The sequence below is a fragment of the Bradyrhizobium valentinum genome, from assembly GCF_001440405.1.
Taxonomy (GTDB): domain Bacteria; phylum Pseudomonadota; class Alphaproteobacteria; order Rhizobiales; family Xanthobacteraceae; genus Bradyrhizobium; species Bradyrhizobium valentinum.
Map to the genome: position 1 here is coordinate 122,828 of NZ_LLXX01000033.1, position 40,407 is coordinate 163,234.

Consider the following 40,407-nt stretch of genomic DNA (forward strand, 5'->3'; position numbering starts at 1 on the left):
CTGCGGCGCGGTGGTGCTGCTGAAGGGGCCGGATACGGTGGTGGCGTCGCCCGACGGCCGCGCCAGCATCGCCTCCAACGCGCCGCCTTCGCTCGCGACGGCGGGCGCCGGAGATGTGCTGGCCGGGATCATCGCGGGGCTGCTCGCGCAAGGCGTCCCGGCGTTCGAGGCCGCCTGTATCGGCGTCTGGCTGCACGGCGAGGCCGCGGCCGAGGCGGGACCGGGCCTGATTGCGGAAGATTTGTCGGAGGTGCTGCCCGCGGTGTTTCGCCGGCTCTATGACGAGTACGGGATTGAGTATTAGTTGGTACAGTTGCGTAGGATGGGTGGAGCGAAGCGATACCCATCATCTTCCCGAATGGCGACAGTACTTGATGGGTTTCGCTACGCTCTACCCATCCTACGTCACCAGATACTTCGCCACCGCCGTCTCGTCCCATTCCAGCCCGAGCCCAGGCCCTCGCGCGGTCACCGTGCCATCGACGACCTTGGCCGGGTGGACGAGGATCACGCTGGCGAAATCGAGGAATTCGAGCCAGTGCGCGGTTGGCGTCACCGCCAGCATGTGGGCGCTGGCTTCCGCGAACAGGTGGCTCGACATCGGAATGTTGGCGGCGTCCGCTTGGGCTGCGACCTGCAGCCAACCGGTGATGCCGCCGCACTTCATCAGATCGGGCATGATGAAGTCGCTGGCGCCTAGCGCGATCGCCTCCGCAAAGCCGCGCGGGAACCACCAGTTCTCGCCGGCCTGAATCGGCGTCGGCGAGGTCTCGCGCACTTTTGCGTGTCCAGAGAGGTTTTCCTGCGGCACGGGTTCTTCGATCCAGTGCAGATCGTAGGGAGCGAGGCGGGCAATCCGTCGCGTTGCTTCAGCGGAATCGAGCGACTGGTTGAAGTCGATCATCAGCGCGACATCGGGACCGATGAGGGCGCGCACGCCCTTGACCACGCGTTCGTCGTTCGCGGCATCGCCGTCGCCGCCCTTGATCTTGATGCCGCGAAAACCTTGCTCCAGCGAACGGCGCAACGCCTTTTCGTCGGCGACGGGATCGACCACGCCATAGCTGTCATAGGCCTTGATAGGCTTCGGTGAGCCGCCGAGCAGCTCGGCCACCGGGCGGCCCGCGACCTGGCCGAGTGCGTCCCAACAGGCCATGTCGAGGCCGGATACCGCCATGCCGACCAGGCCCTGCCAGCCGAGCAGGCGGAATTTGGCGTCGAACGCCGCCATCAGATCGAACGGCGCGACCGGTCGGCCGGTAAGTTCGCGCCCGATCTCCTCGATCAGGTGAACCAGCGGCTTCAGCGTCAGCCTGGTGTAGGCGAAAATATAGGAGTGGCCGGTAATGCCCTGATCGGTCTCGACATCGATCAAGACCAGCGGCCCGACATCGATCACACCAAAGGCGTTCTTCACGGGGCGTGCGAGCGGCACGACAAGACCGCGCGCCTTGACGCTGCGGATGGCTGGAACGGGCTTGCTCATGGCGTGCTCCTCACTCGACAGCATACCACCGCACCAGCCGCGGTGCCGCCCAGTCGGTCGCGACGGACTCGATCAGCCAGCGGCCGGCATGTTCGGCCAAGAAGGCGATGCGCTGGGTCTGGCCGGGCTCGATCGCCAGTGTGTCGAGCCAGAATGGCTTCCAGCCGTCGTCGAGCCGGTCCAGCAGCCGGAAGTGATGGCCGTGAAGGTGGAAGACGGTGGATGTGGCGGCGCGGTTGGTGAGCGCCAGCACCACGGTGCGTCCTGTTTTGGCGCGGAAGGCGGGGGCGGCGGTGGCGGCAAAGCTGGCTGGCGTAACCCAATCGCCTTGGGGACCGCCGAGCGCCAGATCGACACGGGTAGCGCCCTTTAGCTCGATCCGCTCGGGCAGCCCGTTGGAGGGCAGCGGCGGGGCCGGCCGAAGCGGAACGGGGCGGATCGGCGGCTCACTGGAGACGACGATCTTGCCGACCGGCCGGGCCTCCTTGCCGTCGTGCAGGAGGATCGCCGTGGAAGTACCTGCCGGCATTGTTACATCGATGAAGACGTCGGCCCGGCCGCCCGGCGCCAGCACCAGCGCGCCGTTGCGGGCCTGGAAGGGCTCGGCCGGCTGGCCGTCGACGGCCATCACGCGAACCTCGTAGGTCTCTATTTTCGTTGCAATAACAGCCCGTTGACAGGCGCTAATGAAGCGGAGTCTGACGCGTTCGTTGGTTCGTGCTGAGATATCGAATGAAGTTTTGCCGTTGACCGTATAGGCCGGCGTAGCGTCTTTCGGCTCGACGCCGGGCGCGATCGCCGTGCCGTCGGGCAAGACCCGCCAATCCTCGACCAGAAACACCTCGTCGCGATCGACTGCGACCATATCGCTTTCGCGGACCACCAGCGCCCGAGCCCGCGACGGCCGCGCCTGCCCATCACCGAGAAGGCTCATGTCGCACAGGAAGGTGCCGGCATGGCGCAGCGGCAGTTGCAGGGCCTGCTTGCCACCCGCGGCGAGCGGTGCGCGCGCGGTTAGTGGTTCGGCCGCAGCTACGCCATCGATTCCCCGCCAGTTCAGCACCGCGGGCGCCGGCAGCTCATTGGCGAACGCGACCTCCGCGGTATCGCCGCGCTGGAACCGGAGTTCAGGTCCTTGCAGCGACCAGATCGGCGTAAGCGGGCCATCGCGCAAGGCGAGGGAGTCTGCCTTGGCCTGGAGCGCCAACGCCGGACGTCCCTGGGCCCGGGCCGTGACGGGCCATACCGGGGCCAGCGCGGCCGCGCCAAACCCCGCCAAAAGGGTGCGTCGATTGACCATCGCGGAAAGCCTTGCCATCGGACCGGTGCGGACCATTTTTAGTTATGTCTGTCCTAGCTGTGACGCCTTGCCCCGGTGGTGTCAAAAGGGCCATTTTTTTGCTGCGGAGGTGTAGGCTCATGTTATAAGCCCGCCGCCCGCGGCATCGCGGCCGGGTTATGGATGCTTTTCACGCGGGCGTGGCGGAACTGGTAGACGCGCTGGATTTAGGTTCCAGTGACGAAAGTTGTGGGGGTTCGAGTCCCTCCGCCCGCACCAAGCGCTCTATCCAAGCGTTTGCATGACGAATACTGGAGGGCCTGCGTCCCCGTCGGGGGAAGCCAGGGTCAGCCGAACCACCGGCGCAGGCTGCAAGGCCACGCCTCGAATATTTGACACTGCCGGGCCTGTCTGGCCCGGCGCAAGCGGAAGAAGATTGACACCATGCAGGTCACCGAAACCCTCGCCGAGGGATTGAAGCACGAGTTCAAGGTCAGCGTTCCCGCATCGGATCTCGATGCCAAGGCGGATGCCAAGCTGGTCGACCTCAAGGACAAGGTGAAGCTCAATGGCTTCCGTCCCGGCAAGGTGCCGGTGAGCCACCTGAAGAAGGTGTATGGCCGCTCCGTGATGGCCGAGACCATCGACCAGACCATCCGCGACACCAACACGCAGATCTTCACCGACCGCGGTTTCCGCCTCGCGACCGAGCCGAAGATCACGATGCCGACCGAGCAGAAAGAGGTCGAGGAGTTGCTCGCCGGCAAGACCGATCTGACCTATACGGTTGCGATCGAGGTGGTGCCGACCATTCAGCTCGCCGATTTCAAGACCTTCTCGGTGGAGAAGCCGGTGGTCGAAGTCACCGACGCCGAGGTCGATGAGGCGATCAAGCGCATCGCCGACCAGAACCGTCCCTATGCGGCGAAGGCCGAGGGCGCCAAGGCCGAGAACGGCGACCGCGTCACCATCAGCTTCAAGGGCACCATCGACGGCGTGCCGTTCGATGGCGGCGCCGGCGAGGGCATCCCGGTCGTGATCGGCACCGGACAATTCATTCCGGGTTTTGAAGAACAGCTCGTCGGCATCGGGGCAGGCGAGACCCGGACGCTGAAAGTGTCGTTCCCGAAGAACTACGCCAGCGAGAAGCTTGCCGGCCAGCCGGCCGAATTCGAGACCACGGCAACCCTGATCGAAGCGCCGGGCGACACCAAGATCGATGACGAGTTCGCCAAGACGCTCGGCCTGGAATCGCTCGATAAGCTGAAGGAGGCCGCGCGCGAGCGTCTGGTCGCCGAGTTCGCCGGTGCGACACGTCAGCGCGTCAAGCGGGCGCTGCTCGATCGTCTCGACGACAACCACAAATTCGAGGCGCCGCCGTCGCTGATCGAGGAAGAGTTCAACCTGATGTGGAACTCGATCAAGGCCGAGATGGAATCGAGCGGCAAGACCTTCGCGGACGAGAACACCACCGAAGAGGCGGCCAAGGAAGAGTACAGAAAGATCGCCGACCGCCGCGTCCGGCTCGGCCTCGTGCTGTCGGAGATCGGCGAAAAGAACAAGATCACGGTGACCGACGACGAAGTCGGCCGCGCTGTGATCGAGCGTGCGCGTTCGATGCCCGGCCGCGAGAAGGAAGTCTGGGACTACTATCGCAACAATGCCAACGCGCTGGCTCAGCTTCGTGCGCCGATTTATGAAGACAAGGTGGTGGATTTCATCCTCGAACTTGCTAACGTGACCGAAAAGAAGGTCTCGCGCGAGGATCTGTTCAAGGACGACGAGGCCGACGAGAAGAGCGCAGCCTGATCGAAATGGACAGGCCGACGTTAATGATGAAGGGCGAAAGCGGCGTGGCGGCGGCGTCAGTCGCTAGGAGATCGCCTGCGAATCAGTTTGAACTCGTCTAGTCCGGCTCGCGATTGCCCGGCCTTGTCGCCGGGAAATTGGCTCATATCTGTGAGCGGCTCGCCTGTGCGAGTTCCGAGTTGAAGTCCCTGCATCACGGGACGTTCGTCCGCGCGCGGCAATCATGCCGACTGGCCCGCCGATGGATGTTCGCCCCCGCCAGTTTCTACTAACCCTTGTTTCTACCAACCCTTGGGGTGACTAATGCGCGATCCCGTTGAAACCTACATGAACCTCGTGCCCATGGTGGTCGAGCAGACCAACCGCGGCGAACGCGCCTACGATATTTTCTCGCGGCTTCTGAAAGAGCGCATCATCTTCGTGACCGGTCCGGTCGAAGACGGCATGTCGACGCTCACCGTCGCGCAGCTCCTGTTCCTCGAGGCGGAAAATCCCAAGAAGGAAATCTCGATGTACATCAACTCGCCGGGCGGCGTGGTGACATCGGGGCTTGCGATCTACGACACGATGCAATTCATCCGTCCACCGGTGTCGACGCTGTGCACCGGGCAGGCGGCCTCGATGGGCTCGCTGCTGCTCGCCGCCGGCGAAAAGGACATGCGCTTCTCGCTGCCCAATTCGCGCATCATGGTGCATCAGCCTTCGGGCGGCTTCCAGGGCCAGGCCACCGACATCATGCTGCATGCGCAGGAGATCCTGAATCTCAAGAAGCGCCTCAACGAAATCTACGTGAAGCACACCGGCCAGACCTACAAGGCGATCGAGGACGCGCTCGAGCGCGACAAATTCCTGACCGCCGAGATGGCCCGCGACTTCGGCATCGTCGACAAGGTGATCGACAAGCGCCCCGAAGAAGCGGCGGTGGTGAAAATCCCGTAAGGTAACGGATAGCGATACCCTGCGTTGACCTTAATAGTCGGTTGAATCGGCAAATGTGGCCGAAAGCTGCGTGCCTGTGCCCCCGCACGGGCCGAAAGTTCCGCTTTCGTGCCGGTTTTGCGGCGTGGCAATACCGCAACGCTCGGTCGATTTCGTCAACTTCTCCCCGTGCGAACGCCACAAATCACGGTATTGTCACGGGTAGCCATTCCGACCCCGATTAGCGAATTCTTGATAGTCGGGTGTCAGCATGGTTGGCTGTGTGGGATGGGTTAAGATCGCGGGGGAATCGAGACGCCGTGATTCGCACGGTGCGTAATTGAGTTAGGGTCTTTTCTGGTACGGAATTTGCTCTATCTACCTTGAGGTCCGGTGTGAGTGCCGGAATGGGTCGATCGGGTAACGGATCGAACGGCGGACGGAGACAGGAATGAGTAAGGTTGGCACGAGCGACTCCAAGAACACGCTGTATTGCTCGTTCTGTGGAAAGAGCCAGCACGAAGTCCGCAAACTCATCGCGGGTCCAACCGTATTCATCTGCGACGAGTGCGTCGAACTCTGCATGGACATCATCCGCGAGGAGAACAAGTCTTCGCTGGTGAAGTCGCGCGACGGCATCCCGACGCCGAAGGAAATCTGCAAGGTGCTGGACGATTACGTGATCGGCCAGAGCCATGCCAAGAAGGTGCTGTCGGTCGCCGTCCACAATCACTACAAGCGGCTCAATCACCAGACCAAGCACAACGACGTCGAACTCGCGAAGTCGAACATTCTGCTGATCGGTCCGACCGGTTCGGGCAAGACGCTGCTGGCGCAGACGCTGGCGCGCATTCTCGACGTGCCGTTCACGATGGCGGATGCGACCACGCTGACCGAAGCCGGCTACGTCGGCGAGGACGTCGAGAACATCATCCTGAAGCTGTTGCAGTCGGCCGACTACAATGTCGAGCGCGCGCAGCGCGGCATCGTCTATATCGACGAAATCGACAAGATCAGCCGCAAGTCCGACAATCCGTCGATCACCCGCGACGTGTCGGGCGAGGGCGTGCAGCAGGCGCTGTTGAAGATCATGGAAGGCACGGTTGCCTCCGTGCCGCCGCAGGGCGGCCGCAAGCATCCGCAGCAGGAGTTCCTGCAGGTCGATACCACGAACATTCTCTTCATCTGCGGCGGCGCCTTCTCAGGGCTTGAGAAGATCATCTCCGCGCGCGGACGTTCGACCTCGATCGGTTTCGCAGCCCAGGTTCTGGCGCCCGAAGATCGCCGCACCGGCGAAATCTTCCGTCACGTCGAACCGGAAGACCTGCTGAAGTACGGCCTGATCCCGGAATTCGTCGGCCGTCTGCCCGTGGTCGCGACGCTGGAGGATCTCGACGAGACCTCGCTGAAGAAGATCCTGACCGATCCGAAGAACGCGCTGGTGAAACAATACCAGCGGCTGTTCGAAATGGAGAACATCGAGCTCACCTTCGCCGACGAGGCGCTTGGCGCGGTCGCCCGCAAGGCGATCGAGCGTAAGACCGGCGCGCGGGGCCTGCGGTCGATCCTCGAAAGCATCCTGCTCGAGACCATGTTCGATCTGCCGGGTCTGGAAGGCGTCGAAGAGGTCGTGATCTCGCGCGAAGTTGTCGAGGGAACCGCCCGTCCGCTCTACATCTATGCGGACCGTTCGGATCGCGCGGTCGAGAGCAGCGCCAGCGCCTGATACCATCAGGCCTGCCAGAACTCACTACTTCCAATAGCACGGCTGTCGGAGCTTCCGGCAGCCGTTGTAGTGTAAGCATTTTTCGCGCGTCTGATCCGCAATTTGCGGTCATTTTCCGTGACTTGACACCCCCATACCCGATAGCCACCTAATGCTCATGGTGGCGGAAATCACGTTCGAGATTCGTCGCAATATCATCCGGTGAGAGACGGCAGCAAAGGCGGCCGGGCGATCCGGACTCCCGGCACCTTGTGGCGGTTGCGCTGAGCGAAGCGGACTGCGTGCAAGGGGGCAAAACAGAAGGAATAGGCCATGACAACCCCAAAAACCCGGCCAACCATCGTTCTCGGCGAAAGCCATTCGTATCCGGTGCTGCCGCTCCGCGACATCGTCGTTTTTCCGCACATGATCGTGCCGCTGTTCGTCGGCCGCGAGAAATCGATCCGCGCCCTCGAAGAGGTGATGAAGAACGACGCGCTGATCCTGCTCGCGACGCAGAAGAACGCGTCCGACGATGATCCAAACCCGGATTCGATTTACGAAGTGGGCACGCTCGCCAGCGTGCTGCAGCTCCTGAAGCTCCCCGACGGCACTGTGAAGGTGCTGGTCGAAGGGCTCGAGCGCGCTCGGGTGCAGAAGTATTCCGACCGCATCGAATATTACGAAGCGACCGCCATCGCGCTCGCCGACACCGACGCCAATTCGGTTGAAGCCGAAGCCCTGGCGCGCTCGGTCGTGTCCGACTTCGAAAGCTACGTGAAGCTGAACAAGAAGATCTCCGCCGAAGTCGTCGGCGTGGTTCAGGCGATCACTGACTTCGCCAAGCTGAGCGATCAGGTCGCCCAGCATCTGGCCGTCAAGATCGCCGATCGCCAGGGCATCCTGGAGACGTTGTCCGTCACGCAGCGCCTGGAGAAGGTGCTGGGGTTGATGGAGAGCGAGATCTCGGTGCTGCAGGTCGAGAAGCGCATCCGCTCGCGCGTCAAGCGCCAGATGGAGAAGACCCAGCGCGAATATTACCTGAACGAGCAGATGAAGGCGATCCAGAAGGAGCTCGGCGACGACGAAGGTCGCGACGAGCTGGCCGATCTGGAAGAGAAGATTGCCAAGACCAAGCTTTCCAAGGAAGCGCGGGAGAAGGCGCAGCACGAGTTGAAGAAGCTGCGCCAGATGTCGCCGATGTCCGCGGAAGCAACCGTCGTGCGCAACTATCTCGACTGGCTGCTGTCGATCCCGTGGAACAAGAAGTCCAAGGTCAAGAAGGACCTCGAGCAGGCCCAGGCCGTGCTGGACTCCGACCATTACGGGCTCGAGAAGGTCAAGGACCGCATCGTCGAGTATCTCGCGGTGCAGTCGCGCGCCAACAAGCTGACCGGACCGATCCTGTGCCTGGTTGGGCCTCCCGGCGTCGGTAAGACCTCGCTCGGCAAGTCGATCGCGAGGGCCACGGGCCGTGAGTTCGTGCGTGTGTCGCTCGGCGGCGTGCGGGATGAAGCCGAAATCCGTGGTCACCGCCGCACCTATATCGGCTCGATGCCCGGCAAGATCATCCAGTCGATGCGCAAGGCCAAGACCTCGAATCCGCTGTTCCTGCTGGACGAGATCGACAAGATGGGCGCCGATTTCCGCGGCGATCCGTCGTCGGCGCTGCTCGAGGTTCTCGACCCCGAGCAGAATTCGACCTTCAACGACCACTATCTGGAGGTCGACTACGATCTGTCGAACGTCATGTTCATCACGACCGCGAATACGCTCAATATTCCCGGCCCGCTGATGGACCGCATGGAGATCATCCGGATCGCGGGCTACACCGAGAACGAGAAGGTCGAGATCGCGCGCAAGCACCTGATCCCGAACGCCATCTCCAAGCACGGCCTCGATTCCAAGGAATGGTCGATTGACGACGATGCCTTGCTTCTGATGATCCGCCGCTACACCCGCGAAGCGGGCGTGCGTAACCTGGAGCGTGAGCTCTCCACACTCGCCCGCAAGGCGGTGAAGGAGCTGATGATCTCCAAGAAGAAGTCGGTCAAGGTCACCGAGAAGACCCTGGAAGACTTCCTCGGCGTGCCGAAGTACCGCTTCGGCGAGATCGAGAGCGAGCCGCAGGTCGGTATCGTCACCGGCCTTGCCTGGACCGATGTCGGCGGCGAGCTGCTGACCATCGAAGGCGTCATGATGCCCGGCAAGGGCAAGATGACCGTCACGGGCAATTTGCGCGACGTGATGAAGGAGTCGATCTCGGCGGCGGCGTCCTACGTCCGCTCGCGGGCGATCAACTACGGGGTCGAGCCGCCGCTGTTCGACCGGCGCGACATCCACGTCCACGTGCCTGAAGGGGCGACCCCGAAGGACGGACCATCGGCGGGTGTTGCGATGGCAACCGCGATCATCTCGGTCATGACCGGCATTCCGGTCCGGCATGATGTCGCGATGACGGGCGAGATCACGCTGCGCGGCCGCGTGCTGCCGATCGGCGGTCTGAAGGAGAAGTTGCTGGCTGCCGCGCGTGGCGGCATCAAGACGGTGCTGATCCCGGAGGACAACGCCAAGGATCTCACGGAGATTTCCGATGCGATCAAGGGCGGCATGGACATCGTCCCTGTCGCGCGGCTCGATGACGTCGTTGCCAAGGCGCTGGTCCGCGCACCGGTGCCGATCGTCTGGGAAGAGGATACCAAGGTGCCGGTCAAGCCGGATGCTTCGGACGAAGCTGCCGGTGGCCTGACGGCTCACTGATCCCGATCAGTCACTACTGATCCCGATCAGTCATCGATCCAGTTTGGAAATGATAAAACGGCGCCTTCGGGCGCCGTTTTTGTCTGTGTGGATCGGATTCGAGCAAGCGGAGTTGAAGGGGATGGAAATCGATGGGCAATATCATTGCGGGCGGTGACCTATCGGGCCGACGACGGCGCTCCGCCGCGCCCTGGATCAACGATATCGCCGGGTTGCCGGCGCATCCGGGCGACCAGCGCCCTGCAAAGCCCGGCGATAGGGCACCCTTGCGCCAAAGGGGGTCGCAGGGCTAAACAGGCGGCTCAAGGGCGGCTAGCTCAGCTGGTTAGAGCATCTCGTTTACACCGAGAGGGTCGGGAGTTCGAATCTCTCGCCGCCTACCAGTTTTCGCGCTGACGCGCTACGGCTCGGCAAGCCAGCACAAGTGCGGAAGCGCGAAGGCTGTCGCGCCGAAGCTTGAAGAGCGAAGGCGGCCGACAGAAAGCCTGCGCACACATGGACGCCCCCACAGGCCACGAACAGAACGCCGACCAGGTCGCCTACTGGAACGGGCCCGCCGGACAGCGCTGGGCCGCGCGGCAGGCGGAGCAGGACGTCGTGCTCGGGCCGGTTGCCGACCTTGTCGTCGATCGGGCCAGCTTGAAGCCGGGCGAGCGTGTCATCGATATCGGTTGCGGCAGCGGCGCTACGGCGATCGCGTTCGCGCGAGAGGTCGCGCCGTCGGGCCACGTGCTCGGCGTCGACGTATCCGGCCCGATGCTGGAGCGGGCGCGGCAGGCTGCGCCCAAGGACCTGCCGATCGATTTCATTCTGGCCGACGCGACCGTCTATCCGTTTGAGCCGGCGAGTTTCGATGTGCTGGCCTCGCGGTTCGGCGTGATGTTTTTCGCCGATCCCGCGCTGTCGTTTGCCAACATGCGGAAAGCGCTGCGGCCCTCGGGCCGGCTGGCATTCGCCTGCTGGCGCGAGCCGCGCGAAAATCCGTTCTTCATGGCGCCGCTGCAGGCTGCCTACAAGCATGTGCCGAAATTGCCGCAGCTTGGACCGGAAGACCCCGGGCCGTTCGCATTTGCCTCGGAGGCGCGTGTGCGCCGCATCCTGGGCGAGGCGGGCTTTACGGGCGTCGAGATGGAAGCGTGTCCCCTTCTGCTCGACGCCGCGATCGGCCGCGGGCTCGATGGCGCCGTGCAGGGAGCGCTGGAAATTGGGCCGGTCAGCCGCGCGCTGGAGGGGCAGCCGGAAGAACTCCGGAAGGCTGCCGCGGCTTCCATCCGCGAAGCACTCACGCCGTTCGCCAAAGGCGATGCGGTGCTGCTGCCGGCGTCGGTCTGGATCGTGACGGCGCGTGCGTCGTGATTCAAGCGGGCGCGCCGTTGCGCCATGCCGTCATTGCGAGTCCCGGCGGTTGACCCATTCCAGACCTTGAACGCCGGATCGCCATCTCCACGCCCCCAAATCGCCTAACGACTCAACGACGCTTATTGCAGCGGGCGGGCGGCGATGCGCATGGGTGCAGCAATGATGCGCTTTTCCGATCTGTATCTTACTCCGGCCCGGACCGGGCTGATTATGGTCACGCTGCTTTTGCTTGGCGCGATCGTCGTTGGAGTCATCACTGTGTCCGAACACAGTGAGGCCCGTAGGCACGCCACCCCTGAGAACGGTGGCCGAGTCATCCTGGATATCGGCGTCGCAGACCTCAGAGGGTCGCTGCCGTAAGATAACTTGTTGGACCGCAACACGCGTCCACCATGCAATGTGACGGGGAGAGCCTCGCGCCGAAACCGCTACGCCCGTTCTTCCCAGATCATCGCGAGATGCACGATGGTCTCTGCCGCCTTTTCCATGTCCTGGCGGCTGACCCATTCCAGCCGGGAATGAAAGGCGTGTTCGCCGGCGAAGATGTTGGGGCAGGGCAGGCCCATGAACGACAGCCGCGAGCCGTCGGTTCCGCCGCGGATCGAGCTTCGCACCGGCGTCAGGCCTGCGCGCTCGATCGCCTCGATGGCGTAGTCGACGATCTCGGGATGGCGGTCGATCACCTGCTTCATGTTGCGGTATTGCGGCTTGACCTCCATCCGGTAGGTCGAGTGCGGATAATCCTTCATCACGTCTTTGACGATGTCTTCTAGCAGGGCTTCCTTTTCCAAAAGGCCCGCGTCGGTAAAATCACGCACAATGAAGCCGATGGTGGCTTTCTCCAGCTCGCCCTTGATGCCGACTGGATGCAGAAAGCCTTCCTTGCCCTCGGTGGTCTCCGGCGAGCAGGTATCCTTGGGCAGGCGGTCGATAATGGCGGCGGCGATCTTGATCGCATGCTCCATCTTGCCTTTGGCAAAGCCCGGATGGGTCGAGACGCCCTCGATGGTGATGGTGGCGCCATCGGCCGAAAAGGTTTCGTCCTCGATATTGCCTGCGGATTCGCCGTCCATCGTATAGGCGAAGTCGGCGCCGAGTTTTTTCAGGTCGACCTTGTCGACGCCGCGGCCGATCTCCTCGTCGGGCGTGAACAGGATCTTGATCGTGCCGTGCTTGATATCGGGATTTTGAATCAGGAACCGCGCCGCATCCATGATCTCAGCAAGGCCGGCCTTGTTGTCGGCGCCGAGCAGCGTGGTGCCGTCCGTCGTGATGATGTCATGCCCGATCTGGTCGGCGAGCGCGGGATGGTCGGCCGCACGGATCACCTGGGTGGGATCCGCCGGCAGCACGATGTCGCCGCCCTGATAATTCCTGGCGATCTGCGGCTTGACGTTGGCGCCGCTGCAATCAGGTGAAGTGTCCATGTGCGAGCAGAAGCAGATCACCGGCACCTTCTTGTCGGTATTCGCCGGGATGGTCGCATAGATATAGCCGTGTTCGTCGAGATGGGCGTCGCCAAGTCCCATCGCCTGCAATTCGGCGGCGAGCAGGCGGCCCAAATTCTTCTGCTTCGCGGTGGAGGGGCAGGTTGGAGAGGCCGGATCGGACTGGGTGTCGATCACGACATAGCGCAGGAAGCGCTCGGTGACATCGTGGGTGAAGGCTATCGGCGAGGCCAGCATGACGATCCGGAAAAGATGAGCAAGGAAGCGCTCTATAACAGAAAAGCGCCATTCCGGGTCCCCGCCGGAATGGCGCTTCTGGTGCAATCAGGGGAGCGCCGGTCAGACGGCTTCCTTGAGTTCCTTGGCTGCGCGGAAGGCGACCTTCTTGCTGGCCTTGATCTGGATCGGCTCGCCGGTGGCGGGGTTCCGCCCTGTGCGGGCGGCGCGCTTGCGGACCTGGAGGATGCCGAGCCCAACGATACGGATCCGCTCGCCCTTCTTCAGGTGCTTTGTGATCTTGCCGACCATGTCGGTCAGGATCGCCTCTGCGGCCTTCTTCGACAAGTCGTGCTCCTCGGCGAGAGCCGCTGCCAGATGCTTGAGTGTGATGGTGGCTGGAGCCGCTGCTTTCTTCGCCATATCTGGCTCTCCTCGTTGGTTGAATGGCTTGATGCGCGTTTATGAATACCGGTCTGCGCCGGAAAGCGCGTTGCATGGTGACTTGAAACCCGAAGATCGGTACAGCCAGAGCGGCGAGGGCTTCAAGAAACCCTGACGTAGCAGGCCTTAAACGATTCGGGTGATAGCTGCCTACGCTGTTTTGCCTGAAAACAGGCCATTATTTGCATCACAATCGCAGAAGCGCCCGTTCCACGGGGATATTCGCAACGTCCTTGACTAAGCGGGAGAGGGCCTTTATGCCCTCGGTTCTGCGCGGATCAGGATCTGATTACGGCATCCGCGGGAGTAGCTCAGTTGGTTAGAGCGCCGCCCTGTCACGGCGGAGGCCGCGGGTTCGAGTCCCGTCTCTCGCGCCATTTTATCAATGGCTTGATGCTGATCTTTCGAGACTGCTGCAAACAAAAAGGCCGCCCAAGGGCGGCCGTTTTTATTTCCATTGAGCCGGTTTTGTTTAGCGGACCGTCGAGGTGCTCGAACTGGTGACGACAACCGGCTTGCCCGCCTTTACGATCTGGGCGGTCTGGCTGTAATCCGAACCGGTCCGAGCCGAGATGCCGAAAGCCGCAACGGCGATGCCAGCGACGAGAGCGACAACCACTATCTTTAAGTGGGTGCTACGATCCGCCGAGTGAAACGAGTGGTTCATATGATGCCTCCCGGACGCCTTTGACGTCCTGTGTTGGCCAGAGACGTACGCCCACTCTGTTTCAGGATCGTTTCGCGGCTTCGGCAAAATGGTTTCATTCGGCCGGTTTTTGGCCGATTTTTCGCCAAGACATCCGTGATGTAGATCACATACAGACCCGTGGCCGTCATCGATGCGGGCCCGCGCGGAGCCAGATGGGTCAAAACAGTAACAAGAACAACGGGGAGGGCCGTCGGCGAGCCGATCGGCTCAGCTCGCCCGCTGAATATCGGCGCGGATCGACCGGGCCGCCCAGATGAACAGAAGAGCTCCTACCGTTGTCGTGACGGCCGCCGATAGCAGCGAATACCGCACGGCCTGGGCGCCAAAATCGTTCTTCAGCGCGTCGTTGAGCATGCCGACCGCAAGCGGGCCGACGCCCTGGCCGAATCCGGCCGCTGTCAACGGCATGATTGCGGATGCCAGCGCCCGCATGCTCGGCTTGGCGACGGTCTGTGCGATCGCAAAGATCGGGCCGAGATGAAAGCCGACCAGGAACGAGGTCGCCGCCAGCGTCGCCACCATGGTGGTGAAGTCCTGGGTCAGCATGCACAGCGCAAACACCGGGCCGGCGAGGCCCGACGTGACCGCGGGCGCCCACAATTTCCAGCGATCGTCGTGGCGGCCGATCTGGGCCACCACAAACCCGCCGAGCAGCGTACCGGCGATGCCGCACAGCCCCTTGAAGGTGCCGGCACAGGTGCCGATTTGAACTGAAATTCGGGTACCTTGCGGCGCTGCGCGCGTTGGTCGGGCGAGGCAGGAACGCAACACTTTTTCGGGTTCTGCCGACGCGCCGAGGGCGGGCAAAGGCGTCAGGATGGCTTGTCTTGCGCCCTCTGTTGCGCTGCGCTAAGCCAAGAATAATTCCAATCAACGAATCTGCGGTCGAAATCCGCAGGAAAAGGCACCGCCGATGTCCGGCATCCTGCAAAATTACCTGCCACTTGTGGTGTTTATCGGGGTGGCGAGCCTGATCGGTCTGGCGCTCCTGATCGCCCCGTTCCTGGTCGCGTTCCAGCAGCCGGACCCCGAAAAGCTGTCCGCCTATGAATGCGGATTCAACGCTTTTGACGATGCCCGAATGAAGTTCGACGTCCGCTTCTATCTGGTCGCGATCCTCTTCATCATTTTCGACCTCGAAGTGGCGTTCCTGTTCCCGTGGGCGGTTGCGTTCGGCAAGCTCGGCGCCACCGGCTTCTGGTCGATGATGGTGTTCCTCGCCGTCCTCACGGTCGGCTTTGCTTATGAGTGGAAGAAAGGCGCGCTCGAATGGGATTGAGCCAGACAGTTATAGGCTCTTCGCCTGATATCGCGCAGGCGCCGAAGGGCATTCTCGACCCCTCGACCGGCAAGCCGGTCGGGGCCAATGACCCGTTCTTCCTCGAGGTCAACCACGAACTGTCAGACAAGGGCTTCTTCGTCGCCGCCGCAGACGACCTGATCACCTGGGCGCGGACGGGCTCCCTGATGTGGATGACGTTCGGTCTCGCCTGCTGTGCGGTCGAGATGATGCAGGTGTCGATGCCGCGTTACGACGTCGAGCGTTTCGGTTTCGCGCCGCGCGCTTCGCCGCGACAGTCCGACGTCATGATCGTGGCGGGCACACTGACCAACAAGATGGCGCCGGCGCTGCGCAAGGTCTACGACCAGATGCCCGAGCCGCGCTACGTGATCTCGATGGGATCGTGCGCCAATGGCGGCGGCTACTATCACTATTCTTACTCGGTCGTGCGCGGCTGCGACCGCATCGTGCCGATCGACATCTACGTGCCCGGATGCCCGCCGACGGCGGAGGCGCTGCTCTACGGCATATTGCTGCTGCAGAAGAAGATCCGGCGCATCGGGACCATCGAACGCTAAGGTTTAGGTAATGGACGACGGCAAGCTCGACGCCCTTGGGCAGACGATTGTTAGCGCGCTTGGCGGCGCGGCCAGCGCCCATGCGGTCGCGTTCAACCAGCTCACCGTCACGGTCGATGCGGCGAAGATCGTCGAGGTCATGAAGTACCTGCGCGACGATCCTGCGCTGCGCTTCGTGAACGTCACCGACGTGACCGCGGTCGATTATCCCGGCCGCGAGAAGCGTTTCGACGTGGTCTATCATCTGCTGTCGCCGACGCTGAACGAGCGCATCCGCGTCCGCGCCGAAGCCGACGAGACCACGCAGGTGCCGTCGATCATCGGCGTGTTTCCCGGCGCCGACTGGTTCGAGCGCGAGACCTACGATCTCTACGGCGTGATCTTCACCGGCCATCCCGACATGCGCCGGCTCCTGACCGATTACGGCTTCGACGGCCATCCGCTGCGCAAGGACTTTCCGCTCACCGGTTTCGTCGAGGTCCGCTACGACGACCAGGAGAAGCGGGTGATCTACGAGCCGGTCCGTCTGAACCAGGAATTCCGCAAATTCGATTTCCTCTCGCCGTGGGAAGGCGCGGACTATCCGCTGCCCGGCGATGAGAAGGCTGAGCCGAAGGCCTGACCATGAACGAACAACCGCAAAACCTTCGCAACTTCACGATCAACTTTGGCCCGCAGCATCCGGCCGCGCACGGCGTTTTACGCCTGGTGTTGGAGCTCGACGGCGAAGTCGTCGAGCGTGTCGATCCGCATATCGGACTCTTGCATCGCGGCACTGAGAAGCTGATCGAGCACAAGACGTACTTGCAGGCGATCCCGTATTTCGACCGGCTCGACTACGTCGCGCCGATGAACCAGGAGCACGCATTCTGCCTGGCGGCGGAAAGGCTGCTCGGCATCACGGTGCCGCGCCGCGGTCAGTTGATCCGCGTGCTCTATTGCGAGATCGGCCGCATCCTGTCGCATCTGCTCAACGTCACCACGCAGGCGATGGACGTCGGCGCCTTGACACCGCCGCTGTGGGGTTTTGAAGAGCGCGAAAAGCTGATGGTGTTTTACGAGCGCGCCTCCGGCTCGCGGATGCATGCGGCCTATTTCCGCGTCGGCGGCGTGCATCAGGACCTGCCGCCGAAACTGATCGACGATATCGAAGCCTGGTGCGACCCGTTCCTGCAGGTCGTCGCCGACCTCGAAACGCTTCTGACCGGCAACCGCATCTTCAAGCAGCGCAACGTCGACATCGGCGTGGTGACGCTGCAGCAGGCCTGGGAATGGGGCTTTTCCGGCGTAATGGTGCGCGGCTCGGGCGCGGCCTGGGACCTGCGCAAGGCGCAGCCGTATGAGTGCTACGCCGAAATGGATTTCGACATTCCGATCGGCAAGAACGGCGACTGCTACGACCGCTACTGCATCCGTATGGAAGAGATGCGGCAGTCCGTGCGCATCATGAAGCAGTGCATCGCGAAACTGCGCGCGCCTGATGGCCAGGGCCCGGTCGTCGTCGAGGACAACAAGATCGCCCCGCCCCGCCGCGGTGAGATGAAGCGCTCGATGGAAGCGCTGATCCATCACTTCAAGCTTTATACCGAAGGCGTCCGCGTCCCGGCCGGCGAAGTCTACGCCGCGGTCGAGGCGCCGAAGGGCGAGTTCGGTGTCTACCTGGTCTCCGACGGCACCAACAAGCCCTACAAGTGCAAGATCCGCGCGCCGGGCTTTGCCCATCTGCAGGCGATGGATTTCATCTGCAGAGGCCATCTGCTCGCCGACGTCTCGGCGATCCTCGGCTCGCTCGACATCGTATTCGGAGAGGTCGATCGGTGATGGCGCAGGCGCCCATCCAGTTTGACCGGGCTTCGGGCGTGCTTGCAGGTGCGAACGCGTGGGAGCGTTTGGCCGCGATTGCGCTGACGCTGGGGTCGAAGGTGGCGTCGAATTTTTCGCACCGTGGCTACAATATGTGCGCGAACCTGTTGCGCACGACGCTGCCCGAGCGCGGCATCCAAGTTAAACTAAATCCCGACGCCGTCTTCGAGTTTCCCTATGGCGATGGCTACTGGAGCAAGTTGCTCAATCGCACTTACAGCTACGAGGACGAGCTGGAGCTGCTGTTCCGCGATTCCGCCGACGTCGACTACACGCTGCTCGATTGCGGCGCCAATTACGGCTACTGGTCGGTGCTGGTGTCGAGCAAGCCGTTCGGTTCGCACAAGGCGATCGCGATCGAGCCGTCGGGGCAGAATTTTCCAAAACTCGCCAACAACGCCAAAATCAACGGCAATCGTTTCGAGGCGATGAAATGCGCGATCGGCGCTGCGCGCGGCAGCGCGCGCCTGTCCGGCACCAAGCATGAGGCCTTCAGCATCGCCGGCGACCAGTCGGACGGCGAGGAGGTGCCGGTCATCGCGCTCGACAACCTGCTGGACGACGGCAAGATCACTCGCGGCGGCAAATATCTGATCAAGCTCGACGTCGAAGGCGTCGAGATCGAGGCCATGAAAGGCGGCGTGCGGCTGATGCAGGGCGACAGCGTGCTCTTGTGCGAGGAGCATGGCAACGATCCTGAGCATACCGTGTCGCGCTACATCCTCGATCAGACCCCGCTGAAGCTGATCGTCTACGATCCGCGCAGCCATCGCCTTGAAACCGTGACCGACCTCTCGATCCTGGATCGGATCAAGGTTTCAACCCATGTCGGCTACAACGTGTTCGGCACCGCAAGCGCATTCTGGCTCGCCCGGATCGATGCGCTCAATGCGAAAGCCGCGCGCCGCGTGCAATGAGAGACTGAACGATGTCCGTCCGCCGCCTCGCCCCGAAGGAATTGCAGCCCGCGAGCTTTGCGTTCACGGATGAGAATCTCGCCTGGGCCAAGGCGCAGATCGCTAAATATCCGCCGGGCCGCCAGGCGTCGGCCGTGATCGCGATCCTGTGGCGCGCGCAGGAGCAGCACGAGGGATGGGTTTCGGAAGCCGCGATCCGCGTGGTCGCCGACCTCCTGGAGATGCCCTATATTCGCGTCCTGGAAGTGGCGACCTTCTACACCATGTTCCAGCTCCAGCCGGTCGGCAAGAAGGCCCATGTGCAGGTGTGCGGCACCACGCCGTGCCGGCTGCGCGGCGCCGAGGACATCATCAAGGTGTGCCAGAGCCGCATCCATCACGATCCCTTCCATTTGTCGAAGGATGGCAATTTCAGTTGGGAAGAGGTCGAGTGCCTTGGCGCCTGCGTGAATGCGCCGATGGTGCAGATCTGGAAGGACACCTACGAGGACCTGACCAAGGAAAGTTTCGGCAAGGTGCTGGACGGCTTTGCGTCAGGCAATCCGCCGAAGCCGGGTCCGCAGGTCGACCGTCAGTTCTCGGCGCCGGCGGGCGGGCCGACGACGCTGAAGGAATCCACATGACGCGTGACGGCACATGGCTCGTGGACGGGCCGGGAAGGGACAGCGCGATGAAGAACTGGCGCTATATCGGCATGCATGCCGTCGCGGCGGCTGCGTTCATATTTCTGCTGCAGCGTTACGGGCTGAACGCAACGCTCGAATCCAGCCTGTTGTGGGCGCTGACCTTCGGCGGATGCGCCGCGGGCCTCGCTTACGCGCAGTCCAATCGTTGATCCGCTAGGAAGCTTCAAGTCATGCTCGACGACAAGGATCGCATCTTCAAGAACCTCTACGGCCTCCATGATTGGGGGCTGGAGGGCGCGCGCCGCCGCGGCGCGTGGGACGGCACGAAAGCGATCATCGACAAGGGCCGCGACTGGATCATCAACGAGATGAAGGCTTCGGGCCTGCGCGGCCGCGGCGGGGCAGGCTTTCCGACCGGCCTGAAATGGTCGTTCATGCCGAAGGAATCCACCGACGGCCGGCCGAGCTATCTGGTGGTCAATGCCGACGAGTCCGAGCCCGGCACCTGCAAGGACCGCGAGATTATGCGGCACGATCCGCATCTGCTTGTGGAAGGCTGCCTGCTGGCAAGCTTCGCGATGGGCGCGCATGCCTGCTACATCTATGTGCGCGGCGAGTTCATCCGCGAGCGCGAGCGGCTGCAGGCCGCGATTGATCAGGCCTATGACGCGAAGCTGGTCGGCAAGGACAATATCAACGGCTGGCCGTTCGACATCTATGTCGCGCATGGCGCCGGCGCCTATATCTGCGGCGAAGAGACTGCGCTGCTGGAGAGCCTCGAAGGCAAGAAGGGCCAGCCGCGGCTGAAGCCGCCATTCCCGGCCAATGTCGGCCTCTATGGCTGCCCGACCACCGTCAACAATGTCGAATCCATTGCGGTTGCGCCCGACATCCTGCGGCGCGGTGCGGCGTGGTTTGCCGCCATCGGCCGGCCGAACAATGTCGGCACCAAACTGTTTTGCGTTTCCGGCCATGTCGAGCGCCCCTGCAACGTCGAAGAGGCGATGGGGATTCCGTTCCGCGAGTTGATCGAGCGCCATTGCGGCGGCATTCGCGGCGGCTGGGACAATCTAAAAGCCGTGATTCCCGGTGGCTCGTCGGTGCGCATGGTGCCGGCCGAGCAGATCATCGACACGCCGATGGATTTCGACAGCCTCAGCAAGCTGCGTTCCGGCCTTGGTACTGCCGCTGTCATCGTGATGGACAAGTCGACCGACCTGATCCGGGCGATCGCGCGCATCTCCTATTTCTACAAGCATGAGAGCTGCGGCCAGTGCACGCCCTGCCGCGAAGGCACGGGCTGGATGTGGCGGGTGCTGACCCGCATGGCCGAAGGCCGCGCCCACAAGCGCGAAATCGACATGCTGCTGGAGGTGACAAAACAGGTCGAAGGCCACACCATCTGCGCGCTCGGCGACGCCGCGGCGTGGCCGATCCAGGGCCTGATCGCGCATTTCCGCCACGAGATCGAGGCGCGTATCGACCAGTATTCGCACAAGGCCGACATCGACGATATCGGCGTGCGTGATCCCGTGAACATGGCGGCGGCGGAGTAGGGTAATGGCAGACGAACCTGACAGCATTGTGCTGGCGATCCTGCGCAGGATTGATCAACGCACCGAACGGATGGCGGAAGATCTTCACGATTTGAAGACGCGCGTCACCTCCGTTGCTGGTGTTAACCGCAGGCTGGACCGTCTTGAAACGCGCGTGGACCGAATTGAGAAGCGTCTCGAATTGACTGATGTAACGCACTGAGACGATGGGACCAATGTCGCAACCGAGTTCCTGGTGGCAGAGATACGGGACGCTGGCGCAGATGGCGCAGGCGGCCGTGGCGCTGCTCGGCTTTGTTGCGATCCTGTTCCAGATCAACGAAATCCGCACCAACAACCGCGCGACGAGCGCGCGTCAGGCGTTTCTGGGCTACACCGATCTGGCGTTCAAGAATCCGAAATTCGCGCAGCCGGACTACGACAAGATCAAGGCCGCCGGCGGCGATGAGCAGGTCCAGTACGAGAGCTTTGTCACCTATTTCCTTTACGCCTGCGAGGAAGCGATCGGCGCATTCGCGGGAAAGCGCGAGTGGCTGGCCTCCTGCGATTACGACCTGAAGCCGCATCTGCCGTTCCTGTGCGAGAAGAACGCGGCGCAGCCGGCCTATATCGCCACCTATGGCGCCGAGACCCAGCAATGGATCAAGACGGCGCTGAAGACCGCCAGCGTTACACCGCCAGACTGCAAGCTGGGAAAGACTTGAGACAGCAATGACCAAACTCATCATCGACGGCAAAGAGATCGATGTGCCTGCGGAGTACACGCTGCTGCAGGCGTGCGAGGCCGCCGGCGCCGAAATTCCGCGCTTTTGCTACCACGAGCGGCTGTCGATCGCCGGCAATTGCCGGATGTGCCTCGTCGAGATCAAGGGCGGTCCGAAGCCGGTCGCAAGCTGCGCCTGGGGTGTGCGCGACTGCCGGCCCGGCCCAAAGGGCGAGCCGCCGGAAATCTCGACACGTTCGCCGATGGTCAAGAAGGCGCGCGAAGGCGTGATGGAATTTCTGCTGATCAACCATCCCTTGGATTGCCCGATCTGCGACCAGGGCGGCGAGTGCGATCTGCAGGACCAGGCGATGGGCTACGGCGTCGACACCTCGCGCTATGCCGAGAACAAGCGCGCGGTCGAGGACAAATATCTGGGCGCGCTGGTCAAGACCTCGATGAACCGCTGCATCCAGTGCACGCGCTGCGTCCGCTTCTCCGCCGAAGTCGCCGGCGTCCCGGAAATGGGCGCGACCGGCCGTGGCGAAGATATGGAGATCACGACCTATCTGGAGCAGGCGCTGACCTCGGAATTGCAGGGCAACCTCGTCGATATCTGCCCCGTCGGCGCGCTGACCTCAAAGCCTTACGCGTTTGCCGCGCGTCCGTGGGAGCTCGGCAAGACGCAGTCGGTCGACGTCATGGATGGCGTCGGCTCCGCAATCCGCGTCGATACCCGCGGCCGCGAGGTGATGCGCATCCTGCCGCGCATCAACGAGGCCGTGAACGAGGAATGGATTTCCGACAAGACCCGTCACATCGTCGACGGCCTGCGCACCCAGCGGCTCGACCGGCCCTATGTCCGGGAGAACGGCAAGCTTCGCGCCGCGTCCTGGCAGGAGGCTTTCGCGGCGATTGCGGCCAAGGTCAGGATGAGCGACGGCAAGCGGATCGGGGCCATCGCCGGCGATGTCGCCGCGGTCGAAGAGATGTTCGCGTTCAAGGACCTCTTGGGCAAATATGGCTCCACCAATTTGGCGGTGCAGGGCGGCGACGCCTTCGACCCCAAGGCGGGCCGCGCGACCTACATCTTCAATCCGACCATTGCCGGGATCGAGCAGGCCGACGCGCTGCTGATCATCGGTTCCAATCCACGCAAGGAAGCCGCCGTCCTCAACGCGCGCATCCGCAAGCGCTGGCGTACGGGCCAGCTCAGGGTCGGCCTAATCGGAGCCAAGGCCGATCTCACCTATGATTACGATTATCTCGGCGCGGGCACCGACACGCTCAGCGACCTCGCTGGTGGCAAGCATTCCTTCACCGAGGTGCTGAAAGGCGCCAAGAACCCGATCGTGCTGGTCGGCGCCGGCGCGCTGGCGTCGCGGCATGACGGCGCGGCGGTGCTGGCGCAGGCAGCCAAGATCGCGGCAGGCACAGGCGCTCTCAAGGACGGCTGGAACGGCTTTGCCGTGCTGCAGGATACGGCCTCGCGCGCGGGCGCGCTCGACATCGGCTTTGCGGCTGATAAGAGCGGTCTCAGCCTGGCGCAGATGACGACCTTCGGCACGCTCGATGTGCTATTCCTGCTTGGGGCGGATGAAGTAAAAGTGCCGGACGGCACGTTCGTGGTCTATATTGGCACCCATGGCGACCGCGGCGCGCACCGCGCCGATGTCATCCTGCCCGGCGCGGCCTATACCGAAAAATCCGGCCTCTACGTCAACACCGAGGGCAGGGCGCAGATCGCCAGCCGCGCGGCGTTCCCGCCCGGCGAGGCCCGCGAGGACTGGGCGATCGTCCGCGCGTTGTCGGATGTGCTCGGCAAGAAGCTGCCCTATGATTCCCTCGGGGCGTTGCGCCAGGCCCTGTTCAAGGCTGTGCCGCACTTGATGCGGATCGACCAGATCGAGCCCGGCAAGGCCGAGCAGGTCAAGGCGCTGGCGAAGAAGGGCGGCAAGGTTGACAAGAGCCCGCTGAAATCTTCCGTCGAGGATTTCTATCTGACCAATCCGATCGCACGGGCCTCGGCGGTGATGGCGGAATGTTCCCGGCTGGCGGCCGGGCGAATGCTGACGGCAGCGGAGTGAGCGTGACCTGATGGCTGATTTGTTCGCAAGCTCGTTCTGGACCGGCTTTCTCTGGCCGCTGATTGTCATGGTCGCGCAGAGCCTGTTGCTGCTCGTCGTGCTCCTGATCGCGATCGCCTACATCCTGCTCGCCGACCGCAAGATCTGGGCGGCGGTGCAGATCCGCCGCGGCCCCAACGTGGTCGGCCCCTGGGGCCTGCTGCAATCCTTCGCGGACCTTTTGAAGTTCGTGCTGAAGGAGCCGATCATTCCGTCGGGCTCCAACAAGGGCGTGTTCCTGCTAGCGCCGCTGGTGTCCTGCGTGCTGGCGCTGGCTGCCTGGGCCGTGATTCCGATGGATCTCGGCTGGGTCATTGCCGACATCAATGTCGGCGTGCTCTACATCTTCGCGATCTCGTCGCTGTCGATCTACGGCATCATCATGGCCGGCTGGTCGTCGAACTCGAAATATCCGTTCCTGGCCGCACTTCGCTCCGCGGCGCAGATGGTATCCTACGAAGTCTCGATCGGCTTCGTCATCATCACCGTCTTGTTGTGCGCCGGCACCCTCAATCTGTCGGCCCTGGTGGAAGCGCAGAACACCCGCGGCTTCGCCAGCCTGATCGGCCTGCCGCAGCTCACCATCCTGAACTGGTATGTCTGGCCGCTGTTCCCGATGTTCGTGGTGTTCTACGTCTCGGCGCTGGCCGAGACCAACCGTCCGCCGTTCGACCTGGTGGAAGCGGAATCCGAACTGGTCGCGGGCTTCATGGTCGAATACGGCTCGACGCCGTATCTCTTGTTCATGCTCGGCGAATATGTCGCGATCACCACGATGTGCGCGTTGGCGACGATCATGTTCCTCGGCGGCTGGCTGCCGCCGGTAGCGTTGCCGCCGTTCACCTGGATCCCCGGCGTGGTCTGGTTCGCGCTGAAGGTGTTCTTCATGTTCTTCCTGTTTGCGATGGCGAAGGCGATCGTGCCGCGCTACCGCTACGATCAACTGATGCGACTCGGCTGGAAGGTGTTTTTGCCGTTGTCGCTGGCGATGGTGGTGATTGTGGCCGGGGTGCTGCAATTTGCCGGCATTGCGCCGAAGTGAGGCTGTCATGAGTGTCAACGTCAACGCAACCGCCCGAGCGCTTCTGCTGAGCGAATTCGTATCGGCGTTCTTTCTCGCCATGCGCTATTTCTTCAAGCCGAAGCCGACGATCAACTATCCGTTCGAGAAGAACCCGATCTCGCCGCGGTTCCGCGGCGAGCACGCTTTGAGGCGTTACCCGAACGGCGAAGAGCGCTGCATTGCCTGCAAGCTGTGCGAGGCCATTTGTCCGGCGCAGGCGATCACGATCGAGGCCGGCCCGCGCCGCAACGACGGCACCCGCCGCACCGTGCGCTACGACATCGATATGGTGAAGTGCATCTATTGCGGCCTGTGCCAGGAAGCCTGCCCTGTCGATGCCATCGTCGAGGGACCGAATTTCGAATTCGCGACCGAGACCCGCGAGGAACTCTACTATGACAAGGCGAAGCTGCTCGCCAATGGCGACCGCTGGGAGCGCGAGATTGCGAAAGCAATCGAACTCGACGCGCCGTACCGGTGAGGTGATGAACGTGGCTAATAGGATTCATGCATTTGCCGCACGTGCGGTGCGCCCTCTCCCCCCTTGCGGGGGAGAGTTGGAGAGAGGGGTAAGTCCCGGGGCCGGTGCGCGTGGCTTACCCCTCTCTCTAGCCTCGAGAGCGAGCTTCGCTCGCCTCGGACCCCGCAAGGGGGGAGGGAACGCATTTGCGTCCGCGGTTAGCTTCTCGCTCCATGGCTGGAGGCGCGCATGATCCTTCCCGCACTGTTCTTCTACCTCTTCGCGGGCGTCTGCGTGGCGTCGGCGGTGATGGTGATTGTCTCGCGCAATCCCGTGCACTCCGTGCTGTACCTGATCCTGGCCTTCGTAAACGCCTCCGGCCTGTTCGTGCTGATGGGCGCCGAATTCCTCGGCATGATGCTGATCGTGGTCTATGTCGGCGCGGTCGCCGTGCTGTTCCTGTTCGTGATCATGATGCTCGACGTCGATTTCACCGAGCTGCGCGAGGGTTTTCTGGAATATCTGCCGATCGGTCTCGTGATCGGCGGCATCTTCCTTGCCGAGCTGCTGCTGGTCGCGGGCGGATGGGTCATGAAGCCCGAAACCGCCAAGCAGATCACGGCGGCGATCCCGACCAATGTCAGCAACACCGAGGCGCTCGGGCTGGTGCTCTATACGAAGTACATCCACTACTTCCAGATCGCCGGCATGGTGCTTCTGGTCGCGATGATCGGCGCGATCGTGCTGACGCTGCGTCACAAGGCGAAGGTCAAGCGGCAGGACATCAACGTGCAGAACGCGCGGACGCCGGAGCTCGCGATGGCCGTGCGCAAGGTGGCGTCGGGCCAGGGGCTGCAGGATTCCGATGCGGCGGAGTGGGTGAAATGACGATCGGTCTGGGCCACTATCTCGCGGTCGCCGCCACCCTGTTCACGATCGGGATCCTCGGCATCTTCCTAAACCGCAAGAACATCATCGTCATCCTGATGTCGATCGAGCTGATCCTGCTCGCCGTCAACATCAACCTGGTGGCGTTCTCGACCTTCCTTGGCGACATCGTCGGCCAGGTGTTTGCGCTGTTGGTGCTGACGGTTGCCGCCGCCGAGGCGGCGATCGGTCTCGCGGTGCTGGTGGTGTATTTCCGCAACCGCGGTTCGATCGCGGTTGAAGACGTCAATCTGATGAAGGGCTAAAGCAGCTATGGTTCAGGCAATCGTCTTTCTGCCGCTGCTGGGCGCCATTCTTGCCGGCCTGATCGCGATCTTCGGGGCGCATGCGCGCAATCCGAGCGGCGATGAGGTCAAGCATCACGACCACGGCCATGGCGATCACGCGCACGCCGCTGAAGCTCATGATGAACATGGCCATGACGATCACCACGTGTCGGAACCGCCCGCGCAGGGTTCGCGCGCGGCCGAACTGATTACGACAGGACTTCTATTCGTATCCGCCGCACTGTCCTGGGTGGTGCTGGTCGACGTCGGCTTCATGCACCATGACGCCCGGATCGCGCTGTTCCCCTGGATCAATTCCGGCGATCTGCAGGTATCGTGGGCGCTGCGCGTCGATACGCTGACCGCCGTGATGCTGGTGGTGGTCAACACCATCTCCTCACTCGTGCACCTCTATTCCATCGGCTACATGGACGAGGATCCGTACCGGCCGCGCTTCTTTGCCTATCTGTCGCTGTTCACCTTCGCGATGCTGATGCTGGTGACCGCGGACAATCTGGTCCAGCTCTTCTTCGGCTGGGAAGGCGTCGGTCTGGCCAGCTATCTCTTGATCGGTTTCTGGTACCACAAGCCGTCGGCGAACGCGGCGGCAATCAAGGCCTTCATCGTCAACCGCGTCGGCGATTTCGGCTTTGCGCTCGGCATTTTCGCGATCTTCATGCTGATCGGCTCGACCGACTTCGAGACGATTTTCGCCGGCGCCCCCGGGCTAACAGGCAAGACCATCAATTTCTTCGGCTGGCATGCCGATGCGCTGACGCTGACCTGCCTGTTGCTGTTCATGGGCGCGATGGGCAAATCGGCCCAGTTCCTGCTGCACACCTGGTTGCCGGACGCCATGGAAGGCCCGACGCCGGTCTCGGCGCTGATCCATGCCGCGACCATGGTGACAGCCGGCGTGTTCATGGTGGCGCGGCTGTCGCCGCTGTTCGAGCTCGCGCCCAACGCGCAGGCCGTGGTGATGTTCTTCGGCGCCACCACCGCGTTCTTTGCGGCGACCGTCGGCCTCGTCCAGAACGACATCAAGCGCATCGTCGCCTATTCGACCTGTTCGCAGCTCGGCTACATGTTCGTGGCGATGGGAGCGGGGGCCTATTCGGTCGGCATGTTCCATCTGTTCACGCACGCCTTCTTCAAGGCGCTGCTGTTCCTAGGCTCCGGCTCGGTGATCTACGCGATGCATCACGAGCAGGACATCCGCAACATGGGCGGGCTGAAGGACAAGATCCCCTACACCTACAGTGTGATGGTGATCGGTACCCTGGCGCTGACCGGCTTCCCGCTCACGGCCGGCTATTTCTCAAAGGACGCGATCATCGAGTCCGCCTACGTCGCGCACAATCCATTCGCGTATTACGGCTTCGCGATGACGGTGATCGCGGCGGGTCTCACCTCGTTCTATTCGTGGCGCCTGATCTTCAAGACGTTCCATGGTGAGCCGCACGACCAGCACCACTACGAGGCGGCACATGAATCGCCCATGTGGATGCTGGTTCCGATCGGCATTCTCGCCGCAGGCTCGATCCTGGCCGGCTTCCCGTTCAAGGAGGTGTTCGCGGGCCACGGCGTGGAAGAATTCTTCCGCGAGTCGCTCAAGATGCACCCGCATATCATCGACGAGATGCACCATATCTCGCCTGTGATAGCGTTCCTGCCGACGGTGATGATGGTGCTGGGCTTCCTGATGTCCTGGCTGTTCTACATCCGCCGGCCGTATCTGCCGGTCGAACTCGCCAATCAGCACCAGATGCTCTACCAGTTCCTGCTCAACAAATGGTATTTCGACGAGCTCTATGAGGTCATCTTCGTCCGCCCGGCGAAGTGGCTCGGCCGCTTTCTCTGGAAGAAGGGCGATGGCTTCGTCATCGACGGCTTCGGCCCGGATGGCGTTTCGGCGCGCGTGCTCGATGTCACCCGCAACGTGGTGAAGATCCAGACCGGCTATCTCTATCACTACGCCTTTGCGATGCTGATCGGGGTCGCAGGGCTGATCACCTGGTTCATGTTCGGCTTGGGGGCCCAGTGATGACAACCTGGCCGATTCTTTCCGTCGTCACCTTCCTGCCGGTCATCGGCGCGTTGGCGATCTATCTCACCCGCGGCGACGACGAGGCCGCGCAGCGCAACGCGCGCTGGATCGCGCTGTGGACCACGCTGGTCACCTTCGCGGTGTCGCTGATCCTGGTCTGGCGCTTCGACGCCGCCAACCCGGATTTCCAGTTCGTCGAAAAGGCGAACTGGCTCGCCAGCGGCATCACCTATCACATGGGGGTCGACGGCATTTCGCTGCCGTTCGTGATCCTGACCACCGCGTTGATGCCGTTCTGCATCATCGCGAGCTGGAAGTCCGTGACGGTGCGCGTGCGCGAATACATGATGGCGTTCCTGCTGCTGGAAACGCTGATGGTCGGCACCTTCTCGGCGCTCGACCTCGTGCTGTTCTATCTTTTCTTCGAGGGCGGCCTGATCCCGATGTTCCTGATCATCGGCGTCTGGGGCGGCCCGCGCCGGGTCTACGCATCGTTCAAGTTCTTCCTCTACACGCTGCTCGGCTCGGTATTGATGCTGCTGGCGATCATGGCGCTGTATTGGAATGCCGGCACCACCGACATCCCGACGCTGATGAACACCGCTGTGCCGCGCTCGTTGCAGACCTGGGCGTGGCTGGCGTTCTTTGCCTCGTTTGCGGTGAAGATGCCGATGTGGCCGGTGCATACCTGGCTGCCGGACGCGCACGTCGAGGCGCCAACCGCAGGCTCGGTGATCCTGGCCGCGATCCTCTTGAAGATGGGTGGCTACGGCTTCCTGCGCTTCTCGCTGCCGATGTTCCCGCTGGCGTCGCATGATTTCGCCTGGATCATCTTCACGCTGTCGGTGATCGCCATCATCTACACCTCGCTGGTGGCCTTGATGCAAGAAGACATCAAGAAGCTGATCGCCTATTCCTCGGTGGCCCATATGGGCTTCGTCACCATGGGCATCTTCGCAGGGACCACGCAGGGCGTGGCTGGCGGCGTGTTCCAGATGGTGTCGCACGGCATCGTCTCCGGCGCGCTGTTCCTGTGCGTCGGCATCGTCTACGACCGCATGCATACCCGCGAGATCGCGGCCTATGGCGGCCTGGTGAACCGGATGCCGCTCTACGCGCTGGTGTTCATGGTCTTCACCATGGCCAATGTCGGTCTGCCCGGCACGTCCGGCTTCGTCGGCGAATTCATGACGCTACTCGGCACATTCAAGGTCTCGATCCCGACGGCGACCTTTGCCACGTTCGGCGTGATCCTGTCGGCCGGCTATGCGCTGTGGCTCTATCGCAAGGTGGTGTTCGGGGCGCTGACCAAGCCGTCGCTCGCCAGCATCAAGGACCTGACGTTCCGCGAGAGCCTGACGCTGTTCCCGCTGGTGGCGCTGACCATTCTGTTCGGCGTCTATCCGAAGCCGGTGCTCGACATGTCGGCGGCCTCGGTTCAGCAACTCGTCAACAATTACAATGCTGCCGTGACTGCCGTGAAGGCAGCCGCGTTAATCCAGTAAGGCCGCCGCCATGAACTTCTCGAGTGCAGGTTATCAGTTGCTGCCGGTGCTGCCGGAGCTGGTGCTGGCGGTTGGCGCCATGGCGCTCCTGATGCTGGGCGCCTATCGCGGCGGCGAGGGGACGACCAAACTCGTCACCAGCCTTGCGGTGGTGCTGCTCGTTCTGACCGGCGCGCTGGAGCTGATGCTGCCGGCCGGCAAGCTCACGACCTTCGGCGGCAGCTTCATCGTCGACGACTTTGCCCGCTTCCTGAAGATCCTTGCGATCATCGGTTCGGCGGTCACGTTGATCCTGTCGACGGAGTTTCTGTCGGATCCGTCGCGGCGGATTTTCGAATATTCGATCCTGGTACTGCTCTCCACGCTCGGCATGATGGTGCTGATTTCGGCCGCCGACCTGATCATGCTCTATCTCGGGCTCGAGCTGATGTCGCTCGCACTCTACGTGGTCGCCGCCAGCAACCGCGACAACGCCAAGTCCACCGAGGCCGGCCTGAAGTACTTCGTGCTCGGCGCGCTGTCCTCGGGCATGCTGCTGTACGGTGCTTCGCTGATCTACGGCTTCACCGGCACGGTCGATTTTGCCGGCATTGCTGCGGCGGTGAAGACCGGCAGCGTCGGCATCGTGTTCGGCCTCGTATTCCTGCTGGCGGGGCTCTGCTTCAAGGTATCCGCCGTGCCGTTCCACATGTGGACGCCCGACGTGTATGAGGGCGCACCGACGCCGGTCACGGCCTTCTTCGCCTCGGCGCCGAAAGTCGCGGCGCTTGCGGTGTTCACCCGCGTCACGCTGACGGCTTTCCCCGGGATCGTCCCGCAATGGCAGCAGATCCTCGTGTTCGTCGCCATCGCCTCGATGGCGCTGGGCTCGTTCGCCGCCATCGGACAGAGGAACATCAAGCGCCTGATGGCGTATTCGTCGATCGGCCATATGGGCTTTGCGCTGGTCGGGCTGGCGTCGGGCACGGTGGAAGGCGCGCAGGGCGTGCTGGTCTACATCGCGATCTATGTCGCGATGACGCTCGGCACCTTCGCGGTCATCCTTTCCATGAAGCGCGACGGCCAGCCGATGGAGCAGATCAGCGATTTCTCAGGCCTGTCGCGCACCAATCCGATGCTGGCGTTTTTCTTCGCCATGCTGCTGTTCTCGCTGGCCGGCATTCCGCCGCTCGCGGGCTTCTTCGCCAAATGGTACGTGTTCGTGGCCGCGATCAAGGCAGGCCTGTTCACGCTCGCCGTCATCGGCGTGCTCACCAGCGTCGTGGGCGCGTTCTACTATCTCACCATCATCAAGGTGATGTATTTCGACGAGCCGGCCGGCCAGATCGAACCGATGCGCATCGAATTGCGCACCGTGCTGGCGGTCGCCGGCATCTTCAACATCTTCTTCTTCGTCTATCCGGGGCCGCTGGTCAGCGTCGCCACGGCAGCGGCGAAGTCGCTCTTCTAGGATGACCTTTACGCTCGGTCCCAAAGCCACCTCGGCGGGTTACAAGCTCGCCGCTTTCGACCAGATCGGTTCGACCAATGCCGAGGCCATGGTCCGTGCCCGCGACGGCGAGAGTGGCCCGACGTGGTTTGCGACCACCGAGCAGACGGCAGGGCGGGGCCGCCGGCAGCGGGCTTGGGTCGCGCCGCGCGGCAACCTTGCCAGCAGCATTCTCGAAGTCATGGATGTTTCTCCGGCGGTTGCGGCCACGCTGGGTTTTGCAGCGGGGTTGTCGCTTGAAAGCGCCCTGCAGAAGCTCAGCATCGAGGCCAACATGCGCCGCGCAGGGACGGAGCCGCTGCAGTTTGCGCTGAAATGGCCGAACGACGTGCTGGCGGAGCGGCAGAAGCTCGCCGGCATCCTGCTGGAAGCGGAAGCCGTGGCCGGCAACCGGCTCGCCGTCGTGGTCGGCATCGGCACCAATGTCGTTGCTGCGCCCGAAGGGACGCCGACGCCGGCGACCTCGCTCGCAGCACTGGGGGTCCAGGTCGGCGCCGAGGAATTGTTCAAGGCACTGGCGGAGGCCTGGGTCGAGTTCCGCGGCATCTGGGACAATGGCCGCGGCTTCGGCGAAATCCGAAAGCTGTGGTTGGAGCGCGCCTTTGGCGTTGGCGAGCGGGTTGCAATCCAGACCGGAACCACGAAGGTAGAAGGCACGTTCGACACGATCGATGACACCGGCTGCCTGATCGTCCGCACCGCGGATGGCAGGCGCATGCCGATTACGGCCGGGGAAGTCTATTTCGGCACCGCGGCATCAGTGGGAGCGGCCTGATGGCGCGGCCGGATGAATTGACTTTTGCCCCGCTTGGCGGCGTCGGCGAGATCGGCATGAACCTGTCGATCTACGGGCTCGGCAACCGCCATCAGCGGTCGTGGCTGGCGGTCGATCTCGGGGTCTCCTTCGGCGACGAGGAGCATCTGCCGGGCATCGACCTGATCATGCCCGACATCCGCTTCCTGGAGAAAGAGCGCAACAACCTAATGGGCTTGGTGCTAACGCACGCCCATGAGGACCATTTCGGCGCGATCATCGACCTCTGGCCGAAATTGCAGTGCAAGGTCTATGCGACCAAGTTCAGCGCCGCTTTGTTCGAGGCCAAATGCGCCGCCGAGCGCAATCCGCCAAAAATCCCGGTGACGGTGGTGCCATCAGGCGGCCGGGTCAATCTCGGGCCGTTCACCGTCGAATTCATCCCGGTCGCCCATTCGATCCCGGAATCGCATGCGCTGGCGATCCACACCTCCGTCGGCACTGTCCTCCACACCGGCGACTGGAAGATCGACCCGACGCCGATCATTGGTCTTCCGACCGACGAGCGGCGCTTGCGCGAACTTGGCGATGACGGCGTGCTGGCGCTGGTTGGCGATTCCACCAATGCGGTGCGAGACGGGCGCTCGCCCTCGGAGACCGAGGTCGCCGCCACCATCAAGAAGCTGGTCGGCGCCGCCAAGGGCCGTGTCGCCGTTACCACCTTTGCTTCCAATGTCGCGCGCGTGAAAGCGGTGGCGGACGCCGCCAGGGACGCCGGCCGCGAGGTGGTCGTGGTCGGCCGCGCCATGGAGCGCGTGGTGCAGGTCGCCCGCGAGACCGGCTATCTCGAGGGCGTGCAGAATTTCCGCGGCGCCGATTATTACGGCCATTTTCCGCCAGACAAGGTGCTGGCGCTGTGCACGGGAAGCCAGGGCGAGCCGCGCGCGGCGCTCGCCAGGATAGCCAATGACGACCATCCCCAGGTGACGCTGAACAAGGGCGATAGCGTGATCTTTTCCTCGCGCACCATCCCCGGCAACGAGAAGGCGGTCGGCGCCATCATCAATGGGCTGGTCAGCCAGGGCATCGAGGTCATCACCGACCGCACCGATCTGGTCCACGTCTCCGGTCATCCGCGCCGCGACGAACTCCGCGACATGATCTCCTGGGTGCGCCCGCAGCTCCTGATCCCGGTTCATGGCGAGGCGCTGCATCTGTCCGAGCACGCGAAACTGGCGCGCGCCGCCGGCGTGCCCAAGGTGCTGATCTGCCGCAATGGCGATCTCGTCAAGCTCGGCCCGGGCGACCCCGGCATCATCGACGAACTGCCGTCGGGGCGGCTCTACAAGGACGGCTCGATCCTGGAGGATGCAAAATCCCGCGCCGTGGTGGAGCGGCGGCGGATGGGCTTTTCCGGCTGCGCCTTCGTGGCGCTTGCCATGACCGACAAGGGCGAGCTGGTCGACGATCCCGAGGTTGATCTGGTCGGCATCCCCGAAAAGAATACGGCCGGCGAGGTCATCGACGAGATCGTGTTCGACGTGGTGGTGTCGACGGTGGAGAGCCTGCCGCGGGCGCGGCGGCGCGATCCGGACGCAACCGCAGAATCGGTGCGCCGCGCGGTGCGGGCGGTCATCAACGAGCAATGGGGCAAGAAGCCGATTTGCCTCGTTCATGTTCTGACAGTTTGAGGTAGAAAGCGTTAGTTCGACTGCGTCATAGCTGCTCAAATCCCTCATCCTGAGGAGCCCGCAAAGCGGGCGTCTCGAAGGATGTAGGCCACAGACGGGGCCTCATGGTTCGCCCGGCGATGCGGAGCATCGTCCGGAGACGCGCGGAGCCTGTCATCGGGCCGCGCTGCGCGCGGACCCGTTGGCGCTCCTCACCATGAAGGGGTGGCCTATGACGTAGTTTAAGGGTTAGCGGACCGCGCGGATACGCCGCGAAGACGCAGGAAGCAGGGAGTGGAGTCATGCTGGGCCGGCTCAATCATGTCGCGATCGCGGTCAAGGATGCGGAGAAGGCCGCCAAGATCTACGGCGGCGCGTTCGGCGCCGAAATCTCCGGCGCGGTGCCGTTGCCGGAGCACGGCGTTATCACCGTGTTCGTGACGCTGCCCAATACCAAGATCGAATTCATCCAGCCGCTCGGCGAGGCCTCGCCGATCGCCAAATTCGTCGAGCGCAACGCCGACGGCGGTATCCACCACATCTGCTACGACGTGCCCGACATTATCGCCGCGCGCGACAAGCTGATCAGCGAGGGCGCGCGCGTGCTCGGCGACGGCGTGCCGAAGATCGGCGCCCACGGCAAGCCGGTGCTGTTTTTCCATCCGAAGGATTTCTCCGGCGCGCTCGTCGAAATCGAACAGGCTTGAACCCTGATGGCCTATAGCGTCTCCACCGCGCTTGCGATCTACTTCGTGCTCTGGTGGGTCGTGCTGTTCACGACGCTGCCGTTCGGCGTCCGCAGCCAGCATGAGGACGGCGAGGGCGCGCCCGGCACCGATCCCGGGGCGCCGGTCATGGCGCGGATGGGCTACAAGCTGCTCTGGACCACGCTGATCTCAGGCGTGATTTTCGGCATCGGCATGTGGGCGTATCACCAAGGCTATCTGAACATCGAGCGGCTGTCGAAGCTGATGGGGCTGCCGTTTTAAGATTTGATCCGGCGGGGGAGAGATGGCGTCGGAAGAAGCCGCAGGGATTATCGATCTGTATCAGCGCAAGGCGCGGGACTGGATCACGAGCCGCGCCCGCGCCACCTTGTTTGAAAAACCCTGGCTCGACCGTTTCCGTGCGCTGCTGCCGCCTGCAGGCCCGATCCTCGATCTCGGGTGCGGATCCGCAGAGCCGATGGCCGCGTATCTGATCGGGCTTGGTCACCCCGTCGTTGGTGTGGATTCCTCCCCGGCGATGATCGATGTCTGCCGAAAGCATTTTCCCGAGCAGGAGTGGATCGTTGCCTATATGCGCTCACTTGCCTTGCGAGAGCAGTTCTCCGGCATCCTTGCGTGGGACAGTTTCTTTCACCTCTGCCACGACGACCAGCGCCTGATGTTTCCAGTGTTTCGCGCGCACGCGGCACCGAGCGCAGCACTGATGCCCTGCGCATGGTGAGGCGATGGGGAATTTTGGCGGCGAGCCGCTGTATCATGCGAGCCTCGACCCGGCCGAATATCGTTCGTTGCTCGATCGGAACGGGTTTCGCGTGGTGTCGCATGTCGTTGAGGACCCCGACTGCGGCGGCCACACTATCTGGCTCGCGCAGCTCATTTGAGACACTGCGGCCAGTCGGGATGGTGGAGGCGCAGGCCGCCGGCCGCGGCTTGTGGCTATGATCTGGTGAAGAAAGGCCGGATTCATCTATCCGAGCCAGAAACTGACTGTTCTCCGGCGAGACCTGAGCTAATCTGAGCGTTTAGATCATCGCTTGCGGGCCACAATGTAGGGGCGTTGGTCCTTGCCCTTGCTGGCGTGGCTCTCCCTGACAAGGACCTCGAAACCCGCGTCGATGATCAGTTGCTCCAGCGCGGACGCGCCGAGGGAACTGACATGCGGCGCCATTCCGATGGCTCGCATCGCGGGCAGCAGGAGCAGCCGGATCAGCGGGTTCATGTCTCCCAGGCAAGGCGTTTTCGAGATGAACAGGCCCCCGGGCTTCAGCAGGACGTGGATGCTGCGCAGCGTGTCCGGCACGTTGCGCACCAGATGCAGATAGTTGAAGCCCAGAACGGCATCGAACCGGCTTTCCTCGTGGACCAGTTCTTCGGCGGTCGCGGTGCGAAAGGAAAGTGCCGGGATCGACACGACCGCCAGCTTCTCTTCAGCGATCGCGATCATCCCGCCGGAAATATCGGTCGCGAGGTAGCTCCGCACGCCATTCGCAAGTCGCAGCGCCGTCGTTCCCGTGCCGCAACCCAGTTCCAGCATACTGTCTCCGGGCTGCAGATAAGCGCGCGTGCGTTCGAGCGTGCGCTCGTATCCGCTCGGGTCTGCGATGCGGGATTTGGCGTACCTGCGGGAAGATTTGTCCCAGAAACGGGCGTCGCTTGTGATGCTCATGTGCGTCCACCTCTCGGCAAAGCCTACTATATGCGTCAGACAAGAAGATTGCGAAAATCTGACGGCGTTTTGCGATTATGATCTGGTCAAGAAAAAGGCCGATATCGGCTCGAATTTCCCGGAACGGAGTAAACGACTGGCAGCCCGGTTTCGCCTGATCGCTTCAGGTGACCTCGCTTTGCTTGCGGGGGAGAAGGCGTCCCCGGATGCAATGCGGCGTGGTGCACTGCTGATCCGGAAGAAGTCCATGCTGAGACGTGGGTCCCGGCTCTGCGGCGCAGCGCTATGCGCTGCACCGCGTCCGGGACACGGATGGCGAGGCGCCATCGGCGATCCGCTCGCGCAGGTGCCGCGCATAGGCTTTGAATATGGGTGTCGCCAACAGGATCATACCGCCGGTCAATATCTTCAAGCTCACAGCAATCTTTGGTAGTTCCAGAATTAACCGCCAGCGCGGACATCAAGGTTAACTAACAAGCTTACCCAAGGGATTCGGTTGCTCGCCTCCACGGTAGAGCTAACCGTCTAAGCTGCATTTCCAGAGAATTTTGATCTCTGCTCACATTTTCATTCAAGGAGCACTGCCATGGTGCGTTCAGCAAAACCACCGCTTTTAGATGCGATCGATCTTGAACGCGAGATTCAAGAAGAGTTTCGCAAGCTGCCAATTCACGAATCCCAGCCGACCGATTTCGCGCCGCCTTCCGTTCGCGCTCCGGATTTGGGGATGCCGGACTATGTAGAGCATAGCGACGGGGCGACGGAGATCGGCAAGCTGTCGGCGGAAGCTGTTGTCCGCGAATACGAAGCTGCAGCGAAAGACATTGAGGCCCTGGGCGTTGAGCTCATTGAGCAGGCCAGGCAATGCGAGGCCATGAGCCGTGAGGCGCTCGCGGTGACTGAAGAACTGAAGGAAACCGCAGCGCTTTACCGTGCGGAGGCCAAACGCGTCTTCCTTCAAATTGAGAACTGTTCGTTGGTGACGGCAGAGGTCCGCAAGATTTGCGAAGAAATGAAGGACAAGATCGCAGCTCCGGCCATGGCCGAAACTAAAGCCGGGGAGTAAAGCGGAGCCACCCAGGTACCGACGACGGTGCTAGCGCGCCCTAGCTAGCTTCGTTACAGGGACCGGCGGCTGAATGTCGTCGAAACGATTAATCAGCCGCTCTAATAGCTCCATGCGCATTCTGCTGCCTAATCGGATGGCTCGGCGCTGCCTATAACAAGCGCACGGACCAACGTCGGGTCTGACAGCCTGCGTGTTGAAGCCGGTTGCGCGCCGCAGCTATCGGGAAATTCGCGCTCATCGCTCCGCCCCGCCGCGCCTGCGCCACGGAATACAGGCGAGCGATAGAAACCCCATGAATCGAGTTCGACGTGAAATTTCTCCGCACCACAATCGCATCGGTGTTCTTGATGGCATCGTCATTCGCACAAGTTCAGCAACCCAATGTCACGGGTAGGAGGCTGTCACCGAAAGACGTGCGGCGGGTTGTAAAGCTTTGTTCCCGGGCGATGGCGATGAGGTAGCGAAGGTCGTCGAAGCTGCCGCGCGGCATTTATTGCACCACCTTATAAGTCCTTGCAGATTATAGGGACTAGTCGCGGCAGAGCCATCCCCTAATTGTCATCGTGGCCCGAGGCATCGCGTAACGCTAGCTGCGGTCACATCGGACATGCCGCTCACCGGTGAATCGTGTTCGAAGCCCGGGAACCGGTCAGGAGGCAGCGTAGTTATTCGATGCCCGCGGGGCGGCGCACAGGCCGCCGTCTGCATCAATCAGTGCTCAGCAAACCGGGAGGCAGCAATGGCGCTCGCGATCAAAGTCAACGGTACCATGCAGAGCGTCGATGTCGATAATGACGCGCCGCTCCTCTGGGTCCTACGTGATGCGCTCGGCCTGGCCGGCACGAAGTTCGGCTGTGGTGTCGCACAATGCGGCGCCTGCACCGTGTTCGTGGATGGCAAGCCAATGCGCTCCTGTACCCTGCCGATCTCGGCGCTCGGCACCCGCGAGGTGACCACCATCGAGGGCGTCTCCGGGCGGGAGGCCGAGGCAGTACAGCAAGCCTGGATCGTGCGCGACGTGCCGCAATGCGGCTACTGCCAGTCAGGCCAGGTGATGAGCGCCGTCGCGCTCCTCAAGCAGGTCAAGAAACCGAGCGACCGCGACATCGATCTCGCGATGAACGGCAACGTCTGCCGCTGCGCCACCTACGTCCGTATCCGCGCCGCGATCCACGACGCCGCCCGCGCGCTGGAGGGCTGAGCCATGACGACACATGACGTTGCGCTTTCACGCCGCGCGATGCTCAAGGGCGCCGCCGGCCTCGTCATCGGCCTTTATCTGCCCGAGAAGGCGCGCGCGCAATCGGGCGCGGCGCACGCCTTCCGTCGCGCCGCCGGCGGCGCTGATTTCGCGCCCAACGCCTTCATTCGCATCGGCGCGGACGATACGGTGACCGTACTGATCAAGCATATCGAGTTCGGCCAAGGTCCCTTCACCGGTCTCGCAACCCTTGTCGCCGAGGAGCTCGACGCCGACTGGTCGAAGGTGCGGGCCGAGCACGCGCCCTCCAACACCGACTTCTACAAGAATTTGGCCTTCGGCGTGCAGGGCACGGGCGGCTCCACCGCGATCGCCAATTCGTACGATCAGATGCGCAAGGCGGGCGCGACTGCGCGCGCCATGCTGGTCGCCGCCGCGGCGCAAAGCTGGGGCGTGCCGGCGCGCGAGATCACGGTTGAGCGCGGCGTGCTGCGCCATACCGGGACCGGTCGCGAGGGCCGCTTTGGGCAGTTCGCCGAGGCAGCCGCGCGCCAGCCGGCCCCGGCCGACCCGCCGCTCAAGGACCCATCCGTCTTCCGGTTGATCGGCCGCGACGACGGCTCGGTCAGGAAGCTCGACAGTGCCGCGAAATCCAACGGAACGGCGCAGTTCACGATCGACATGCGCGAACCCGGAATGCTCACCGTCGTCGTGGCGCACCCGCCGCGGTTCGGCGCCCGGGTCGCGTCCTTCGATGCGAGCGCGGCACGCGCGATCCAGGGCGTGGTCGACGTCAAGCAGGTGCCGACCGGCGTGGCCGTCTACGCCAACGGCACCTGGCCGGCGATCAAGGGGCGCGAACAATTGCGCATCAGTTGGGACGAGTCGGCCGCCGAGAAGCGCAGCAGCGACCAGCTCATCGAGGAATACCGCGCGCTGGCGCGCCGGCCTGGCCGCATTGCCGGTGCCCACGGGGACGCGATCACGACGCTCGCGCGCGCCGAGAGAATCATCGAGGCCGAATACGTTTTCCCCTATCTCGCGCACGCCCCCATGGAGCCGCTCGACGGCTTCCTGCGCTGGGACGGACAGCGCGCGCACGCCCGCTTCGGCAGCCAGTTGCAGACGCTCGATCACCAGACGATCGCCACGGTGCTTGGGCTCAAGCCGGAGCAGGTGGAGCTGGAAACGATGCTCGCCGGCGGCAGTTTCGGGCGCCGGGCGCAGCAAACGAGTCATCTGGCGGCGGAATTGGCCGAGCTGGCGAAGGCGATCGGCCTTGGCCGGCCGGTGAAGCTCGTCTGGACGCGCGAGGACGACATCCGCGGCGGCTATTACCGTCCGCTCATCGTGCACCGCATGCGCGGCGGCCTCCGTGATGGCAAGATCGTCGCCTGGACCGACACCGTCGTCAGCCAATCGATCTTGAAGGGTTCGCCCTTCGAGGCCGTGATGGCAAAGGGCGGCATCGACGCCACGTCGGTCGAGGGCGCGAAGGAAATTCCCTACGATATCGCCGATTTCCGCTGCGATCTGCACACGACGGATGTCGGCGTGCCGGTCCTGTGGTGGCGCTCCGTCGGCCATACGCACACCGGATATGCGGTCGAATGCTTCGTCGACGAACTCCTGCAGGCGACAGGGCAGGATCCGGTGGCGGGCCGGCTCGCCATGATGGGCAAGGCGCCGCGCGAGGCTGGCGTGCTGCGCGCCGTGGCCGAGCTCGCGCAATGGTCCGGGCCCGGCCCGGTCAATGG

40 protein-coding genes, 3 tRNA genes and 1 pseudogene are annotated in these 40,407 nt (G+C 63.0%); 37 read left to right on the forward strand and 7 right to left on the reverse strand.

Annotation, left to right across the window (positions count from 1 at the left end; genetic code table 11):
- Positions 1-304: ADP-dependent NAD(P)H-hydrate dehydratase (locus CP49_RS06420; protein ID WP_276326831.1), on the forward strand; the 304-nt coding region annotated here is incomplete at its 5' end.
- 96 nt (positions 305-400) lie between these two features.
- On the opposite strand, the gene CP49_RS06425 is transcribed toward CP49_RS06420, so the two are convergent.
- Both CP49_RS06425 and CP49_RS06430 read right to left on the reverse strand, forming a co-directional pair.
- A complete protein-coding gene (locus CP49_RS06425; RefSeq protein WP_057849454.1) occupies positions 401-1,486 on the reverse strand; it encodes an enolase C-terminal domain-like protein in 1,086 nt (361 codons plus the stop codon).
- A gap of 10 nt (positions 1,487-1,496) precedes the next feature.
- Positions 1,497-2,786: a multicopper oxidase family protein gene (locus tag CP49_RS06430; RefSeq protein WP_245310529.1), complete on the reverse strand. Its 1,290-nt coding sequence runs from the start codon at positions 2,784-2,786 to the stop codon at positions 1,497-1,499.
- Between the two features lie 173 nt (positions 2,787-2,959).
- On the opposite strand from CP49_RS06430, the gene CP49_RS06435 reads away from it, so the two are divergent.
- The 8 genes from CP49_RS06435 to CP49_RS06470 all read left to right on the forward strand — a co-directional run bounded on the left by CP49_RS06435 (position 2,960) and on the right by CP49_RS06470 (position 11,676).
- A tRNA-Leu gene (locus tag CP49_RS06435) sits at positions 2,960-3,044 on the forward strand.
- Positions 3,045-3,209: 165 nt separating this feature from the next.
- Positions 3,210-4,574 (forward strand): trigger factor, encoded by a 1,365-nt coding sequence (gene tig, locus CP49_RS06440; RefSeq protein ID WP_057849456.1) that lies wholly within the window; start codon positions 3,210-3,212, stop codon positions 4,572-4,574.
- A 303-nt stretch (positions 4,575-4,877) separates the two neighbouring features.
- The gene (locus CP49_RS06445; protein WP_057849457.1) at positions 4,878-5,513 is read left to right on the forward strand and encodes an ATP-dependent Clp protease proteolytic subunit; all 636 of its coding nucleotides are present in this window, start codon (positions 4,878-4,880) and stop codon (positions 5,511-5,513) included.
- A 430-nt stretch (positions 5,514-5,943) separates the two neighbouring features.
- Positions 5,944-7,218 (forward strand): ATP-dependent Clp protease ATP-binding subunit ClpX, encoded by a 1,275-nt coding sequence (clpX, locus tag CP49_RS06450; protein ID WP_028345767.1) that lies wholly within the window; start codon positions 5,944-5,946, stop codon positions 7,216-7,218.
- Between the two features lie 312 nt (positions 7,219-7,530).
- Positions 7,531-9,957 (forward strand): endopeptidase La, encoded by a 2,427-nt coding sequence (lon, locus tag CP49_RS06455; protein WP_057849458.1) that lies wholly within the window; start codon positions 7,531-7,533, stop codon positions 9,955-9,957.
- A 306-nt stretch (positions 9,958-10,263) separates the two neighbouring features.
- A tRNA-Val gene (locus CP49_RS06460) sits at positions 10,264-10,340 on the forward strand.
- 112 nt (positions 10,341-10,452) lie between these two features.
- Positions 10,453-11,313 (forward strand): class I SAM-dependent methyltransferase, encoded by an 861-nt coding sequence (locus CP49_RS06465; protein WP_057849459.1) that lies wholly within the window; start codon positions 10,453-10,455, stop codon positions 11,311-11,313.
- A 150-nt stretch (positions 11,314-11,463) separates the two neighbouring features.
- Entirely contained in the window at positions 11,464-11,676 is a 213-nt protein-coding gene (locus CP49_RS06470; protein ID WP_057849460.1) for a hypothetical protein, read from the forward strand.
- Between the two features lie 68 nt (positions 11,677-11,744).
- Here the strand turns inward: CP49_RS06470 and pepT are convergent, their stop codons facing one another.
- A complete protein-coding gene (pepT, locus tag CP49_RS06475) occupies positions 11,745-13,001 on the reverse strand; it encodes a peptidase T (RefSeq protein ID WP_057849461.1) in 1,257 nt (418 codons plus the stop codon).
- Positions 13,002-13,103: 102 nt separating this feature from the next.
- Positions 13,104-13,436 (reverse strand): HU family DNA-binding protein, encoded by a 333-nt coding sequence (locus tag CP49_RS06480; RefSeq protein WP_276326522.1) that lies wholly within the window; start codon positions 13,434-13,436, stop codon positions 13,104-13,106.
- A gap of 288 nt (positions 13,437-13,724) precedes the next feature.
- Here CP49_RS06480 and CP49_RS06485 point away from each other — a divergent pair.
- Positions 13,725-13,801 (forward strand) — tRNA-Asp (locus CP49_RS06485).
- 95 nt (positions 13,802-13,896) lie between these two features.
- Here the strand turns inward: CP49_RS06485 and CP49_RS46975 are convergent.
- Together CP49_RS46975 and CP49_RS06495 are read right to left on the reverse strand one after the other, a co-directional pair.
- Entirely contained in the window at positions 13,897-14,091 is a 195-nt protein-coding gene (locus tag CP49_RS46975; protein ID WP_057849462.1) for a hypothetical protein, read from the reverse strand.
- 249 nt (positions 14,092-14,340) lie between these two features.
- Positions 14,341-14,847: pseudogene (locus CP49_RS06495) on the reverse strand (MFS transporter); the annotation flags it as partial.
- 199 nt (positions 14,848-15,046) lie between these two features.
- Between CP49_RS06495 and CP49_RS06500 the strand changes: the two are divergent.
- From CP49_RS06500 to CP49_RS48875, 24 genes are all read left to right on the forward strand, one after another.
- On the forward strand, positions 15,047-15,412 hold the full coding sequence (locus CP49_RS06500) for an NADH-quinone oxidoreductase subunit A (protein ID WP_057849463.1): 366 nt from the start codon (positions 15,047-15,049) through the stop codon (positions 15,410-15,412).
- The gene (locus CP49_RS06505) at positions 15,403-15,993 is read left to right on the forward strand and encodes a NuoB/complex I 20 kDa subunit family protein (RefSeq protein WP_057849464.1); all 591 of its coding nucleotides are present in this window, start codon (positions 15,403-15,405) and stop codon (positions 15,991-15,993) included. The genes CP49_RS06500 and CP49_RS06505 overlap by 10 nt, the downstream gene beginning before the upstream one ends.
- Positions 15,994-16,003: 10 nt before the next feature.
- On the forward strand, positions 16,004-16,615 hold the full coding sequence (locus CP49_RS06510; RefSeq protein ID WP_057849465.1) for an NADH-quinone oxidoreductase subunit C: 612 nt from the start codon (positions 16,004-16,006) through the stop codon (positions 16,613-16,615).
- Positions 16,616-16,617: 2 nt separating this feature from the next.
- Complete coding sequence (locus tag CP49_RS06515; RefSeq protein WP_057849466.1) at positions 16,618-17,814, forward strand: NADH-quinone oxidoreductase subunit D; 1,197 nt, start codon at positions 16,618-16,620, stop codon at positions 17,812-17,814.
- Positions 17,814-18,773: an FkbM family methyltransferase gene (locus CP49_RS06520; RefSeq protein WP_057849467.1), complete on the forward strand. Its 960-nt coding sequence runs from the start codon at positions 17,814-17,816 to the stop codon at positions 18,771-18,773. Before CP49_RS06515 ends, CP49_RS06520 begins: the two co-directional genes overlap by 1 nt.
- Before the next feature lie 11 nt (positions 18,774-18,784).
- Positions 18,785-19,396, forward strand: a complete 612-nt coding sequence (gene nuoE / locus CP49_RS06525) for an NADH-quinone oxidoreductase subunit NuoE (RefSeq protein WP_057849468.1) — start codon at positions 18,785-18,787, stop codon at positions 19,394-19,396.
- Complete coding sequence (locus tag CP49_RS06530) at positions 19,393-19,608, forward strand: hypothetical protein (protein ID WP_057849469.1); 216 nt, start codon at positions 19,393-19,395, stop codon at positions 19,606-19,608. Before nuoE ends, CP49_RS06530 begins: the two co-directional genes overlap by 4 nt.
- Before the next feature lie 21 nt (positions 19,609-19,629).
- Positions 19,630-20,955, forward strand: a complete 1,326-nt coding sequence (nuoF, locus tag CP49_RS06535) for an NADH-quinone oxidoreductase subunit NuoF (protein WP_057849470.1) — start codon at positions 19,630-19,632, stop codon at positions 20,953-20,955.
- A gap of 4 nt (positions 20,956-20,959) precedes the next feature.
- Positions 20,960-21,157 carry a hypothetical protein gene (locus tag CP49_RS06540; RefSeq protein ID WP_057849471.1) on the forward strand — a complete coding sequence of 66 codons (198 nt, stop codon included), beginning with the start codon at positions 20,960-20,962 and terminating at the stop codon, positions 21,155-21,157.
- A gap of 13 nt (positions 21,158-21,170) precedes the next feature.
- Positions 21,171-21,659 carry a hypothetical protein gene (locus tag CP49_RS06545; protein ID WP_156438102.1) on the forward strand — a complete coding sequence of 163 codons (489 nt, stop codon included), beginning with the start codon at positions 21,171-21,173 and terminating at the stop codon, positions 21,657-21,659.
- A gap of 7 nt (positions 21,660-21,666) precedes the next feature.
- Complete coding sequence (nuoG, locus tag CP49_RS06550) at positions 21,667-23,745, forward strand: NADH-quinone oxidoreductase subunit NuoG (RefSeq protein WP_057849473.1); 2,079 nt, start codon at positions 21,667-21,669, stop codon at positions 23,743-23,745.
- Positions 23,746-23,755: 10 nt separating this feature from the next.
- Positions 23,756-24,826 (forward strand): NADH-quinone oxidoreductase subunit NuoH, encoded by a 1,071-nt coding sequence (gene nuoH / locus CP49_RS06555; RefSeq protein WP_057849474.1) that lies wholly within the window; start codon positions 23,756-23,758, stop codon positions 24,824-24,826.
- A gap of 7 nt (positions 24,827-24,833) precedes the next feature.
- A complete protein-coding gene (gene nuoI / locus CP49_RS06560) occupies positions 24,834-25,328 on the forward strand; it encodes an NADH-quinone oxidoreductase subunit NuoI (protein WP_028345787.1) in 495 nt (164 codons plus the stop codon).
- Positions 25,329-25,556: 228 nt separating this feature from the next.
- Positions 25,557-26,195, forward strand: a complete 639-nt coding sequence (locus CP49_RS06565; RefSeq protein WP_057849475.1) for an NADH-quinone oxidoreductase subunit J — start codon at positions 25,557-25,559, stop codon at positions 26,193-26,195.
- The gene (gene nuoK, locus CP49_RS06570) at positions 26,192-26,500 is read left to right on the forward strand and encodes an NADH-quinone oxidoreductase subunit NuoK (protein ID WP_028345789.1); all 309 of its coding nucleotides are present in this window, start codon (positions 26,192-26,194) and stop codon (positions 26,498-26,500) included. The genes CP49_RS06565 and nuoK overlap by 4 nt, the downstream gene beginning before the upstream one ends.
- A 7-nt stretch (positions 26,501-26,507) precedes the next feature.
- Positions 26,508-28,565, forward strand: a complete 2,058-nt coding sequence (gene nuoL, locus CP49_RS06575) for an NADH-quinone oxidoreductase subunit L (protein WP_057849476.1) — start codon at positions 26,508-26,510, stop codon at positions 28,563-28,565.
- Positions 28,565-30,073 (forward strand): NADH-quinone oxidoreductase subunit M, encoded by a 1,509-nt coding sequence (locus CP49_RS06580; RefSeq protein ID WP_057849477.1) that lies wholly within the window; start codon positions 28,565-28,567, stop codon positions 30,071-30,073. The genes nuoL and CP49_RS06580 overlap by 1 nt, the downstream gene beginning before the upstream one ends.
- A gap of 10 nt (positions 30,074-30,083) precedes the next feature.
- The gene (gene nuoN / locus CP49_RS06585) at positions 30,084-31,523 is read left to right on the forward strand and encodes an NADH-quinone oxidoreductase subunit NuoN (RefSeq protein WP_057849478.1); all 1,440 of its coding nucleotides are present in this window, start codon (positions 30,084-30,086) and stop codon (positions 31,521-31,523) included.
- Between the two features lies 1 nt (position 31,524).
- Complete coding sequence (locus CP49_RS06590) at positions 31,525-32,337, forward strand: biotin--[acetyl-CoA-carboxylase] ligase (protein WP_057849479.1); 813 nt, start codon at positions 31,525-31,527, stop codon at positions 32,335-32,337.
- The gene (locus CP49_RS06595; RefSeq protein ID WP_057849480.1) at positions 32,337-34,007 is read left to right on the forward strand and encodes a ribonuclease J; all 1,671 of its coding nucleotides are present in this window, start codon (positions 32,337-32,339) and stop codon (positions 34,005-34,007) included. Before CP49_RS06590 ends, CP49_RS06595 begins: the two co-directional genes overlap by 1 nt.
- Positions 34,008-34,288: 281 nt before the next feature.
- Positions 34,289-34,693 (forward strand): methylmalonyl-CoA epimerase, encoded by a 405-nt coding sequence (gene mce, locus CP49_RS06600; protein WP_057849481.1) that lies wholly within the window; start codon positions 34,289-34,291, stop codon positions 34,691-34,693.
- A 6-nt stretch (positions 34,694-34,699) separates the two neighbouring features.
- Positions 34,700-34,975, forward strand: a complete 276-nt coding sequence (locus CP49_RS06605) for a DUF1467 family protein (RefSeq protein WP_057849482.1) — start codon at positions 34,700-34,702, stop codon at positions 34,973-34,975.
- Between the two features lie 22 nt (positions 34,976-34,997).
- The gene (locus tag CP49_RS06610; protein WP_338060331.1) at positions 34,998-35,435 is read left to right on the forward strand and encodes a class I SAM-dependent methyltransferase; all 438 of its coding nucleotides are present in this window, start codon (positions 34,998-35,000) and stop codon (positions 35,433-35,435) included.
- 4 nt (positions 35,436-35,439) lie between these two features.
- The gene (locus CP49_RS48875) at positions 35,440-35,595 is read left to right on the forward strand and encodes a hypothetical protein (RefSeq protein ID WP_338060332.1); all 156 of its coding nucleotides are present in this window, start codon (positions 35,440-35,442) and stop codon (positions 35,593-35,595) included.
- A gap of 146 nt (positions 35,596-35,741) precedes the next feature.
- On the opposite strand, the gene CP49_RS06615 is transcribed toward CP49_RS48875, so the two are convergent.
- The gene (locus CP49_RS06615) at positions 35,742-36,380 is read right to left on the reverse strand and encodes a class I SAM-dependent methyltransferase (RefSeq protein ID WP_057849483.1); all 639 of its coding nucleotides are present in this window, start codon (positions 36,378-36,380) and stop codon (positions 35,742-35,744) included.
- Positions 36,381-36,966: 586 nt separating this feature from the next.
- Here CP49_RS06615 and CP49_RS06620 point away from each other — a divergent pair.
- From CP49_RS06620 to CP49_RS06630, 3 genes are all read left to right on the forward strand, one after another.
- The gene (locus CP49_RS06620; RefSeq protein ID WP_057849484.1) at positions 36,967-37,446 is read left to right on the forward strand and encodes a hypothetical protein; all 480 of its coding nucleotides are present in this window, start codon (positions 36,967-36,969) and stop codon (positions 37,444-37,446) included.
- Positions 37,447-38,188: 742 nt separating this feature from the next.
- On the forward strand, positions 38,189-38,650 hold the full coding sequence (locus CP49_RS06625) for a (2Fe-2S)-binding protein (protein ID WP_057849485.1): 462 nt from the start codon (positions 38,189-38,191) through the stop codon (positions 38,648-38,650).
- Between the two features lie 39 nt (positions 38,651-38,689).
- Positions 38,690-40,407, forward strand: a 1,718-nt coding sequence (locus CP49_RS06630) for a xanthine dehydrogenase family protein molybdopterin-binding subunit (protein ID WP_245310531.1), incomplete at its 3' end; no start/stop codon positions are given.

Bases quoted from the DNA above. Each gene is read 5' to 3' on its own strand.
- CP49_RS06425 (WP_057849454.1), bottom strand. From the start codon at position 1,486: ATGAGCAAGCCCGTTCCAGCCATCCGCAGCGTCAAGGCGCGCGGTCTT.
- CP49_RS06430 (WP_245310529.1), bottom strand. From the start codon at position 2,786: ATGGTCAATCGACGCACCCTTTTGGCGGGGTTTGGCGCGGCCGCGCTG.
- tig (WP_057849456.1), top strand. From the start codon at position 3,210: ATGCAGGTCACCGAAACCCTCGCCGAGGGATTGAAGCACGAGTTCAAG.
- CP49_RS06445 (WP_057849457.1), top strand. From the start codon at position 4,878: ATGCGCGATCCCGTTGAAACCTACATGAACCTCGTGCCCATGGTGGTC.
- clpX (WP_028345767.1), top strand. From the start codon at position 5,944: ATGAGTAAGGTTGGCACGAGCGACTCCAAGAACACGCTGTATTGCTCG.
- lon (WP_057849458.1), top strand. From the start codon at position 7,531: ATGACAACCCCAAAAACCCGGCCAACCATCGTTCTCGGCGAAAGCCAT.
- CP49_RS06465 (WP_057849459.1), top strand. From the start codon at position 10,453: ATGGACGCCCCCACAGGCCACGAACAGAACGCCGACCAGGTCGCCTAC.
- CP49_RS06470 (WP_057849460.1), top strand. From the start codon at position 11,464: ATGGGTGCAGCAATGATGCGCTTTTCCGATCTGTATCTTACTCCGGCC.
- pepT (WP_057849461.1), bottom strand. From the start codon at position 13,001: ATGCTGGCCTCGCCGATAGCCTTCACCCACGATGTCACCGAGCGCTTC.
- CP49_RS46975 (WP_057849462.1), bottom strand. From the start codon at position 14,091: ATGAACCACTCGTTTCACTCGGCGGATCGTAGCACCCACTTAAAGATA.
- CP49_RS06500 (WP_057849463.1), top strand. From the start codon at position 15,047: ATGTCCGGCATCCTGCAAAATTACCTGCCACTTGTGGTGTTTATCGGG.
- CP49_RS06505 (WP_057849464.1), top strand. From the start codon at position 15,403: ATGGGATTGAGCCAGACAGTTATAGGCTCTTCGCCTGATATCGCGCAG.
- CP49_RS06510 (WP_057849465.1), top strand. From the start codon at position 16,004: ATGGACGACGGCAAGCTCGACGCCCTTGGGCAGACGATTGTTAGCGCG.
- CP49_RS06515 (WP_057849466.1), top strand. From the start codon at position 16,618: ATGAACGAACAACCGCAAAACCTTCGCAACTTCACGATCAACTTTGGC.
- CP49_RS06520 (WP_057849467.1), top strand. From the start codon at position 17,814: ATGGCGCAGGCGCCCATCCAGTTTGACCGGGCTTCGGGCGTGCTTGCA.
- nuoE (WP_057849468.1), top strand. From the start codon at position 18,785: ATGTCCGTCCGCCGCCTCGCCCCGAAGGAATTGCAGCCCGCGAGCTTT.
- CP49_RS06530 (WP_057849469.1), top strand. From the start codon at position 19,393: ATGACGCGTGACGGCACATGGCTCGTGGACGGGCCGGGAAGGGACAGC.
- nuoF (WP_057849470.1), top strand. From the start codon at position 19,630: ATGCTCGACGACAAGGATCGCATCTTCAAGAACCTCTACGGCCTCCAT.
- CP49_RS06540 (WP_057849471.1), top strand. From the start codon at position 20,960: ATGGCAGACGAACCTGACAGCATTGTGCTGGCGATCCTGCGCAGGATT.
- CP49_RS06545 (WP_156438102.1), top strand. From the start codon at position 21,171: ATGTCGCAACCGAGTTCCTGGTGGCAGAGATACGGGACGCTGGCGCAG.
- nuoG (WP_057849473.1), top strand. From the start codon at position 21,667: ATGACCAAACTCATCATCGACGGCAAAGAGATCGATGTGCCTGCGGAG.
- nuoH (WP_057849474.1), top strand. From the start codon at position 23,756: ATGGCTGATTTGTTCGCAAGCTCGTTCTGGACCGGCTTTCTCTGGCCG.
- nuoI (WP_028345787.1), top strand. From the start codon at position 24,834: ATGAGTGTCAACGTCAACGCAACCGCCCGAGCGCTTCTGCTGAGCGAA.
- CP49_RS06565 (WP_057849475.1), top strand. From the start codon at position 25,557: ATGATCCTTCCCGCACTGTTCTTCTACCTCTTCGCGGGCGTCTGCGTG.
- nuoK (WP_028345789.1), top strand. From the start codon at position 26,192: ATGACGATCGGTCTGGGCCACTATCTCGCGGTCGCCGCCACCCTGTTC.
- nuoL (WP_057849476.1), top strand. From the start codon at position 26,508: ATGGTTCAGGCAATCGTCTTTCTGCCGCTGCTGGGCGCCATTCTTGCC.
- CP49_RS06580 (WP_057849477.1), top strand. From the start codon at position 28,565: ATGACAACCTGGCCGATTCTTTCCGTCGTCACCTTCCTGCCGGTCATC.
- nuoN (WP_057849478.1), top strand. From the start codon at position 30,084: ATGAACTTCTCGAGTGCAGGTTATCAGTTGCTGCCGGTGCTGCCGGAG.
- CP49_RS06590 (WP_057849479.1), top strand. From the start codon at position 31,525: ATGACCTTTACGCTCGGTCCCAAAGCCACCTCGGCGGGTTACAAGCTC.
- CP49_RS06595 (WP_057849480.1), top strand. From the start codon at position 32,337: ATGGCGCGGCCGGATGAATTGACTTTTGCCCCGCTTGGCGGCGTCGGC.
- mce (WP_057849481.1), top strand. From the start codon at position 34,289: ATGCTGGGCCGGCTCAATCATGTCGCGATCGCGGTCAAGGATGCGGAG.
- CP49_RS06605 (WP_057849482.1), top strand. From the start codon at position 34,700: ATGGCCTATAGCGTCTCCACCGCGCTTGCGATCTACTTCGTGCTCTGG.
- CP49_RS06610 (WP_338060331.1), top strand. From the start codon at position 34,998: ATGGCGTCGGAAGAAGCCGCAGGGATTATCGATCTGTATCAGCGCAAG.
- CP49_RS48875 (WP_338060332.1), top strand. From the start codon at position 35,440: ATGGGGAATTTTGGCGGCGAGCCGCTGTATCATGCGAGCCTCGACCCG.
- CP49_RS06615 (WP_057849483.1), bottom strand. From the start codon at position 36,380: ATGAGCATCACAAGCGACGCCCGTTTCTGGGACAAATCTTCCCGCAGG.
- CP49_RS06620 (WP_057849484.1), top strand. From the start codon at position 36,967: ATGGTGCGTTCAGCAAAACCACCGCTTTTAGATGCGATCGATCTTGAA.
- CP49_RS06625 (WP_057849485.1), top strand. From the start codon at position 38,189: ATGGCGCTCGCGATCAAAGTCAACGGTACCATGCAGAGCGTCGATGTC.